A 55,733-nucleotide genomic window follows, 5' to 3' on the forward strand; every position below is an offset into this window, starting at 1 on the left:
TTATACCCCGCCATAGTCGATACATAAACATACAGAGCCAAGCCGGTTCCAACACAACAGCCGCTTCTCAGGTTACTTAAGGAGTACCAGCTTTCGGCACGCCCGTTAAGCCCCACCCGCTTCCATTCGCCCCGAAACCCCGAACTTGCCCGCATGTCTATTGCCGAAAACCTCCACCGCATCGAAGCAACCCTGGCCGGCACCAACGCCCGGCTGGTAGCCGTTACCAAAACCCACCCCGTAGAGTTGCTGCAGGAGGCCTACGATGCTGGCGGGCGGCTGTTTGGTGAGAACCGGGCCCAGGAAATGGCCGAAAAGCAACCTCAGTTACCCACCGACGTGCAGTGGCACCTCATCGGGCAGCTGCAGACCAACAAGGTCAAGTACATTGCCAGCTTCGTGCATACCATTGAGAGCGTGGATAGCCTGAAGCTGCTACTCGAAATGGAGAAGCAGGCCGCCAAGCACGATCGGGTAATCGAGGGGCTGCTCCAGTTCCATATTGCCGACGAAGATACCAAAACCGGCCTTACGCTGCCCGAGGCCGAAGAAATCCTGCGCTCCGAGGAGTACCGCGCCCTGCGCCACGTGCGCCTGACCGGCGTAATGGGCATTGCCACCAACACCGACGACGAGGACCAGGTACGCCGCGAGTTCAGGCAACTGCGCGGTTACTTCGACAAGCTCAAAAGCCTGTATTTCGCCGACGAGCCCACCTTTAAAGAGGTGTCGATGGGCATGAGCGCCGACTATCCGCTGGCCGTGCGAGAAGGCAGCACCCTGATTCGGGTGGGCAGCGCTATTTTTGGGCGCCGGTAGGAATACCAGGACACGTCATGCTGAGCAAAGGCGCAGCCGCAGTCGAAGCATCTCTACTGCAGCAGTAACCCTGTCGTTGATTTTACCATTGCGGTAGCGATGCTTCGACTACGGCTGCGCCTTGCTCAGCATGACGAGGTTTTATTGCCCGTTCATCACTCACCAAAAACTAACTCCTATGACTGCTAAACTCATCCTTCAACTGGCGGCGCTGCTGGGCGCCTTGAGCGTGGGCATCGGGGCGTTTGCGGCGCACGGGCTGCGGAAGATGCTGGAGGCATCCGGACGCTTCGAAACCTTTGAAACGGCCGTGCGCTACCAGTTTTTCCATACGCTGGCGTTGTTGGGCATTGGGTTGCTACTGCTGATGCGGCCCGAGTTGAAGAGCCTGGGTACTGTGGCCTGGCTGTGGCTGGGCGGCATCCTCATCTTCAGCGGCTCGCTCTACGTGCTGTGCCTGACGGGCATCACCAAGCTCGGCGCTGTTACGCCCATCGGCGGCGTGCTGTTCATTGCCGGCTGGATTATGCTATTGCTGGCGGCCCGGCAACTCTAGGCTTTCTTGTAATCTGACAGCTGCTGGCTTTTGGTCTGACAGTTATTAATGGCCACAAAAAAGGCGCTTACCTTAGAGGGAAGCGCCTTTTTTTATTTGCAGGAATTCGTCTTACGACTTCTTCTTGGCCTTGATTTTATTGTCGTCCATCTTCAATTTCTGTTTACCGTCGGGCGCACTCTGGTCTACCATCGACTCGGCGTTGGCGGGGGCGGCCTGCATGGCGGCTCCTTCTTCCTTCACGTCGCCTACAAGAGCCACCATGGCGTTGCCGCCTACCGAGTTCGACTCGACGGTGAGCACTTTGTTCTGCATACCGTACTTGCCGGCCGTGTTGAACTTGGCTACCACCGTGCCCGACTTACCGGGCATGATGGGCTCGCGCGTCCATTCGGGCGTGGTGCAGCCGCAGGTAACGCCGATGTTGGAGATGACCAGCGGCTGGGTGCCCACGTTCTTGAACTTGAAGGTGTGGTCGACGATAGCGCCGGTTTTTACTGCTCCAAACTCAAACTTGCTTTCCTCAAACTGGATTTGCGCACCAGCCACTTTCGCCTGGGCATTGGCCGGCTTCACGGATTGCGCCTGAGCGCTCAGACCCATCACCGACAGCGACAGAGCCAGAAAAAGAACATTTTTCATAAGACAGATGAGTAAATGACAGTTGAAAGTACAGAAAATTCTACTGAGGCGTGCTTACCAAGTTTCAGGCCACTCTTGCTGCTGCCTAACGTAGCCGGCAGCCAGTGAAGTTCACCGGACAACACCAGTGCTATTAGTCCTCGGCGGGGTCGCCGAGCAGCTTCTGGTTGAAATTGAGCAGGAACAGCTTTTCTGAGGAGCGGGTGACGGCCGTGTAGAGCCAGCGGGCAAACTCGGAGTTCACCATGTCCTCCTTCAGGTAGCCGTGGTCGACGAAAACGGCCTGCCACTGCCCGCCCTGGGCCTTGTGGCAGGTGAGGGCGTAAGCGAACTTCACTTGCAGCGCGTTCAGGAACGGGTCTTTGCGCAGGGCGGCACTTTTCTCTTTCTTGGTAGTGAGATGGTTGTAATCTTCGCTGACAGCCTCGTAGAGGGCCTTGTTACGGTCGGCGGGCAGGCCGGGGCTTTCGGTGTGCAGTGTGTCGAGCAGCAGCTTTACTTCCAGGTCGGGCTCGTCGGGATAGTCTACGAGGCGCACGCGAGCATCGGCGAAGCGAAAGCCGAACTCCTCGGTGAGCCGGATGATTTTGACCACCTGCACGAAGTCGCCGTTGGCCAAAAAGCCGATATCGGAGTCGCGTGGGAGCCAGTAGTAGTTGTTGCGCACCACCATCAGGTAGTCGCCCGACTCAATCTCGTCTTCGGCCTCGAACAGGATGCGGCGGATGTACTGGTTGTACTGGTTGGCGTTTTTATTGGAGCGGCAGATGATGGTGCTGTTCTCGTAGCCAAAGTGCTTGTATGCCCAGCGCAGGCCGTCTTCAAGCTTGTCGGTACCCATCGAAAAGATGTCGGGGTAGCCTTTGGTAAAGAACTGAATGTTGGGCTCGGCCTGCCGTAGCTCCTCGCGCAGCACGGTGGCGTTCATCAGGATGCCCGACTTCTCGGCCTGGCGCATCACCTGGCGCAGCTCCACCGAACCTACTTCAGCCCGGAACCGGTCGCGCAACAGGTCGGGGTCGAGGGCAGGGCTGAGCAGCTGGCCCACCGGCGGCAGCTGGGCCGTGTCGCCGATGAGCAGCAGGCGGTTCGATGTTTTTTCGAACACGTAGCTCATCAAATCGTCGAGCAGGCCAGTCGAGCCAAAGGCCTTCTCGTCAGAAATCATCGAGGCCTCATCGACGATGAAAAGGGTATCCTGGGCGCGGTTGGGCTGGCGCTGAAACGTGAGGCCCTGGGCCGGCTGGCCGCTGGTTTGGCGGTATATTTTCTTGTGAATGGTGCTGGCGGCCACGCCCGAGTAGGTACCCATGACCTTAGCAGCGCGGCCGGTGGGGGCCATCAGCACGTATTTGCGGCCCATCTGGTGCAGCCACTGCACGAGGGCGCTTACCACGGTGGTTTTGCCGGTGCCCGCGTAGCCCCGCAGCACAAACGCCTTGCGGCCCGGCAAATCATCCTTCAAAAACCCATCGAGCTGCTGAAACAGGGCAGATTGATCCTGCGTGGGCTCGAAGGGAAAATAGTCGCGGACGGACGGGGTTCTGACAGTTAACATAGGTGCAGCAAAGATACCTTATAACAGCACTACGTAGAGGCGGGGCTTGTCCCCGCCCGCCACTCGCACCATTTCAACGGTAATCGTTCAACGGAGGGCGGGGACAAGCCCCGCCCCTACGTCGTGCTGGATGCCTGCGCCAGAAAACATTATTGGGGTTCGATGACCGCCATGGTCGCGGTGGCTTTGGCAATTAGCTTATCGTCGCACCATACTTCCGACTCGCAGAAGTGCAGGCGGCGGCCGGCTTTCAGCACCCAGCCCACGGCCCGCAGGCGCTGGCCCACGCCGGGGTGCAGGTAGCTGGTTTTAAGCTCCACTGTCACTACGCCTGTGCCTTCGGGTACCAGCGTAACGGCCGCGAAACCGGCCACTAGGTCGGCCATGGTGGCTACCAGGCCGCCGTGAGCGAAGCCGGTGTGCTGCTGGTGCTGTTTTTCGAGCACCAGTTCGGCTTCGATTCGGCCGGGCTCTATGAGGGTGAGGTCGGCGCCGATGTGGTGCATGAAGTGCTGGCGGACCAGCTTACGACGGATGCGGGCTTGCAGGGCTTCGAGGGGCTCGGGAGATTCGGGGAATGTCATGGGGGCAAAGTTGGGACTTTCGTTGCGCTTGAAACGCATTATATGGAGCAGCGGGCAAACGAAATATCGGGCTGCCACATGCGTTACGGCTGCATACCGTAGCTTTGTGCGCTCATGGATGCTCTATCTACAACTCCGCCCACCGAACTGTTGGAAGCCTACGCCGGCCGGGCCCGGGTGCGGGTGTGCGGCCTGCTTGTGCGCGAGGGTGCCCTGCTGCTCACGGCTCACCGCGGCCTGCTCTCCGATGGGCTGCCATTCTGGTCGCCGCCGGGCGGGGGCTGGCAGTTTGGCGAAACCCTGCGGCAATGCCTGCAGCGCGAATTTGAGGAGGAAACCGGCCTGAGCGTAGCTACAGGGCGCTTCCTGCACCTGCACGAATACCAAGGGCCGGGTCTGCAGGCGCTGGAGTTGTTTTTTGAGGTGCTGCCGCTCGACGCCGCCGCCTTGCCCCGCCTCGGCCGCGACCCCGAGCACGGCCCCGACGAACAGCTACTGACACAGTTGGAGTTTGTGAGCCCCCGGCAGCTGGGGCAATTGCTGCCCCGGCAGGTGCATCCGGTGCTGCGCGACCTCATCAGCTCCGACGACGTGTTCATCCCGCAAATCCGGTTTCAGTGAGAGCAAATAATTCTGGGGTTAAAGCATGTTTGGGAGCTTTGGTGCTGACGGTAATAGCTTGCCACAGCGAACCGCCCCGGCTACTTACCACCGGTGACGAATTGCACTCCTTGGTTCTCTATAAAAACCAGCGTTTCACCATCATTCCATTCGGAGTCGAGCGGTTTAGCGGCACTTTTCAACTGCGCGCTGACACTATCCGGCTCGTTTACGATGCTGAGGAGCGATTTGCTGATGGTCAATCCGCTAACCAAGTTTTAGTTCGTCAGCTCTCCATCGACCGTGAGCAACAACAGGTTCGCAGCGTAGGCTCCTATAATTTCTGTGCTTATGCAGATTCAAGTGAACTGGCTCGGCTTGGTCCGTAGAACGAACCAGTCCGATTTGCTTGGGTCGTGTACCTTTGGGTTGCTTTCTGCTTTCTCCCCTATTGCTGCCCATGTCACTTTCTGCTCCCGCTTCTCTGGCCCCGGCGGCCCTGCACCGCCTGCGCGACGAAACGCTGGACCCCGAGCAGCTGTCTGCTTACAACCTGTATATCACGGCGGGGCCGGCCGGCCTGCGCCTGGGCGTGGCCGATGCGCGACGCAATAAATTTCTGGTGCTGGAAGAGTATGCCGCTCCCGAGGCCGGCCTTAGCTATGCGCAGCAGCTGGAGACGCTGGCCGCCGAGCACGACCTGCTGGGCCGTAGCGGCTGGCACCGGGTGCGGCTGGCCGTGCATAACCGGGCCTTCACACTACTGCCCGCTGCCCTTTTCCGCCCCGGCGACGAAGCCACCTACCTAGGCCTGCATCATGCCCTTAGCCCCGAGCACGAGTCGGTACACGCCTACGCCCATGGCGGGCTGGACATCGTGAGCGTGTTTGCGGCCGACCGGGAGCTAACCGACTGGTTCGGGCGGGCCTACCCCGCCGGCCGGCTTGTGCATCGCACCAGCGCCCTGCTGCAGGGCGTTGTGCAGCAGAGCGAGGCCAGCGGGGCCAGTCGCATCTACCTCAGCATTGGCCCCGGTCAGCTTACGGTGCTCGTGATGCAGGGCAAGCAGCCGCGGCTCTGCAATGTGTATCCCTTCAGCACGCCCGAAGACCTGATTTACTACATTATTCTGGTGATGCAGGAGCTGCAGCTCGACCCCGACCAGGACCCGGTGGTTATCTGGGGCGACCTGATGCACGATTCGGAGCTGTTCACCATTCTGCGCAAGTACATCCGCCACCTGCGCTTCGGCAACCGCCCCTTCGACCTGGCCTATAGCTACCGCCTCAACGACCTGTTCGAATACCGCTACTTCGAACTGTTTGCTTTACACCTCTGCGAGTAGCTGAATTAGCGGGCGGTGAAATGGTGCGTTCAACGCATTATCTGCACTTGTGGCTCTTTCTTCCTTTCTGAACATCAACTCCTCATCCCATGCGCATCGCCCTGTTTCCCGGCTCCTTCGACCCGTTTACCAACGGCCACCTCGATGTGGTGCGGCGGGGTACGGCGCTATTTGATGAGGTCATCATTGCCATCGGCAACAATAGCAGCAAGCAGCGCTACCTGCCCGTAGACCAGATGATTGGGATGATTGAGGATGTTTTTCGCGACGAGCCTCGGGTATCGGTGCGAGAGTACCAGGGTCTGACGGCCGATTTCGCCCGCGAGGTAGACGCCCGGTTTTTACTGCGTGGCCTGCGCAATACCACCGACTTCGAATACGAGAACACCATTGCCCAGGCCAACCGCCACCTCAACCCGGCCCTCGAAACGGTGTTCCTCATCACCTCGCCTACCCTGGCCGCCATCAGCAGTACCATCATCCGCGAAATACACCGTTTCGGTGGCAACGTCGACGATTTCGTACCCTTCTCCCTCCCGAAGCCTAAGGCCTAGCTCCGTGTAACAGCCAACAGAAAAGCCGCCGGTTCCCTCCTTTTCAGGAGAAATCCGGCGGCTTTTCTGTTGGCTGTTAGTGTTTGGGCTATTCGTTAGCGCCGGGCTACTACGCGCATGCCAATGAGTTCGGCATTATTGCTTGGGCTCATAACGGGCAACACCAGGTAGTCGGCCGAAGTAAGGCTCAGGTTGGCTTCGCGCATAAGCAGCTCTTCGTCGCTGCCGAGCAGTACAATGTCGCGCACTTTGCGGTTGCTGGCATCGAAGGTTACGACTAGGGTCGTGCCGTTGCGCTCAAACGTATTGATCCAGTCCTGGCCCCGCGTCGCTTTCATCTGGGCAGCCGTGGGCTCCAGGCCTATTTCCTGCTCGCGGGTTTCCTTGGGCGCACCCAGCGTGCGGCGCAACTGGTCGATGTTGCGCCCCATCAGCGCCGGTACATCAACGGAAGCGCTACGGCCGCTTTCGGGGCTACCAGTAGCGGGCGCGCTTTTTTCTCCCGCTATCTGCGAGCCGCTGCAGGCAGTGGTGAGGGCAGCCAGAAGAACCAGGGCAAAGTATAGATTCGGACGCATGGGGAACAGGTTTAAGGCGGGGGTTAAGCTGTTTTTTCAGGGCTGGGCGACGTCTGGCCGGCCGTTTTGCTCAGGTAGTGCCGCACCACCAACGCAATGCTGGCATACGAGTCGTCGAGCACGGCCAGGGCTTCTTGGGGCGTCATCCAGCGCACTTCCTCAATGTACTCCTCAGCTTGGGGCTTCATGAGCGTATCATCGAGGCAGGGCATTGTATACCAGTTCGTTTTTTTGAGAATTTTGTTGCCGTTGTAGGCGTAGGAGTGCCAGGTGCTGGGCAGCTTTTCGCCCAGCTCGATTTTCACATTGCACTCCTCCTCCACTTCGCGCACCGCCCCCAGAGCCGGGTCTTCGTCTCGCTTGAGCTTGCCCTTGGGCAGGTCCCACTTACCGAGACGGAAAATCATGAGCACCATTCCATCCTTCTCCACCAGGCCGCCGGCCGCTTTCACAATGCGGAACTGGTCTTTGAGGTGCAGAATGAGGCGCTTTTTTTTGCGGGCCAGCAGCGTGAGCGAGGTCAGCTTCTTGAGCTTCTTTACCTCCATCAGCCGCAGCAGCCGGTCAACGAACCCATCGGTCACGTCGCGCACCAGTACGTCGCCAATCAGGTCCTTCGACGAAAATTCGTCTTCCGGATTCAGAATCAGGTCGTACTTGTGCTTGTAAATCTTTTCGCTGTTTTTTTTAATTATCAGCGGAATGTCGTTGATGAAAACGTTCATCTCGGCGGGGTGAGCAGGAGGCGTGTGAAAACGAATGCGTCTGGCTGCAAAGCACAGCATATTTCTCCGGAAACGAAAAGGCCCCCGGGCCGGGCAAGATACGCGAAGCAGCCGGTTGGGTTGGGATGCCAGGAAACTCAGGAAGGAAAGGGCTGGGGCGCAGATGATTCAGGTGCCGAATAGTGCCCGGTGCGTAGCCAGCGCTATTGCCCGGCAAATAGCCCGTTTTACTATCCCGGCTTTTCGCCTTTTCTTCGCTCCATGAAAAAAATAGGCCTGCTCTCCGATACGCACAGCTACCTCGACGACCGGATTTTGCACCATTTACGCGGCTGCGACGAAATCTGGCATGCCGGCGACTTCGGTACAGCGGCCGTGGTGGAGCAGCTGGAGCAGCTGGCGCCGTTACGGGGCGTGTATGGCAACATCGACGGCCGCGACGTGCGCCTGAGCCAGCCATTGGTGCAAAGCTTCGAGCTGGAGGGCCTGCGGGTGCTCATGACGCACATTGGCGGTTACCCCGGCCACTACAGCCCCGCCGGCCGCACCCTGGTAGATCAGCATCGGCCGGGTTTGTTCATCAGCGGCCACTCGCACATTCTCAAAGTAATGCCCGATAAGGCCCGCCAGCTACTACACCTGAACCCCGGCGCGGCCGGCCGCCACGGATTTCATAAAGTGCGCACGCTGCTGCTTTTCGAGGTAGCGGGCGGCAAGGTGCAGCAGCTGCAGGCCGTAGAACTGGGGCCGCGCGGCGTGGGCGAATGAATAGCCCACGCGCTGCTGCACGCTATTTCAACAACCCAAAAAGTGCCTCCTCTGCTGTAGAGAAGGCACTTTGTAAAGGCTGGCTAGCAAACCCACCGACACCGGGATACGGGCAGCCAGAGGCGGCGCGATTTAGGCGGCGGCTTCGGTTTTGGCTTCGCTCTTGCCGAAGCGCGACTTCAGCTCGTCGAGGTCCACGTTCTTCAGAACGGGGGTCAGGAGGAGTTGCTTGATGATGCGCTGCTTGTTGTTGGCGCGGGCAATGTTCTTGCGGTGCTTCCGCTTCAGACGGGTAACGCTCATTTTTTCCGGGTCGGTTAAGTCTTTCGGTAATTGAGGGGCAAAAGTAAGGACTAAATTTGACACCCGAAAACCTTTCTCTGATTTTACCTTTTCTACCTTCCATGACCCACCCCACCGTTGACCTGCGCTCCGATACCGTTACCCGCCCCACGCCCGCCATGCTGGAGGCCATGTTCCAGGCCCCCGTCGGCGACGATGTATACGGCGAAGACCCCACCGTGCGGGCCCTGGAGGCCGAAACGGCCACCCGCTTCGGCCTCGAAGCCGGCCTGTTCTGCCCCTCGGGCACCATGACCAACCAAGTGGCCATCAAGGCCCATACCGAGCCGATGAGCGAGGTTATCTGCGAGCAGACGTCGCACATCTATTTGTGGGAAGTCGGCGGCATTGCCTTCCATTCGGGCGCTTCGGTGGCCCTGCTACCCGGCGACCGGGGCCGCCTGACGGCCGCGCAGGTGGAAGCTGCCATCCGCCCCGAAAATGTGCACTACCCGATTACCCGCCTGATTTCGCTTGAAAACACCCATAACCGCGGCGGCGGCAGCTGCTACGCGCTGCCCGAGCTGGCAGCGCTGGCCGAAGTGGCCCAGCGCCACCGCCTGCCCCTGCACCTCGACGGGGCACGAGTGTTCAATGCCTTAGTAGCCACCGGCCAGGACAGCCGCGAATACGGCCGCCTGTTTGACACCATTTCGGTGTGCCTGAGCAAGGGCCTGGGCGCGCCGGTGGGCTCGGTGCTACTAGGTTCTGCGGCCTACATTGAGAAGTGCAAACGCATTCGCAAGGTGATGGGCGGCGGTATGCGGCAGGCGGGCTACCTGGCCGCCGCCGGTTTATATGCCCTCGAGCACAACGTAGCCCGCCTAGCCGACGACCACCGCCGCGCCCGACAGCTGGCCGAGGCGCTGGCCGCCCGCCCTTACGTAACCGAGGTGCTGCCCGTCGAAACCAACCTCGTCATCTTCCGCCTTACCGACACTATGCCCGCCGAGCATTTTCTGGCGTACCTGGAGCAGCACGGCATCCGGGCTTCCTCTTTCGGCCCCCAGCTGATCCGTTTCGTAACCCACCTCGACATCGACGACGCCATGCTGGCCCGGGTGGAAACGGCACTGGCTGAGTTGGAGTAGTTGGTAGTTTCGTTCTGAATTCCCGTCATTTACTGCCTTGCTCTCCCTCTTTCATCTGCATGGAATTATATAATACCCTTACGCTGCTGCTGGTAATAGCCGCCGCTTTTGGCTACGTCAACCACCGGTTTCTGCGCCTGCCCGCCACTATTGGCCTCATGATTCTGGCCCTGATTTCCTCGCTTATTGCCATCGGGCTGGGGCGCTTGGGAGTGCATTGGGTGCTTACGGCCAGCGAGCTGGTACGCGGCATCGACTTTCATGATGTGCTCATGGATGTGATGCTGAGCTTCCTGCTTTTTGCCGGCGCTCTGCACGTCGATGTACGCACCTTAGGGGCGGAGCGTGGGGCGGTGGGCACCATGGCGGTAGTGGGCACGCTGCTCTCAACGCTGCTCGTGGCTACCGGCATGTACTACCTGCTGCCCCTGATGGGCTTCCGGATAGACTACATCTACTGCCTGCTGTTCGGGGCCCTTATTTCGCCCACCGACCCTATTGCTGTGATGGGCATTCTCAAGCAAGCGCGCATCAGCAAAAATCTGGAAATCAAGATTGTAGGCGAATCACTTTTCAACGACGGCATTGCGGTAGTGGTGTTCATCAGTCTCTTCCAGATTGCCCTGCACGGTACCGATAAGGCCTCGGCCTCGTTTATCGGCGAGTTGTTTCTGCGCGAGGCGGCGGGCGGCATTATTCTGGGCGTGGTGCTGGGCTACGCCGCGTACTGGGCCCTGCGCACCATCGACAACTACAAGGTAGAAGTGCTCATTACGCTGGCCCTGGTGATGGGGGGTACCGCCCTGGCTTCGGCCTGGCACACCTCGGGGCCGCTGGCCATTGTGGTGGCGGGCCTGATTGTGGGCGACAAGGGCCGCTCCAAGGGCATGTCGGACCTGACGCGCGAGTACCTCGACAAGTTCTGGGAGATGCTCGACGAAATCCTCAACGCCGTTCTGTTCGTGCTCATCGGCCTCGAAATGCTGATCCTCGACATCAGCAAGGCGGTGCTCCTGGTGGGCTTGGCTGCCATTGTGCTCACGCTGCTGGCCCGCGTCATTTCGGTATCCCTGCCGCTCAGCTTTCTGCGCAAGCGCACCGATTTCGACCTCAATACGCTGAAGGTATTGAGCTGGGGCGGCCTGCGGGGCGGTATTTCGGTGGCCCTGGCCCTGTCGCTGCCCGATACCATGCCGCGCGACCTGATTGTGGGCACTACCTACGTGGTGGTGGTGTTCAGCATCATCGTGCAGGGCCTCACCATTGGGCCGCTGGTGAAGAAACTGGGACTCAGCACGACATCTGAACCGGGTATGCATTAAGGTTTGAGCTGTTTGCTTACGGCTTTCGTTCAACAGAAAAAGCTAACAGCTTACCAATGAACCTATTCGTTATCGGCGACGTGCACGGGTGTTACCACACGTTTCGGGCGGTGTTGCGGCACTGGCAGCCGAAGCAGGAGCTGCTGGTGCAGGTAGGCGACCTGATAGACCGGGGCCACGGCGTACCCGAGTGCGTGGCACTGGCCCGCGAGCTGGAAGCCGCTCACCCCGACCGCACGGTGTTTCTGCTGGGCAACCATGAGCACTGCATGCTGCGCCACTACGGCCCACACGGTCCGTACCGGCCATGGCTAAGCTGGGGAGGCCAGACCACCGTAGACCAATACCGGGGCCGGCCCGCCATGCTGCGTGAGCACCTGACCTGGCTGCACGAGCGGCCCCTATTCTGGACCAACGATCAGATTGTAGTGAGCCACGCCGGCTTTGCCGCTACGCCTACGCCTCTGGAGCCCAACGACCCCGACGGCGTACTGTGGCGGCGCGGGCCACTGCTGGCCCTGAAGAACCGCCGCCAAGTGGTGGGCCACACCCCTACCCCAGACGGTGAAATCCTGCTCGACTCACTTACTGACGCCTTGTATGTTGATACCGGAGCCTACCTGAACCGGGGGCTGACGGGTGTGCGCCTCTCCCCTGCCGGCGAGGTGCTGGCCGAATTCCAAGTGCCCACCTCGCCGCTCGATATTGATCTGGATTAGCCGCTTACCTCCCGCCTCATGCCCACCTCCGCTTCCGAAGCCGCCGTGCAGCACCTGCGCACCGCCGACCCGGTACTGGCCCTACTACTTGATGCCGGCCGGCCCATTGCTCCCGCCGCCCACGAAGACCTGTACCTGGGCCTGCTACGGGCCATCGTGAGCCAGCAGATTTCTACCAAAGCGGCAGCGGCCATCTGGCGCAAGTTCCAGGGGTTCTTTGGCCCCGAAGGCTACCCCGAGCCGGCGGCGCTACTGGCATTTTCCGACGAGGAGTTGCGCACGGCCGGCCTCTCGCGTCAGAAAGCCGGCTACCTGCGCGCCATTGCCGATTTTGCCCTGCGCGATGAACTCGACCACGCCCACCTCAGCCAGCTCAACGAGGAGGAACTGACCCAGCACCTCACCCAGATAAAAGGCGTAGGCCGCTGGACGGCCCAGATGTTGTGCATGTTTGCACTGGATATGCCCGACGTATTCCCGGAGGGCGACCTGGGCATCCAGAACGCCATGCGCCGCCACTACGGCCTCGAAGAAACCGGCCGCGCCCTGCTGCGCCGGATGACCGAGCTGGCCGAGCCCTGGCGCCCTTACCGCACCCTGGCCAGCAAGTACCTGTGGCAGTCGTTGGGGTGAGGTGATGAAACAGCCTGAAAAAGCAGAGAGCCCCTGGTGCCCGTAAGGACTTCAGGGGCTCTCTGCTTAACTAAATTGTCTAACTCACTCGCCATTCCGGCGGGCGTCGCGGATGCCGAGGGCAATGGCGATGAATGTAGAAATGAAGGGCACGAAGAAGCCGAACAGCAGCCAGGGCCAGAACCGCCGTCCATACATGTGGGCAATGTAAACGGTAATCACCGCCGAAATCAGGCAGACGGGCAGGGCAAACAGCAGATTCTCAACAACTCCCATAAGGAAACGACGCGGTGGCTACAGATTATTGATACTCAACCGGAATCTGAGTCAGCTGTTCGGTTAGCTGCCAGTTGGCGGGCTGCAGGTTGGGATAGAACCAGTTGGCTCCGGCGGCCAGCCACTGGCCCCGCCATTGCCGGGCGGCGTCGGGCGTGGCATCGTGGTAACCGAACTCGGCCCCGCAACAGCCGCACAGGGTATGGTCGGGTGTGCGGCCCGCGGGGCCCCAGGGCGACTCATCGTAATCGAGGCCGCAGACGCGGCAAAACCACAGCGGCATAGTGCGAAACGGCTACGCCTTCTTCAGAAACTCGGTTTTGAGCACCATCGTGCTGCCACCGGCCCGGCCTTCTACTTCGGCGGGGCTGTTGGTGAGGCGGATGTTTTTGACCACCGTGCCGCGCTTGAGCGTGAGCGAGGAACCCTTCACTTTGAGGTCCTTGATCAGCGTCACCGAGTCGCCCTCGTCGAGCAGGTTGCCGTTGCTGTCCTTAACGTCCATAAGGGAAGGGATTGTGGCGTGAAAAATAGACCGTCATGCTGAGCGTAGTCGAAGCATCTCTACCGCTTCGTTGCACTAATAATCCAACGAAGCGGTAGAGATGCTTCGACTACGCTCAGCATGACGGTCTTAAAGAATTCAACTACACGTTGAAGCGGAAGTGCATAATGTCGCCGTCCTGCACCACATACTCCTTGCCTTCGACGGCCATTTTGCCGGCTTCCTTGATTTTGGCTTCGGTTTTATACTGCTGGTAGTCGGGCAGTTTAATTACCTCGGCACGGATGAAGCCTTTTTCGAAATCGGAGTGGATAACGCCGGCGGCGGCGGGGGCTTTGTCGCCGCGGTGCACCGTCCAGGCGCGTACTTCCTGCACGCCGGCCGTGAAGTAGGTAATCAGGTTGAGCAGCGAGTAGGAGGCGCGGATGAGGCGGTTGAGGCCCGACTCGGTGAGGCCGTACTCGCCCAGGAACATCTCCTTTTCCTCGGGGTCCTCCATCTCGGCAATCTGCGATTCGATAGCGGCCGATACCAGCACTACTTCGGCGCCCTCCTGGGCCACGTGGGCCTGCAGGGCCGCCACGTGGGCGTTGCCGTTCTGGATGCTGCCCTCGTCCACGTTGGCCACATAAATTACGGGCTTGATGGTGAGCAACTGCAAATCGGCTACTGCCTCCAGCTCTTCGGGCGTGGCCGAGAGGGCGCGGGCGTTCTGGCCGGCCTCCAGGGCATCCTTGAACTTCTGCAGTACCACCACTTCCTTCTTAGCCGCCGCGTCGCCGCTTTTAGCCGAGCGTTCCGATTTGGCCAGCTTCTTATCTACGCTCTCCAGATCCTTGATCTGCAGCTCGGTATCAATCACATCTTTGTCGAACACCGGATCGACACCACCGGCCACATGCACGATGTTCTCATCATCGAAGCAGCGCACCACGTGGATGATGGCATCGACCTCGCGGATGTTGGCCAAGAACTTATTGCCCAGGCCCTCGCCCTTGGAGGCACCCTTCACGAGGCCGGCAATATCGACGAACTCGATAATGGTGGGCAGTACGCGCTTGGGGTTTACCAGCTCCTCCAGAATCCGCAGCCGCTCGTCGGGCACCGTAATCACGCCCACGTTGGGCTCGATGGTGCAGAACGGGTAGTTGGCCGATTCGGCTTTGGCGTTGGAAAGGGCGTTGAAAAGCGTGGATTTGCCAACATTCGGCAGGCCGACGATACCGCAGCGGAGACCCATGTTCTGGAATTAAAATGGAGAAGTTGAAGAGTACGAATTGCTCAGGCAGGCTGCCCCGCAATTCAGGGGGCAAAGGTACGGGGCTTTTCCAAGGAAAGCACAGACCAGCCCAAACGAGCCGGGTATAAACCAGCAGCGCGTGCCGCGGCCGAAGCCAGGCACGCGCTGCAATGAGCGGGCAATAGGTAAAGTTTGTTTCGGTAGGCGCCGGGCAATAGTGGAGGTTAGTAAGTAGCGTCGGGGCCGTTGTAGCTGTTGCCGTCGCGGTTCTCGCGCTCCTCATAGGCGGGGCGCGGGCGGTCGAGCTCGGCTACTTCCTCGGCTGTCAGCAGCTCTTCGCGTACGTAGTCTACCGCGTCCTGCAGGGCATCCACAAACTTAAGGAAGTCCTCCTTGTACAGGAAAATCTTGTGCTTTTCGTAAGAAAACGTATCGTCGTCGCGCAGGCGGCGCTTGCTCTCCGTGATGGTTAGATAATAGTCCTGCCCGCGCGTGGCCTTCACGTCGAAAAAGTACGTGCGCTTTCCGGCTTTAATGCGTTGGGAGTAAATTTCTTCCTGTTCGTAGCGGTCTTCCACTGTCCTTTCCGTTAAAATTTGGTTTTTTCAAGATGATCAAAGTCGAACGCAAAATACGGAGTTGCCACAAGATTAGGAAGTTCCGGGGCCTTATTTTTCCTATTATAACACAGCAGCGGTAAAAATCATCTATTAATTGATTTCTACCAGGATTGTTAACAGCCACCACCAACCCAGTAGCTGCACGAAAACAAGATTATAACGGGTATTTCATCTGCGTTTCGTGCTACACGGCGTCGTGTACCACACGGCAATGCCCCGGGTTGCGCCCGATTCGGCCGTATCTTGCTTTGCATCCTGCTCTACTCCTGCCCGCTATGGCCCAACCGCTCGATTTAGCCGCCGTCCGCTCCTTCACCAACCTCGAGTTTCTGGCCCGCCAGCTGGTTGAAGGCTTTATTACCGGCCTGCACCAGTCGCCTTACCACGGCTTCTCGGTCGAGTTTTCGGAGCACCGCCTGTACAACCCCGGCGAAAGCACCCGCCACCTCGACTGGAAAGTGTTTGCCCGCACCGATAAGCTGTTTGTGAAGCGCTACGAGGAGGAAACCAACCTGCGCTGCCACCTACTGCTCGATGTGAGCCCGAGCATGTACTACCCCGCTCCCGGCCACGACAAGCTGCACTTCGCGGTACTGTGTGCGGCGGCCATCACCACGCTACTACAAAAGCAGCGCGATGCGGTGGGCCTCGTCACGTTTGCCGATACCGTGGAGCTGCAGACGCCAGTGCGCTCGACCAGCACCCACCGCCACACGCTGCTGCTCACGCTGCAACAGCTGCTGGAGCGCCCCGCCTCCCCCGGCCGGGCCCGCACCAACGTGGCGGGCGTCATCCATACCATCGCCCAGCAAATTCCGAAACGCTCGTTGGTGGTACTGTTTTCCGACATGCTGGGCCGCGCCCCCGACGAGCAGGACGAGATGCTGGCCGCCCTGCAGCACCTGCGCCACCAGCACCACGAGGTGCTGCTGTTCCATGTAATGGACCGCTCCACCGAGGCCGATTTCAGCTTCCAGGACCGTCCCTACCTGTTCGAGGACCTCGAAACCGGCCAGACCCTGAAGCTGCAGCCCAACCAGGTACGCGAGCAGTACCAAGCCGCCATGCGCCGCTACGAGCAGGAGCTGGCCCTTCGCTGTGGCCAGTACAAAATCGACTTCGTGCCGGTCGATGTCCGCGAGCCGTTCAACAAAGTGCTGTACGCCTACCTGATCAAGCGCGGCAAGGTTCGGGGGTAAAGCCAGCCCCATCTATCATTCCCCCTTCCTAACAAGGTAGATTGGCCTGAAATGGTACATATTACAAAAGCCCTCCCAACCGTGTGGTCAGAAGGGCTTTCGAATACATACAATCTGCTGTTACGCAATCATTCGACAAGCCAATAATAGCGGTCAAAACCGTTCACTAACCCGTCAGTAAGGACTAAGTCCAAGGAAAATCCCCGGATTGAGCAGAAAAGGAGGGCTGTTTTTAGTTTTTCTTGTTGGCATTGAAACGCTTGTGCTGATCCTGGGCCAACAAGTCAAGTTCCTTGGCGAGAATGTTATAGCGAGAAATGTCAAGCAACTTGAGCCGGGCCAGCAGGCGGTCCGTTTCGTCGAAGTTATTGAGCCATAAATTGGCCTCGGCAGCATTATAAAGCGTCGCAGCAGTTACCTTTTCGTCGATGCGGGCCTTTTTGTCTTTAGGATTCGATTCGGCCAGCGCCTTGGTCCATAGGGCTACAGCCTCATTGATCTGCAAGCTGGCTTCGGGAGTACGGGCAGGGTCGGCAAGTAGTTTGTAGCCTATCAGCGCCTTTTCATATGCCTGCGGGAATTCATCGTAATTTATTTTTTTGTCCGATACCACCCAGATAGATGAGTTGCGAGTGATAGACCGCTGCCCTAATGCACTATCCAAGTAATCGGTAGCGAGCTTCATGTTGGTTTTCATCGCGTTTTCGTCCAGCTGGCGCATATAAGCCCCCTGGTTATTGCGCCAAAACTTGTTGAGGCCTTCTTCGGTGGCAAATGCCTCCGTCTTACCAACAGTGTAAGTGTTGGTTGCTTCTATCATCTCGTCAAGCAATACTTTGCCGTCCTTCGTAGTCACTTTCACCGATACGGGCGACTTGTACGACACTTCATATGCGTGCTTTATCCCGTCGCCAGTAGAAGCCCCCCCAATGGCCAGGGACGTGCCTTTCACCTGGACCGGAGTAATAGGTCCTTGGGTGAAGCCATCCAGGCTTACAACGACACGCAAGTCCCCGTCGCTCTGAACGCGCTTCATGCCACTCAGGCTCACGTAAGTAGCTGCCAATGTAGGGGCATCATATACTTGGGCAGTGTAGTCGGCAGTCGGAATTACTGCCTCACCAGGCTTACGCTCATCGAGTAGCAAGCGGTTTATTGCCTTATCCTTCAACGACTGCGCTTTGTACTCCTGCTTGTCTTTTTCGGCCTTGGCCTTGGCTTCAGTAACTGCCGAAACGTGATTGGCCTGCTGCTGCTGTACCGATTCTACGTAGCGTAATAGTACTTCGGGGGTGTAGGAACTGGTACCGGCAGGCACTGGTACTAATGGCAAACGCACATAATCGAAAGCTATTTTTTGAGCATCAATGCTCTGGGCATTGGCCGTAACGATGAAAAACAGGCTAACTCCTAAAAGTGGTAAAAAACGACGCATACGCGAACAATGAAAGTGAAACAAATATGAAAATTTAAACCAGGCTCTATCGGGGGCCGTAATTTACTACCTATTTGATTAACAGATGACTTTCTGGTCAAAAAATTTGACCATATAGTTCTTGTACCAGCGACAAGCCCTAGCCTTTATCAAACTGGCAGTATGAGCTAAGTCCAAATACAAAAAAGCGCTGGCCGGCCGGCCAGCGCTTTTTTGTATTTGAAGTGCTTCTGTATAAGGATAAGAAATACTTAGCGCCGGCCCAGCTCGCGCAGGTGGGCTACGTGCGAGGCTACGGCGTAGCGCATCTTGGGATACTCGTTGTATTCCACGTTGAACTCCAGGCACATCTGGCGGATGATTTTGTTAAGCGCCGGGTAATGCACGTGGGAGATGTTGGGGAACAGATGGTGCTCGACCTGGAAGTTGAGCCCGCCTACCAGCCAGCTGATAAGCTTGCTGTCGGTGGCAAAGTTGGCGGTGGTACGAATCTGGTGGATGGCCCACTCATCCTCGATTTTGCGGGTGGTTTCGTGGGGCACAACAAAGGAGGTGTGCTCGACGGTGTGCGCCAGCTGAAACACGATGCTGAGCGTGAAGCCAGCCACCGCCGCGAACAGCAGGAAGCCCACCAGCCAGCTCACAAAGCCAACTGTCCAGATAGGCAGAACCACGAACAGAATCAGGTGCAGCGCTTTAAAGCCCCAGAAAACACCCTCATCGGAAGCCGTCATTTTCTTGATATCGATGTCGCCGATTTTGCCTTTGAAATACTTCTGGTAATCCATGAAGAAAATCCAGGCGATGAACAGCAGGGCGTAAAAGAACCAGAAGTACAGGTGCTGGAAACGGTGCAGCAACCGGCGCGGCTGCTCGGGGCTCAGGCGCAGCCAGGGCTGGGCGTCGAGGTCGTCATCCACGCCTTCCACGTTGGTATACATGTGGTGAATGAGGTTGTGCTTGTTGTGCCACATGAAGGAGTTGCCGCCCAGCACGTTGAGCGTGAAAGACGCAAACTGGTTCATCCACTTGCGCCGGCTGAACGAGCCGTGGGCGCCGTCGTGCATGACGTTGAAGCCGATGGCCGCGCCCAGCAGGCCCAGCACAACGGCCTCGACCATGCCCAGCAGCGCCGGCGGCGTCCAGAATACGAGGTGCAGGTAGACGCCAACGAAAGCGCCGGTGAGTAGCAGAGCCTTGAAAAACAGAGCTTTGCCGCCGGTGGTACTCTTGCCGGCATCGGCAAAGTAAGCGGCCGTACGCCGCTTCAGCTCCTGATGAAAGGAGCGGGAAGCCGCAAATTTGGGGGCATGCATGGGGTGGGGTACTAAAGAGAAAACGAGGGACTTGCCTATTGCCCGGCCAGTTGGCGTGGCGCAGATAGGATCGGGTTGGGTGGTGCCACAACTGGGGCTACAACCTGTATACAAAGATACAGCCAACCGGCAGCCTTGTTCTGGTTCCTGCCACAAAGCCCGGTATTTTACACAACGCCCGATTTCGGATCAGGTACAACGATTCGCTTCTCTCCTCAACTGGAAAGGAAATCAAAATGTAGCTACGAAGACCGGTGTAGGGGCGGGGCTTGTCCCCGCCCGCCGTGAATGATTCAACCCGGACCGTTCGACGGCGGGCGGGGACAAGCCCCGCCCCTACATCGTTCTTCGCAGCTTGGGATACCTCCAATGAGACACCGGTTCATTAACACTTAGAGCACTTATCAAGTCACTGTACGGTCTGTAGAGATGCGACCCAGGCTCCTATAGGAACGTAAAAATCCGCGGCACTCCGAACTAGGCTCATCCGGCGTAGGGGCCGGGTTTTGCTTGGTTCGGAGTGCCGCGGAATTGCAGGCAGCTTACCGGAAATTACGTCTAGCGGGTGGCCAGGGCGGGGTTGCTGCCTACCGGCAGGCCCGGCTTTAGCAGGCCATCCATGGCCGAAAACGGCACGAACACGCTGATTTGCCCATACACGTACGCGGCAATTTCGTAGGGCAAGTACACAAAAACCGCCCCGCCACTGGTCAGGTACACGTTGCGCGTAACAGGCAGCGTTTTCACCAGCAGCGTTTTTGACAGTGGAGCAGCGGCATCTACGCCCAGGGTGGGGCGCACGTACTGGCCCAGCAGTTTCTCCAGCTTGGGCTTGGCACTGGCCAGGAAGATATCATCGTAGCGCAGCGACTTGCCGGTTCGGGTATCGAAGCTTTGCACGTAGGTGCCGTAGAGGCCATGCGCGCCACCCGAATAGTCGTAGCCGAAGAAGCCCGTGCTTAGCAGGTCGCCTTCGTTCCAGAGCACATAAGTGTTCACTTCCTGCTCGTAGGCCAGGCTTTCAGACGGGCGGTACTCTCCGCTTTTGTCTTTGGCGGCGGCGGCCAGCAGCGGGCCAGCATCGGCACGGTAATCCTTCGTAAAGGCGCGCAGCTGCTCGCGCCAGATGGAGTCGAGGGCCGGGACGGGCGCCGTATCGACGGTGTCGCCGTGCAGGCCGCGGCCGATGTTGGCGGCCAGCACCTCCTGGTTGGGGGCCATGAAGGGCACCAGGGCATGCATCACCCGACGGCCGCTGATGCTGTCTTCCGGATGGTCGGGGCGCGGCACTACATCGGCCACAAAATTGCGGGCTGCAAAGCGCACGCCGGTGCCCGGCCGCAGCCGCCGCAACCGCGTAGGCTGGCCGTTGTAGGTGCCCGTAAGTTGGTTGGCATCTTCTTTCAGAAGCCACTGAGGAGCTATTTCCAAAGGCTCGTCCTCGTCGTCGGCATCACCGCTGGCGACGGCCGCAGCCAGCCCTTTGCTCAGGTCGCGCAGGTTGAGGCTGTCGCCCTTGCTGCCGGTGTCGCCGCCCAACTCATACGGCCGGCCGGAGGCATCGGCATAGAACCCCACGATGCGCGCCATCCTGATGTTGCCGGATTCGGCGCTCAGGCGCTGCAGGTGCAGGGTTACGCTGTCGGTGGTGCCGGGCAGCAGGCCACGGTACTGCCGGTACCAGGAGCCGGCATCGTCGGTGGGCTCAGGTAAAACGGCAGTATCGGTAGCCGCCCCCGATTGCTCGGTACCGGAGTTACAGGCGCTCAGCAGCAACAGGCCGAGGGCCAGCGGAGCAGGCAGCTGCCGGAGCAGCGAAGCGGGGCGGAAGCGGGAGAGTAGGTTCATAGCCCCCAAAGAAAGCATATAGACGGCACTCATCCGGCGGCGTGTATTTTCTTGGCTTTGTTTCATCGGTCCGGCTGCCCCCTGCGTATGTACGAACACGAATCTGGCTGAAATTCTCGGCCTCTTTTTCCCTCTCCATATACTTTCCTATGAATCATATCATTGCGGGTCAGGATACCCACGGAAACGACATTAACCTCGACTACATCGACCATGGCGACGGCAAGCCCGTAGTGCTCATTCATGGCTGGCCGGCCACATACAAAATGTGGGAGTACCAGCTCACGGCTCTGGTCGAGCATGGCTTCCGGGTGGTGGCCTACACGCGCCGCGGCTTCGGCAACTCTAGCAAACCGTTCGAGGGCCACGACTACGATACCTACGCCGACGACCTGAAGGCCGTGCTCGACCAGCTCGACCTGCAGGATGTGACGCTGGTAGGCTTTTCGATGGGCGGTGGCGAAGTAGCCCGCTACATGAGCCGCCACAGCGGAGCCCGCGTCAGCCGGGTGGCTTTCATATCAGCCGTTACGCCCTTCCTGCTCAAAACTGCCGATAACCCCGAAGGCGTAGACCGTCAGGTGTTCGATGAAATGATAGAGGGGGTTAAAAAGGACCGCTTCGATTTCCTGCAGGGCTTCGGCAAGAAGTTTTATGGCGTAGGGATGCTTAGCAACCCTGTAAGCGAAGCCGCCCTCGACTGGACTCAGCGCATGTGCGAAGTTGCCGATCCACGGGCTACGTTGCTAAGCGCGCGGGCGTGGTCGGAAACTGATTTTCGCCAGGATCTGGCCGCTATTGAGGTACCCACGCTGGTCATCCATGGCGGCGACGATGCGCTGGTACCAGCTAAGGTGAGTGGTGAGCGGATGACTCATTTTGTACCGCACGCCGAGTTTATTGAGTACGCCGGGGCCCCACACGGGCTATTTATACCCGAAAAGGAACGCTTCAATCGTGACCTGATAACCTTTGTACACGGCGGCGACGTGCAGAAAACGGCCGATAGGTATTAAGTGGAATAAGTATCTACATAATAATGCCCCAGCAGAGTATATATAGCTCCGCTGGGGCATTACTATGTAGATGCAACTGAAATCCTCTTGTACTGAACTACTGCTTTTCGAACGTGAGCGTAAGGAATCCTCGCATTATGTTTTCCACATCCAGTACGTAAGCATATTTGCCAGGCTGTAACGGCAATTCACCTACATAATCAATCGGCTGGAAAACGAACTCCTGACCATCGATCAATACCTTCACATAAGCATATCTGTAAGCAGTTGTGTAGGCAGCATAGGAAGTTTCTTTCCCAGTGCCCAAAGCACCGTAGTTATTCTCGTCGTCGGGTGCCCTCACCTGAACGCTTTGAAATTGGTAGCTACTGGCATTTTTCACACGAATAAAAACTTCGCCAGCGGCCGGTTCTTTTTTGCAGGAGACATGCAACAGACTTCCTAAACACAAAAGCAAAAGTAGAACTAGCTGTTTCATTGTGGGCAATGAATAATGGTTTTACCCGTAGAGGAGCACATGCAATGCCCCAACGTTGCATTGGCCAATAGTATAAAAGGGCGGGGCTTACAACGAATAATAAACCCGGCAGCCTCGCGGCTGGCCGGGTTTATTGCAGGTACGGATGCCAGTTTTGGTCGAGGGTACCGGCGCTGAGCTTGAGGAAGCCGGTGAGGGTAGGCTTTTTGGGCTGCTGCCGGATGGTAAGGCCCGCTTCCTGGGGGGTGTGGTGGCCCTTGGCATGGTTGCAGCGCGAACAGGCCGTGAGCAGATTGCTCCAGCTGGAGTCGCCGCCCCTGCTTCGGGGTATTACGTGGTCGAGGGTCAGGTTTTTGGTAGAGCCGCAGTACTGGCACTCGAAATTATCGCGCTTCATTACGTTGTGGCGGCTTAAGGCAATGCCTTTGTAGGGCACGCGCACATAGCGCTGCAGCCGGATGATGCTGGGCTTGGGGTACGCACGGCTCACGGTACGCAGCACGCCATGCTCCGACTTAGCGATAAGCTCAGCCTTTTCAAGATAAAGCAGCACGAAAGCTTTCTGGACGCTACACAGCGTAATGGCCGTGTAGTCGCCGTTTAATACAAGCACCTTATGGTCCATACAGCGCGAAGAAAAAGAACCTACCCTGGCTGAAAGCTAGAGGATTCTAAGCGCATTAACAATAGGAAACCTGTTCTGGTTGCGGGTAAACGGGTGGAACTATCATTCAGAGCAAAGCGAAGAATCTCGCAAGCAATGGCAACTTCCTTTGGCAGGAATACTATTGCTCGCGAGATTCTTCGCTCCGCTCTGAATGACCGCCATTACACCGTTCTTTGTCCCTCTTACTCGCTCAAAATGCGCTTAATCAGGCGCAGCTTGTGGCTGTAGCGCTGCTGGTCGCGGCGGAAGATACCGTTGTGGTCGAGCGGGTCGATACGGACTTCGCCGCTGGCGTGCAATATCTGCTGGTCGTCGAGCAGCAGCCCCACGTGTACGATGCGGCCCTCGGCGTTGTCGAAAAACGCCAAGTCGCCGGGGCGGGTCTGGGCCACGAAGTGTACCGGCTGACCGGCTTCAATCTGCTGGTGGGCATCGCGCGGGAGTTGTACCCCAACCAAGCCGTAGAGTTGCTGTACGAGGCCCGAGCAGTCGATACCGAACAGGGTTTTGCCGCCCCATAAGTAGGGTGCTTTCAGATACTGCAGGGCCATTTTCTGCAGCAGCTTCAGGCGCACATCGGCGGGGCCCTGGGGGCCGTGGCCGTTGCGCGGGTTGGTGGCCGAGCCGTTGTAGAAGTAAGGCTGGTCGCCGAGGTGCAGCGTCATGCCATCAAAAAACGGCAGGCGGGTGCCCAGCGTAACGGGCATTTTGGTGCTGTCGTCGCTCACCATCTGCACCACATCGAGGGTGCGGGGGTGGTCTTCGGCCTGCCAGCGCCGGAAGTAGTCGGCCGACACGGGGCGGTGCTGCTTGGCGTCCATCCAGCCCACGTACTGATCGGCGGCCAGGCGCACCTGCAGCCAGTTGCCCTGCACGAGCAGCACCGAGTAGCACTCGCCGAAAATGAGTTGGGTAACAATTTCGGCCTTATCGGTGGCCTCGGCCCGCACCGGCACGGCGCTCAGGGTGCAAATTCCGTGTTCCACAATGGTTTATTAAAAGTCCCGGGCGCGGTCCATCTCGCGCTTCTGGTCTTTGGCTTTCAGGTCGTCGCGCTTGTCATAGAGCTTCTTGCCCTTGGCCAACGCAATTTCGAGCTTGGCAAAACCCCGGTCGCTCACGAACAGGCGCACGGGAATGATGGTGAGGCCCTGCTCCTGGTTTTTACCAGTCAGCTGCTTCAGTTCGCGCTTATTGAGCAGCAGCTTGCGGGGCCGGGTGGGCTCGTGGTTGTTGTAGGTGCCTTCGGTGTACTGGGCAATGGTGATGTTGTGGGCCCACAGGCTACCATCGGGGTGAAACACGCAGAAGCCGTCGGCCAGCTGTACGCTGCCCACACGGATGCTCTTGATTTCAGTGCCCTTCAGCACGATGCCGGCGGTGTAATTGACCAGAAAGGCATACTCGAACCGGGCGCGGCGGTTCTGGATGTTGATGTGCTTGGGTTTGTCGTCTTTGGCTTGGGCCATAGGATAAAAAGCTGGCAGCGGCCTGCCCCGAAAATGGCTCCGGAGCCTTGCCGCCGCGCAAGGAACGTAAAAAAGGCTTAACGGCGGGCTGCCGCCGGGGGTTGGAAGATGCGCGCCGCCCGATACCCGGCGCGGTCTTAGGGTTGCGCGGGCTGCCGCTCATACAGCGCCCGCCACTGGTCCTGGTACACGCGCTGATACTGCCCGATGCGGGCCGGGGCAGTGGGCGGAATGTGGTAAACGTCGTTGCTGGTGTTGTAGTCGGGAATGATATACTGCACCGAATCGGTGGCGGCGCGGGCGAAAACCGAGTCGAGCGGTGTGGCCGGGGCAGTCAGGAAAGTGAGGCCACGGATCTGGTAATTGTCAATCTGCCCGAAAATGAAGTTGAGCGGCGCAATGACTTTGGCACCGCGTATGGGCATCTGGGCAGCTAGCCGGGCATTGAGGGCCATGATATCGGGGCTACGCTGGTTGAGCTGGCGCACGTACAGGAGTTGGGCCAGCGTGCCCACCGGGTACAGCACTACCAGCACCAGCAGCACCCGCCGCGCCCCCGGCTTCCACTGCCCGGCCGACAGGGCAATTTCAACCACCAATACCACCAGAAAGGGCACAAACAGCAGGTAGTAATAGGCCGTGGGGCTTTTGGTGAGCAACCAGAACAGCCCCAGCAGCAGCAGGATGTAGCGCAAAACCGGTTTTGGTAGCGGCGCCTCGCCTACAGTGGTGCGGCGGCTCCACCAAGCCAGGGCCAGGGCCACCAATGCCACCACCGAAAGTGCAATTTCGCCGGCGCTGTGAAAGAAAATGCTGTGGTACCGGGCCATTACCCGCAGCTTATCACTCAAGTGCAGGTTGGGAGCCACCACGGGGTAGTTCACGAACTGATCGGCTAGCACGGGCAGCTCGCCGACCAAGGCGGCATCGAGCGCAAACAGCGCCAGCACCGCCGCTGCGGGCACCGAGAAGCTGAACAGCGCCCGCCAGTCGGCCCGGTACCAGATCAGCCACAGGGCCCCGGCCGCCATATACAAAGTGCCGTTCGGATGCACCAGCCCGGCCAGCCCGGCCAGCGCCCCGGCAGCCACCAGCCGGCCCAGACGGCCGTTGGCTTGATGCAGCACCAGGTACGAAGCGAAGCCGCAGAACGCCACCGTCGTTTCGGGCCGGCCCGCGAAGCCGAATAGCATCACCGAGCCGCAGCCCACGTACAGCAGTGCCGCCAGCCAGCGCGCCTCGGAGGGCGCGGCCCTGAAGTAGCGCAGCAGCAGCCCCAGCGTGGCAGCGGCCGAAATCAGGGCCACCGACTTCACGGCCACCAGGCTTTCGCCCAGCACCGCCAGCTCGGCCGCCATCAAGTAGATATAGCCTTTGTGAAAGATGTAAAGTCGGTTTTCCCAGCCCCCAAACCCCCGGAACAGCTCCGAGTGCACATACCCGTCGCGCAGCAACCAAAAAGCCTCCTCCGCCGACCAGGCATCATCAAAATGCGCGTAGCGCCCCACCAACGAAGCCGCAAACAGTGCCAGTACAACCAGTAGGGCTACATAGTAGAAGCGCGGAGGCAGCAAACGAATGGACGGCGAAGAAAAGAGCATAAGAGGATTTTCGGCAGGCAAACATACGCGCCTTACCGTTGAAGCCGTTGAAGCTGTTTACAAAGTAAAAATAACGTCGTGCTGAGCGCAGTCGAAGCATCTCTACCGCCAAAGTAGACATATGCCACTGCGGTAGAGATGCTTCGACAGGCTCAGCATGACGTTCTGATTGATTCCGGGGACTTTGTAAACGGCTTCATTACGAGGGCCAGTGAACCACTTCCTTATCGGCCTATCCCCGCAGCTCCCGAAAACGGGCCTGCAGCCTCACGCTACTGACAATGCGCTGGCCGGTGCGGCCGGTAGCTACCAGCCGTGCGCCCACCAGTGCCTCCACCCGGCACAGCAGCTCGGCACCGCGCAGCTCCTCAAAAACCGCCCGAAACTCCACCGTTTCCCCTTCGAAAGCCGGGCCGCGGTGCTCCACCGTCAGCAGCGTCCCAATGCCCTCCTCCCCCACTTCCAGCATCTGCTCCACAAACTGACGGCTGGTCCACTCCAGCGCCTGCCCCAGCGCAAACGTGCTGAGCACTGGATGAATCAGCCGGCCATTGAGCACCGCGAAGTCGGCGGCCGTTACGGTCAGCTGGTACGTTTGCTCATCGCCAGGCCGGAAAGGATTGGTCATTGGGAAGGATTAGGGATTAGGGATTAGAAAAGAACGTCATGCTGAGCGGAGCCGAAGCATCTCTACCACAATGCTAACCCAACGTCAGGATTACCATTGCGGTAGAGATGCTTCGGCTCCGCTCAGCATGACGTTCTTTCTGTTCTAGGAACTGGCAATTGAAAGCTACACCAGTTTCAGGCGCGGGTCGGAGCTTACTAGCTGGGTGGCAAAGTCGCCGGCTTCGTACTGGAACTGGGCGGTGCGGGCAATCATGGCGGCGTTGTCGGTGCAGTACTGGAACGCGGGGATGAACACCTGCCAGTTCTGGGCAACGGCTTCGTCCTGCAGGGCTTGGCGCAGGCCGCTGTTGGCGGCCACGCCGCCGGCCAGGGCAATCTGGGTTAGCTGCTGGTCGGCGGCGGCGCGGCGCAGCTGGCGAAGCAGCGTCTGGATGATGGTGTGCTGGATGCTGGCGCAGAGGTCGGCCAGGTTTTGCTGCACGAAGTCAGGGTTTTTGGCAGTCTCCTTCTTCAGGAAGTAGAGCACTGCGGTTTTCAGGCCGCTGAAGCTGAAATCGTAGCCCGGCATGGTGCCCACCGGGAACGGAAAGCGCAGCGGGTCGCCCTGGCGGGCCAGCTTGTCGAGGTGAGGGCCGCCGGGATAGGGCAGGCCCAGCAGCTTGGCCGTTTTGTCGAAGGCCTCGCCGGCGGCATCGTCGATAGTCTGGCCGATGATTTCCATAGACAGCGGCCCGCGCACTACCACCAGCTGGGTGTGGCCGCCACTCACGGTAAGGCACAGAAACGGAAACTCGGGCCGGGGCTCCTCAATAAAATGCGCCAGAATGTGGGCCCGCATGTGGTTGACGGCAATCAGCGGTTTGCCCAAAGCCAGGGCCAGCGTTTTGGCGAACATACCACCCACCAGCAACGAGCCCAGCAGCCCCGGCCCCTGCGTGAAGGCCACCGCGTCGAGGTCGGATTTGGTAATGCCGGCCTGCTTGAGAGCGGCATCTACCACCGGCACCAGGTGCTGCTGGTGGGCGCGCGAGGCCAACTCGGGCACTACACCGCCGTACTGCACATGCACCTGCTGAGTAGCCACCACGTTGGAGCGCATCTCGCCATCAACGAGTACGGCCGCCGAGGTATCGTCGCAGGAAGATTCGATAGCGAGAATAGTGGGCATTTTTAAAGAAGTTAGAAGCTAGGAGCTAGAATTCAGAAGCAAAACTACAACGAAGCAGCACGACGTAGGGGCGGGGCTTGTCCCCGCCCGCCATTGAACGGCTACCGTTGCAACGGCGTGAACGGCGGGCGGGGGCAAGCCCCGCCCCTACGTCGTTGCTGTAAGCCCGTTCTATCCCCATCTATTATAATGCCTGACTCCTAGCTTCCCCAGAAGCTCCTAACTTTGTCTCGTGCCCCGGTTTCTCTCCATTATACTGAAAGTGCTGTTTGGCCTGCTGCTGCTGCTGGTGCTGGCCGTAGTGGGTGCGCTGGTGGCCCTGCGGGTGCCGAGCGTGCAAACCAACCTGGCCCAGCGGGCGGCGCTGATGCTCAGCGAAAAGCTCGGCCAGAAAGTGCTGGTGAACCGCGTGGATGTACGCCCCTTTTCGCGGGTGCTGCTCGAAGGCGTGCGGGTGCTCGATAAGCGTGGCAATGAGCTGTTCAACATCGGCCGGGCTGATGCCGACATCAAGCTCTTCAGCATCTTCAAACCCAACCAATTGCACGTGGGAAGGCTCACGCTGGAGGAGCCGCGCTTTCATCTGGTTACCTACAAAAACAACCCCGACTCGACCACGCTCGACCAGTTCATCAGCTCCATGAAGCGGCTGCTGGGCCCTTCGGATACTACGAAAGTCAGCAAGCCCTTCGATTTCCAGATTGAGGCCCTGAGCTTGCGCAACGGGCAGTTTGTGCTCAACCGGCAGGACGTGCCGCGCATTCCGGAGTACGGCCGCACGATGGATTACGCCCACATGCAGCTCGACAGCATCTACGTCGATGCCGACCAGCTCTGGCTGCGGGGCGACTCCATCCACGCCAACATTACGGGCCTGCGCACCGTGGACACGCCCTCGGGCACCCGCCTGCGCGAGCTGACGGCGAACATGACCTACGCCGATAAATTCTGGGAATTCGACAAGCTGATGCTGCGCGTGGGAGAGAGCAAAATCCACGATTACCTGCGCTTCGAGTTCAACCGCTTTCTCAATTTCACCAGCTTCAACGACTCGGTGAAGGTAATTGCCCGGCTGGAGCCCAGCCGCCTGTATTCCGACGACATTGCCAAGTTTGCGCCCCAGCCCAGCGTGCGCGACCTGAATGAAACCATCCTTATTTCGGGCCAGGCGAAGGGCTACGTGCGCAACTTCACCACCAAAAACCTCGACATCAGCTACGGCAAGGGTACGCGGGTGCGCGGCGACATCAACGTGGAAGGGCTGCCCAACTTCAAGGAAAGCTTTATTGTGATGCGGCTGCAGCCCTCGGTGCTGCGCGGCACCGACTTGCGGCGCTACATTCCGGCCAAGAGCTGGCCCTACGTGCAGCGGCTAGGCACAGTAAAGCTGAACGGGCAGTTTCTGGGTTTCTACAACGACTTCGTGGCCAATGGCTCGTTCCAGACGGCTCTGGGCTCGGTTACCTCCGACGTCAACCTTAAGCTGAAAGACGACCCGCGCTACTCAACCTACGAGGGCAAGCTGCGCACCAGCGGCTTTCAGCTGGGCAAGCTGCTGGGCGATGAGAGCTTCGTGCGCGACGTGGCGTTTAACGGCCGGGTAGAAGGCGTGGGCTTCGAGGCCAGCAGCTTACGCCTCACGGCCAACGCCAACGTGCAGAGCATCTGGCTTAACGGCTACCGCTACCGCAACATCGTCACCAACGGCGTGTATAGCCGCCGTTCGTTCACGGGTAAAATTGCCGCCAACGACCCCAACCTCAAGTTCGACGCCAACGGCACCATTAACCTACGGCCCCGCGAGCAGGCGTTTGACTTGCGGGCCCGAGTGCAGAAGGCCGATTTGCGCGCTCTGGGCCTCACCAACGAAAGCGTAACGGTAGCCACCACCGCCGACGTGAAATTCCAGGGCCTGCGCCTCGATGCGCTGCTGGGCTACGCCCGCCTGCGCAACTCGCGCGTAGGCTACGCCGGCCGCACCGTAAACATCGACACGCTTGATATAGTAAGCCAGCTGGAAGCCGGGCAGCGCCAGGTGCGGGTGCGCTCGGAAGTGCTTAACCTGAGCCTGGCCGGCGACTTTACGCCCAGCACCGTTATCCGCGACGTGAAAACGCTGGTGCAGGAGTACAAGCTCAACTTCGAGAGCAACGACGACGCCATTGCCGCCTATTACCGCCGCAAGCGCCAGCAGCCGCTGCCCAACTACCAGATCGGCCTCAACTTGTACCTGAAGCGGTTTAACCCGGTACTACACCTGTTTGTACCGCAGCTCAGCATTGCCGACTCTACCCGTTTCGATGGCTCGTTCCGCAACGGGCAGACCTCCATTTTCCAGTTGGGCGGCCGGATGGCCCGCGTGCAGTACGACAGCGTGCGGCTGTTCAATACCGATGTGGACCTGACGACTTCCAAACTACCCTACCAGCCCGAAATCCTGGCCCAGGCCAGCGTCACGTCGGAGCGGCAGCGGCTGCCGGGACTGGGCGAAACCGAGAACTTCTACGTGGAAGGCGTGTGGGACCAAGAGAAAATCAACTTCTCGACCGCCCTGGCCCAGACCGGCACCACCAATAAGGCCCAGATAAACGGGGCGCTGGTGTTTCTGGAAGATGCCGTGAAAATCATCTTCCGGCAGTCGGGCGTTAACCTGCTAGGCAAGAACTGGACGATTGCGCCCGATAACTCGCTGGTAATTTCGGGCGGCGGGCGCGAGCTGGACTTCCAGAACGTGACGCTCAGCAACGGCGAGCAAAGCGTGAGTGCGCAGGGCTTTATATCGCAGAATCCTGCCAAACCGCTGGCTCTCACGGTCAGCAACTTCGAGCTGGCCACGCTCAACGGCCTCACCGGCACCCAGAAATTTGGGGGCCGGGTGAATGCGCTGGGCACCGTTAGCGGCGTGTTCGGCCCGCTGGTCATCAACTCGACGCTGAAAGTGGACTCGCTGACCCTGGATAACGTGCTGATTGGTGACGTGGAAGGCCGCGGCGACTGGGACAACGCCCTCGCCCGGCTCAACGTGAACCTCGATGTGGCCCGCGACGCCCGCCGGGTGCTGGCCGTAACCGGCTACATCGCGCCCGGCTCCGACACCCAGCAGCTTAACCTGAGCGGGGTGCTGGAGCAGACGCCCATCAAGCTGGCTGAGCCCTTTCTCAACACGCTGTTTAAGGATGTGAGCGGTACCGGCGTGGGTACGCTGCGCGTGAACGGGCTATTTGCGGCCCCCGTGCTCACCGGCAACATCGACGTGACGGACGGGCAAATGACGTTCATCTACCTGGGCACTACCTACCGATTTGCCGACCGCATCCGGTTTTTAGAGGACCGGATTGCGCTCCAGAACATTACGCTGCGCGACCCGCAGGGCAATTCGGGCGTCATCAACGGCAACATTTACCAGCGGGGCTTCCAGAACATGCGGCTGGACCTGAGCGCCTCGTTCCGCAAGCTGCAGGTGCTCAACACCACCCGCCGCGACAACGAGCTGTACTTCGGGCAGGCGTACGCCACGGGCACGGCCGTGGTGCGCGGGCCGGCCAACAACCTGTTCATCAACGTAACGGCCCGTAGCGAGGCCGGCACGCGCATGTCGCTGCCGTTTGACAATGCCGCCAAGGCCGAGCAGGCCAGCTACATCAAGTTCGTCAACCGCAACCTCTCCGACTCGGCCCGGGCGGTGCTGGCCGCCCAGAACCCCAAGGGTGTCACCACCGGCAAAGCCGATTTGTCGGGCCTGCGGCTGAATATGAACCTCGACATTACGCCCGATGCCTACGTGGAGCTGCTGCTGGACGAAAGCACCGGCGACATTATTCGGGGCACAGCCACCGGCCAGCTGCGGCTCAACATCGATACCCGCGGCGACTTCAACATGTACGGGCAGGTGGAAATCGTGCGTGGGGCCTACAATTTCACGCTACAGGGCCTGGTAAACAAGGAGTTTGTGGTGCGGCCCGGCGGTACCATTGCCTGGAACGGCGACCCGCTGGCCGGCGAGCTGAATGTAACCGCCACGTACACTCAGCGCACCAGCCTAGCCCCCGTGCTCTACCAAACCGGCAACACGGCGCCCAACACCTCGCTCGTACCCGTTACGGCCGTGATGAACCTGACCGGCCCGATTCTGCAACCCATTATCAAGCTCAACCTCGAATTCAACGATATTCCTTCGTCGTTGGAAGGCGACCTGGCTCCTTTCCTGTCGGCTATCCGCAACGACGAGCAGGAGCTGAACCGGCAGGTGTTCAGTCTGGTGGTGTTCCGGCAGCTTACGCCGCCCGGCTCGCTGGCCGTTACCCGCCTCGACGGCGGCAACAACGCGCTGGGCAACAGTCTGGGCCAGATTCTGAGCACCCAGCTTGGCCTGCTGACCTCGCAGATTGACCCCAACCTGGAAATCAGCTTCAACATCAATGGCCTTTCAGCCGACGACCTGGCGGCCCTGCAGCTACGGCTGAGCTACTCCTTCCTCAACGGCCGCCTGCGCATCACCCGCGACGGCAGTTTCGGCAGCAACAGCAACGCGGGCACCAGCGCGGGCGGGGTGCCGGTGGGCACAGGTCAGAACTCGGTTATCGGTGATTTGAGCCTGGAATACTACCTGCGCCCCGACGGAAAATTCCGGGCCAAGCTGCGCTACGAAACCACCCCGCGCGACTTTACCGGCTTGGGCCAAAACGTGAACCAGGCCCGCGCCGGCATCTCGCTGCTGCACACCGAGCAGTTCGACACCTTCCGCGAGCTGTTTGCCCGCAAGCGCCTGAGCCGCCGCGACCGGGACGCCCGCAAAGCCCGCGAGCTACAGGTAGACAACGACCAGCGCACGGAGATATGAGGGGTAAGAAATAGAACGTCATTCAGAGCGAAGCGAGGAATCTCGCTCCTATTCGTTGGGTAGCTCTCATTCAACGACTGCACGCGAGATTCTTCACTTCGCTCTGAATGACGTTCTTTGTTGCTGCTCATCCCCCACCGTTAGCATATCAACTCATTCACCGCATGAAGCAGCCCACCCGCAAAAAGAAGCTCGGTAGTTATCCGCACCTGATGGTGGTGTTCAGCATTACGCTGGCCCTGTTGGTGGTGGGCCTGTTCGGGCTGCTACTGATTCATGCCCACAAGGTGTCGACGCTGGTGAAGGAAAACCTGGAGATGCAGGTGTACCTGCAGCGCGACTTGCCCGAAACCCAGCTGCTGCAGCTGCAGCAGGATCTGGCCCGCAAGCCCTTCGTGGCCCGCAAAGACAACGAGCCCCAGGTGCGCTTTCTGTCCAAGGAAGAAGGGGCCCGCCAGCTCATCGACCAGACCGGCGAGGATTTCCAGCAGTTTCTGGGCGACAATCCCCTGCGCGACGCCTACTTACTCAAGCTGAACGCCGACTACGCCGACGCTAAGAACCTCGCCCGCATCAAGCAGGAGCTGGGCCAGATGCCGGGCGTGTTCGAGGTAGATTACGTGGAGAGCCTGATTACGTCGGTGAACGAGAACCTGCGCAACGTGAGCTTGGTGCTTATTGGCTTCGCGGCCATCCTCACGTTTGTGGTGGTGGTGCTCATCAACAATACCATCAAGCTGGCCCTATTTTCCCAGCGTTTCCTCATTCGGAGTATGCAGCTGGTGGGCGCTACGCCGGGCTTTATTCAGTGGCCATTTTTGCGGCGGGCGGTGTGGCAAGGGCTGGTGAGCGGCATTCTGGCCAGCTTGCTACTGGCGGCGCTACTGCAGTACGCCTACCTGCAGCTTAGCGAGCTGCGCCTGCTCGAAGACAACCGCCTGTTCGCGGCGCTGGGTATTTTTCTGGTGGCACTGGGCATGGGCATCGGCTTCCTAAGCTCCTGGCGCGCCGTGCGCAAGTATGCCGGCATGTCGCTCGACGAGTTGTATTAGGAGATTTGGAAGGGTCCGGGGAATAGTGGTAGAAGTAGTAGTGAAGCAACGTGTCATGCTGAGCGAAGCGGAGCGTAGTCGAAGTATCTCTACCGCAGTGGTAATCTTATCGGCTTCGACGAAGCAGTAGAGATGCTTCGACTACGCTCCGCTTCGCTCAGCATGACACGTTGCTTTGGCTCAACCTTCCACCGCCACCCTACCCCACTTCGTTCTCCCAAATCCCTCATTGGTTGAATTTCGGCGGCGGCTTGCCGCAACTCCGCTACCTTTGCCCTCATGGAATCGACTACTCCCCGCTTTGCCTTCGGGCCGCGTAACTACCGCCTCATGTTTATTGGGCTGGCCGTGCTGGCGGCCGGCTTCATTACCATGACCCTCGATTCGGAAGAGTACGGCTTGGGGTTTCTGGGCATTACGCTGGGCCCGATTCTGCTGGCCGTGGGCTTCCTGATCGAGTTCTGGGCCATTATGGCCCGGCCCGGCGCCACCGCCCCGGTAGCCCGCGACGAAGCCACGGTAACCACCGTGCCCTCGCAGCCCGTGCCACCGGCCACAACTGCTCCAGCAACTCCTACTGCCCCTACCTATAAGCGGTAGTCGGCAAGGGCAACCCACTGTCATCCTGAGCTGCGCGCACCATCTCCACCGAAGCTACAGGCTGGCTTCTGTCCGGATGCTTCGCGCGGCTCAGGATGACAGGTGTTTTTTGCCCCGCACCCCTGTTCCCCGCACCTTACGTTACCCATCTCCCTGTAATGACCTACTGGCAAGCCCTTATTCTGGCCATCGTGGAAGGCCTGACCGAATTTCTGCCGGTTTCCAGCACCGGGCACATGATTATTGCCTCGGCCCTGATGGGCATTCCGGCCACCCCTTTCACCAAGCTCTACCTGGTTGTTATTCAGCTCGGGGCCATCCTGTCGGTGCTGGTGGTGTACTGGCGGCGGTTTTTCCAGAGTTTCGACTTCTACCTCAAGCTGCTGGTGGCCTTTCTGCCGGTCGTGGTGGTGGGCCTCACGCTCAAGAAATACATTGATATTCTGCTCGAATCGGTGACGACGGTAGGCCTGATGCTGCTGATGGGCGGCGTAGTGCTGATGTTCGTGGACAAATGGTTTCCGCAGGAAAGCATTGAGGCGGGCGGCAGCCCGGTTACTACGCCCGGCTTCCGGCAGGCCTTCGTAATTGGCATATTCCAGTGCCTGGCCGTGGTACCGGGCGTCAGCCGCTCGGCGGCCACCATCATTGGTGGCCTCACCCAGAAACTCACCCGCAAAGCCGCCGCCGAATTCGCCTTTTTCCTGGCCATGCCCACCATGGCCGCCGCCGCCGCCAAAGACCTGCTCGACTTTTACCAGGACGGCGGCCACCTCACCGGCGCCGATGTCAAGCTGATTCTGTTCGGCAACGTAATAGCCTTCGTAGTGGCGCTGCTGGCTATCCGCATCTTCATCGGTTTTGTTACCAAGTTTGGGTTTCGGGCCTTCGGCATCTACCGCATCATTGTGGGCGGCATTCTGTTGCTGATGATTGGCCTGGGCGTTGATTTACAACTAGTATGAGCGAGAAAACAGTAGCCGATTTTGATTTCGAAACCGGCGAAGTCCTGCTCGTCGACAAGCCGCTTACCTGGTCGTCGTTTGATGTGGTGCGCAAGGTGAAGAACACGCTACGCATCCGTAAAATCGGCCACGCCGGCACCCTCGACCCGCTGGCCACCGGCCTGCTGATTTTGTGTACCGGCAAGAAAACCAAGCAGATCGACCTCATTCAGGCCCAGCAGAAAGAGTACACCGGCACGTTCCGCCTGGGCCAGACGACGCCCAGCTTCGACCTGGAAACGCCCGTCGACCAGGAGCGGCCCTACGACCACCTCACGGAAGCTGACATCCGGGCCACCGTGACACAGTTCATAGGCGAAATTACCCAGACGCCCCCCGTATTTTCGGCCGTAAAGGTGAACGGCGAGCGGGCCTACGAGGTGGCACGCCGCGGCGAGGAGGCCGTTATCAAGAGCAAGCAGGTAACCGTTGCCGGCTTCGGGCTGACTCGGATTGCGCTGCCTGAAATAGACTTCCGCATCAGCTGTTCCAAGGGCACCTACATCCGTAGCCTGGCCCGCGACCTGGGCGAGGCGCTGCATTGCGGGGCTCACCTCACGAAGCTCGTGCGCACCCGCATCGGCGAGTACCGGCTGGAAGATGCCCTCACCATGCCGCAGCTGGAGGCCCTGCGCCCGCCCCGCCCCGAAGGCGAGGCCGACCGCCCCGCCCGCCCGCCCCGGCGCGAACGACAGCCGCGTACTGAACGCCGCGTCGGCTTGGAGTATTTTCAGAACAACCACGCAACTCCACCCAACTCCCCACCTAATTCGGGTGAGGCGGCAGCAGCCACCCCACCTGCCGACAACAAGGAGCAAGCTGGCTGATTTCGGCCAGTCCGCGAAAATCAGCGTAAGCAATAAACTCAGCGCGAACCAGTGATTTAATGGAGGTTATTCACGATCCGGCCCAATTTCCTTATCTCGGCAACGCCGTGGTTACCAGTGGCACGTTCGATGGCGTCCACGTAGGCCATCAGCAGATTCTGGCGCGGCTGTGCGAGGTGGCGCGGGCCAGCGGCGGGCCGGCCGTGGTAATTACCTACTGGCCCCACCCGCGCCTAGTGCTGGCCCCGCCCCCCTCCCACCCCGAGCCCCTCGACCTATACCTGCTTAATACCCTCGACGAGCGGGCCGCCCGGCTGGCTGAGTTTGGGGTCGATTACCTGCTCATCATCCCATTCACCAAGGAGTTTTCGGCCTGGTCGTCGGAGGAGTTTATTCAGCGTATTCTGCTCGATACGGTAGGCACCAGCAAGCTGGTTATCGGCTACGACCACCGCTTCGGGCGCAACCGCGAGGGTGGTTTTGAGTACCTGCGCGAGCACTCGGGCCGCTATGGCATGAGTGTAGAGGAAATTCCGCGCGAAGATGTGGACGCTGTGGGCGTGAGCAGCACCCGCATCCGCCGGGCCCTGGAGGCCGGCGACGTAGACACCGCCAACCGCTACCTGGGCTACCAGTATCCCTTCACGGGCACCGTAGTGAAAGGCCGGCAGCTGGGCCGCACCATCGGCTGGCCCACCGCCAACCTAGCCTGCTCCGAAGACCTGAAATTGGTGCCCGCCCGCGGCGTGTACGCCGTGCGCGCCACCACCGCGGCCGGCGAAACCTGGCCCGCCATGCTCAACATCGGCGTGCGCCCCACCGTAGCCGGCAACCTGGCCCAGACCGTGGAGGCGCACCTGTTAGGCTTTGAAGGCGACCTGTACGACCAGCCCCTGACGGTAGAATTCGTGGCCCGCCTGCGCGATGAGCAGAAGTTCGACGGCCTCGATGCGCTCAAGGCCCAGCTGGGCCGGGATGCTGAGGCGGCGCGGGCAGCGCTTTAAGCATTTCCTACAGAGGTGCGCGGAGAGTGTGTGGAGTCTTTTTAGAGTGGCTCTGCGGTCCTCCGCGTAAACCTTCGCCCACCTCTGCGGGAAATGTTACCTTGCCAGTTCTAACTCCCACCCAGTATGATAAATAAGACAGTAAGTGGCTCCCAAGCGGCCCTGGAGGGCCTTACCGATGGCATGACGCTCATGCTCGGCGGTTTCGGCCTGTGCGGCATTCCGGAGAATTCCATCCAGGAAATCCTGCGCCGGGGCGTGAAGAACCTCACCTGCATCAGCAACAACGCCGGCGTCGATGACTTCGGCATCGGGCTGCTGCTCCAGACCCGGCAGGTGCGCAAAATGATTTCGAGCTACGTGGGCGAAAACGCCGAATTCGAGCGCCAACTGCTGGCCGGCGAGCTGGAAGTCGAGCTGATTCCGCAGGGCACGCTGGCCGAGCGCTGCCGCGCCGGTGGCGCGGGCATCCCGGCCTTTTATACGCCCGCCGGCTACGGCACGGAGGTGGGTGAAGGCAAGGAAAGCCGCGAGTTCAATGGCAAAATGTACCTGCTCGAACACGCCCTGCACGCCGATTTCGCCTTCGTAAAAGCCTGGCGCGGCGACACGGCCGGCAACCTCATCTTCAAGGGTACTGCCCGCAACTTCAACCCCATGATGGCTACAGCCGGCAAAATAACGGTGGCCGAGGTAGAGGAGTTGGTGCCCGCCGGCGAGCTGGACCCCAACCACATTCACACTCCCGGCATCTTCGTGCAGCGCATTTTCGAGGGGAAAGATTACGAGAAGCGCATCGAACAAAGAACAGTTCGCCAGTCGTAATTAACCCAAAACGTCATGCTGAGCGAAGTCGAAGCATCTCTACCGCCAAAGTATGTAATTACTACTGCGGTAGAGATGCTTCGACTTCGCTCAGCATGACAACCTTAACTCCCAAAGACATGCTCGACAAACACGGTATTGCCCGGCGCATTGCGCAGGAAGTAGAAAACAACTCGTACGTCAACCTCGGCATCGGTATTCCAACGCTGGTGGCCAACTATATCCCGGAAGGCATCAACGTGGAGCTACAGAGCGAAAACGGCCTGCTGGGCATGGGCCCCTTCCCGACTGAGGATGAAGTGGACGCCGACCTCATCAATGCCGGCAAGCAGACGGTAACCACGTTGCCCGGCTCCAGCCTGTTCAGCTCGGCCGACTCGTTCGGTATGATCCGGGGCGAGCACGTGGACCTGACGATTCTGGGGGCCATGGAGGTTTCGGAAAACGGCGACATTGCCAACTGGAAGATTCCGGGCAAGATGGTGAAGGGCATGGGCGGCGCCATGGACTTGGTGGCCTCGGCCAAGAACATCATCGTGGCCATGCAACACACCTCACGCGATGGCGCCAGCAAGCTGCTGCCGGCCTGCACGCTGCCCATCACAGGCCTTGGCTGCGTGAAGAAAATAGTAACCGAGCTGGCCGTCCTCGACGTGACGCCCGACGGCTTCGTACTCCGCGAGCGGGCACCTGGTGTGAGCGTAGAGCAAATTCAGGCCGCCACCGCTGGCAAACTGGTTGTTCCCGAAGGCGGAGTGCCGGAAATGGTTATTTGAGTTGAGTTGCAGAGGTCGGTGTAGGGGCGGGGCTTGACCCCGCCCCGCCGTTGAACGATTACCGTTAGAGCGGTGCGAATGGCGGGCGGGGACAAGCCCCGCTCCTACACCGCCCTCCACAACCAAAAATTACCCCCGTAGCATAGCCTGGGCCAGTATGTGGCGGACGGCTTCGAGGGTAAAGTGAGAAAAGCACTTCTGGAAGTGGGCCAGGGCGTCGTTGGCCGGCAGGGAGCCGGCTTTTACGGCGGCCGCCAAGTGGCCCGCCAACTCGTCGGGGTGGCTGGTGAGGGCGGGGAATTCGTGCTGCGTTTTGTAGCGGTGCAGCACCTGTATGCGCAGTTCGGTGGTGGCACCGGGCACTTGCCGCGTAAGGCGCTCCATCAATAACTGCACTTCATCCATGAACAGCAGGCGCGCCAGGCCGGGCGGACAGGGCACCACCTGGCCGGGGACGGCGGTGAGCAGCACGGCCGCGGCGCTTTCGGGGGCCCAGCCGAGCAGCAGGGGCGGCGCGCACAGCCAGGCCGTGGCCGGAAACCGCTGCGGGTCTTCGAGCACGGCGGCCAGGGTTTGCAAACGGCGTTCCGGCAGCGACGACATACGGCAAAGGTACGCACGGTGAAATGGGCAGTTGTTGAGGACGCGACAGGTGCCGATGATGCGGCAGTTATTCGCCAATTACTCCTTTTACCAACCCGTCCAGCCCGGGGGCCGTACCTTTGTCTATCATCTTCTGTAATCAGCAACTGAGTATATGGCCGCGAGTTCACACGGAAAAACCGGCGGTAAGGCCGCCAAAAAGAATACGTTACCCGGAATGCCGGCTCAGCCCGAGCCGAATACGCCTACGCCCGAACCTTCCCACAAACTGGTGTTGCGCACCCTGCGCCGCAACGACTTCAAGGAGGTAAAAACCATCATGGACAAGGTGTACTCCAACATGGAGGGCTCCTGGGCCAATGACGAGTACAACGCCCTGATCAAGAAATTCCCCGAGGGTCAGATCTGCATCGAGGACAACGGCAAGATTGTGGCCGCTGCGCTGGCTATTATCGTGGAGTACAGCAAGTTCGGCGACAAACATACCTACGCCAAAATCACCGGCAACGGCAAATTCGACACCCATGATGCCGACGGCGACACGCTGTACGGTGTTGATGTATTCGTGGACCCTGAGTACCGCTCGCTACGCCTGGGCCGCCGCCTCTACGACGCCCGTAAGGAGCTGTGCGAGAACCTGAACCTGCGGGCCATGGTGGCCGGCGGCCGCATTCCGGGCTACAGCAACTACTCGGGCGAGATGACGCCTGCCAAGTACGTGGAAATGGTGCGCAACAAGGAGCTAACCGACCCCATCCTCACGTTTCAGCTGGCCAACGACTTCTACGTCCGCAAAATTATCCGCGGCTATTTGCCCTACGATTCCGAGAGCAAGGCCTACGCCACGCTGCTGGAGTGGATTAACGTGTACCACGAGGAGGAAACCGAAAAGCTCATCGGCAACCAGAAGTCCAATGTGCGCATTGGCATTGTGCAGTGGCAGATGCGTGCCACCCGCGACTTAGAGGACTTCTTCCAGCAGATGGAGTTCTTCGTCGACACCGTTTCGGGCTATAAGTCCGACTGCGTGCTGTTCCCGGAGTTCTTCAACGCCCCCATGATGGCCCTCACCAACGAGGAGTCGCCTTCGGTGGCTATCCGCTCGATGTCGGCCTTCACCGAGCCCATCAAAATCAAGATGATGGAGCTGGCCGTGAGCTACAACATCAATATCATTGCCGGCTCGATGCCGCTGTACGAGGACGGCAAGCTGCACAACGTGAGCTACCTGTGCCGCCGCGACGGTACCGTGGACGAGCAGTACAAGCTGCACGTAACGCCCGACGAGGCGAGCTACTGGGGCATGCGCGGCGGCAGCCAGCTGCGCTGCTTCGACACCGACTTCGGCAAAATCGGCATCCTCATCTGCTACGATGTGGAGTTCCCCGAGTTGAGCCGCATGCTGAGCGACGAGGGCATGAAAATCCTGTTCGTACCCTTCTGGACCGACACCAAGAACGCCTACCAGCGCGTGCGGCTCTGTGCCCAGGCCCGGGCCATCGAAAACGAGTGCTACGTGGCCATTACCGGCTCGGTGGGCAACCTGCCCCGCGTCGAGAACATGGACATTCAGTACTCGCAGAGCGCCGTGTTCAGCCCCTCCGACTTCGCCTTCCCCCACGACTCCATCGTGGCCGAAGCGACGCCCAACACCGAGATGACGCTCATTGCCGACCTCAACCTGGACCTGCTGAAGGACCTGAATACCAGTGGGGCCGTGCGCAACCTGCGCGACCGGCGCAAGGATTTGTACTCGGTGAGCTGGGTGAAGAAAAACGAGCGCGACGATGAACTTCTGAGCCAGGGCGAAGAGCGCGCCCCCAAAACGTCGCCCCGCCACCCGCCCATCACGGTGGCGTAGGTCTGCTACAGTTGAGCTTCGCGCTCAGTTGTAGTATCTCCCAATCAGGCCAAAAGCCGCCCGCCTTCAAGTGGCAGGCGGCTTTTCGCTTTATCGATCTTTGGGAATGAATATAATTCGGGCTATTACTATCTGAAAAGGCCTTGAATGCCTTTTTTGGGTTAAAGCCGAATTAAATATGAAGCTATGCTAACCCGAGTGTATGATTCCCCCCGTAAGTAGGGCAAGCACGGGCTACTCCGCGCTTTTTAATCCTACCTCATTTACCAAAATTTACCCGCGTATGCCCTCTTTCTCTACTCTCCGGCCAAAGGCCCGGCGCAATGGCTTGTTGCTGGCCACCCTGGGCCTGCTGGCCGCCGGTTCGGTTTCAGCCCAAACCAATACCACCACTGCCTTCGGTCTCTCGCTGACAACCAGCCTGACCACCAACCTGGTAACGTTTGATATTACGGCACCGGGCGTTTTCCTGACCAACCTCCCGGTTACAGGCATTACGGCCGGCCAGACGCTGGTAGGTATCGACTTTCGCCCCAATACCGGCGAGTTGTTCGGTTTAGGTTATAATGCTACCGGCACTCAGGCGCAGGTGTATAATATCAGCCGCACCACGGCCTTGGCCACGGCTGCCGGGCCTGCCATCACCATTAACTTGGGCACCGACCTCAACCGCATCGGTTTCGATTTCAACCCAACCGTTGACCGCATCCGGGTAACGGCCGGCAACCGGGCCGATTTCCGCCTCAACCCCAACAATGGCGCACTGGCCGCCACCGACGGCACGCTGACCTACGCCCCCACCGACCCGAACGCGGCCCAGATACCCGTGGTCGGCTCGTCGGCCTATACCAACAGCTTCATCGGTACCACGGCCACCACGCTCTACAACCTCGATGAAGCCAATAGCCGCCTCGTTCGCCAGGACCCGCCCAACGATGGCACCCTGCTGACGGTAGGCCCGTTGGGCATCACGACAAGCGGTGCTACCACTGTGTCGGACATCGATATCTACCTGAACCCCATCACCGGCGTTCAGACGACTTACCTCACGGTAGCGGAAATCAATGTGGCAACCCTCTCGGCGACCACCAAACTGTACACCGTGAACCTGACGACCGGTGCAGCAACGCTTGTCAACAACGTGGGCACCGGCTCGCTGGTGGCCGTTACCGATATTGCCCTGCAGATTGTGCGGCCTGCTACCCTCGCGGCCGTAACCGGCAACTTGGCCTACGCGCTGGCCGGCGGTAACTTGCTCTCTTTTGATACCGACCTGCCCGGCGTCATCCGCACATCGGTGGGTATTACGGGCGTGGCTACCGGCCAGACCCTGGTGGGCATGGACGTGCGGCCGCTCAACAACGCCCTGTACGCACTGGGCTATAATGCCACCACTCAAACCGGCCAGCTTTACACCATCAACGCCGCTACCGGCGTGGCTACCAATATCAGCGGCACCACCAACCTGGCCCTGCCGCTGGGTACGGGCAGCGTGGCCTTCGACTTCAACCCCACCGTCGACCGGATTCGGGTGGAGGGCGTGAACCGGGCTAACTTCCGCCTCAACCCCAACGACGGCACCGCCGCTCCTATCGTGGATGGCACCCTGGCCTACGCAACGGGCGACGCCAACGCCGCCGCTACCCCAGCCATTGGCTCGGTAGCCTACACCAATAGCTACAGCGGCCCGGGCAACCCTACTGGCTCCACTGCCCGCACCACCCAGCTGTTTGCCTACGATGAGGCGCTGAACATTTTGGCCAACCAGAACCCCGCCAACGCCGGCACGCTGGCTACTGTGGGCGCCTCAGGCGTAACCGTGGTAGCCGGTCCGAACGTGGACATGGACATTTACAGCACCGCTGAAGGCACCAACACGGCCTATTTGGTGGCTACCACCGGCACGTCGGCCAGCTCCAGCCTCTACAACCTGAACCTGACAACCGGCACCGCCTCCGGCCCCCGCCAGATTGGTCTGGGCCTAACGGTGCGCGACCTAGCCATTGCGGCTGGTGCGGGCGTTACAACCGGCATCCGCAGCCAGGCCGTAGCCACGGGCTTCGTGCTGTTCCCGAACCCAGTGGCCGACCGAGCCGAAATCAGCTTCCGCCTGCCCCGTGCCGGGGCCGCTGAGCTGGTACTGACCGATGCACTGGGCCGCACCGTAGAGCGCCAGAGCCTGGGCAACCGCTCGGCCGGTGCACACTTGCTCAACTGGAAGCCAGCCAGCCACCGTGCCGGCATCTACATGCTCCGTCTGCTCGTCGATGGCCAGTCGGCCGGCGTACAGCGCATCGTACTTGGCCAATAGGTTGATGATGGCGTGAGCTGCTGCTGTACCGGTTTCGCCCTGCCGTAGCAGCTCACCCAGAGGCAATTCTTACTAGGGGGTGTTTACAGTTAGAGCCAGGTTAAGGCAGCAATTAGGCAGCAGATGGCGAAATAATTAGCGGCGCGTTTGTCAAAGCGGGTGGCTATGGCTCGAAAGCGTTTTAATCCGTTGATGGCACGTTCAATCTGGTTTCGTTCTTTGTAAATTTCAGCATCATGTTCGACCGGAACGGTCCGGTTTTTCTTGCCTGGAATCACGGCCTGGGCTCCGGCTTGCCCAATTTGGTCGCGCACGTAGTTGGCATCGTACGCCCGGTCGGCCAAGACAGCTTGCCCGGCCCGCAAGTGGCCCACGAGCAAGCCTTGGGCTTGCGGGCAGTCCCCGGCTTGCCCGCCGGTCAGGGCTAGGGCGCAAATCCGGCCCTGCGCGTCGCAACTCAGGTGGAGCTTGGTCGTGAAACCACCCCGGCTGCGGCCGAGTGCCTGGCCAACGGGGCTGTCTTTTTTTTGGCCCCGGCGGCTACTTGGTGCGCCCGCACGGCCGTCGAATCGACCATGAGCCGGTGCAAGCCCGTTGCGTTTTGCACCTGGGCCAGCACCCGGGGCCACACGCCGGCCTGGCGCCAGCGCCGAAACCGGGCGTACACCGTATGCCAGGGGCCGAACCGTTCCACCGGTAAATCGCGCCACGACACGCCGCAGCGGGCCCGCCAGAGCACGGCTTCCACGAACAAGCGCGTGTCTTTGGCCGTCGTACCCGGCGAACTTTCCTGGCCGGGCAGCAGCGGCGAAAGCCGCGCCCACTGCGCATCGGTCAACATGCTGCGGTCTTTATTCATGCGCAAAGGTCAACCTTAACTGTAAACACTCCCTAACACAAAGCCCCTGACGTTCACACGTCAGGGGCTTTGTGTTTGATGGGCAGTTATCCTGCTTTTCTACTTCTGCCATCAGAGTAGGCCGTGCAACGGCAGTTCGCTCCATTACCGGCTCACTCATTGGCCGCGCTGTTATCCGTGCGGGCTTTCCTGGGCGGCGAAGTAGGCGTGGTCGCGGAGTACGGTGCGGATGAAGGGCTCGTCGGCCAGGTCGGTGTGGATGGTGGTAACGGTTTTGACTTTGCCGGCCAGCTCGTTGAGCAGCGTGTAGTCGCCCTGCGAGCCGGCCTGGCGAAACAGCTGGCGGATGAGACTCGCGTCGTGGTCGGAGAGGTGGCGGGCCTGCTGGAACACGGGCTGGTAGCCCGCTGGCACTAGGGTTTCGGCCGTGAGGGCCTGCACGCTGGGGCCGCGGGGGCGCAGGCTTACAACGGTGGTGCCGGCGGCCATATCGCCCAGGCGCTGGCCGCGGCCGTTGAACAGCGTAGCCACCAGCGCCACCGAACCCGCCGTCAGCCCGATTTCAAACAGCCCGATAAGCCAGCGCAGCAGGTAGTCGCCGGTGCCGGGGCGGGTACCGTCGAGGCGGGTTACTTTGATTTTGCGGGCTTGCTTGCCAAGGGTCTGGCCATTGAAAAATATTTCACACAGCGGATGGTACACCAGCAGCGGCGTGTAAATCAGCCCGTAAGCCACAATCTGCTGCGCGTCGGACGAATCGGTGAGCTGCTTGATGAGAAAGGTGACAACTGTAGCCCACAGTATCATCACCAGCGCGTCGAGCACTTGGGCCAGTACCCGGTCGCCTACACTGGCGGCTTCGTATTCGAGCACCACGTTCTGGGTGGTCTGGATGCGGATCGTACTCATAAAAAAAGTGTAGAAAAAGAGCCGCAACGGCCCACAGGAATCGTGTATATTTAGCCCGGCGGACCGGGTCTGCTATTCAATACAAGCAGTAAAAGCGATGCGCGAAACGGTTTTTCTGCGGCTCAACGAATCCCGCTGGCATGGCTACGAAGCCCAGCCGCCCACCGGCCCCGACGAGCTGGCCCGACGCTACGTAGAGCTGACCGACGACTTGGCCTACGCCCGGACCTTTTACCCCGATTCGGCCACCACAGCTTATCTGAACGCGCTGACGGGCAAGCTACACCAGTCGCTTTATAAAAACAAAAAGCAGGAGCACGGCCGTTTCGCCGATTTCTGGCTCCGCGAGCTGCCTTTCATCGTTATTCGCCACCACCGGATACTGCTCACCACGCTGGCTTTTTTCCTACTCGCCTGCTTTATCGGGGCGCTATCGGCGGCCTACGACGATACGTTTGTGCGCCTGGTGCTCGGCGACGACTACGTGAACCGGACGCTGGCCAACATCGAGAAAGGCGACCCGATGGCTGTTTATAAGGGCACCGACGAGAGCCTGATGTTTCTGCAAATCACGCTCAACAACGTGCGGGTGGCGCTGTATGCCTTTGCCGGCGGGATTACGGCGGGGCTGTTTACCGTGTTTGTGCTATTCCGCAACGGCCTGATGCTGGGCGCGTTCCAGTTATTCTTCTACCAGAAAAGCCTGCTGCTGCCCTCGGTGCTCACCATCTGGATTCATGGCACGCTCGAAATTTCGGCCATTGTGCTGGCCGGCGGGGCGGGAGCCATCATGGCCCAGAGCCTGCTGTTTCCCGGCACCTACTCGCGGCTCGACTCGCTGCGCCGCGGTGCCCGCGACGGTATGAAGCTGGTGCTGGCGCTTGTGCCGGTGTTCATCGTGGCTGGTTTCCTCGAAGGCTTCGTGACGCGCCACACCGAAATGCCGCTCTACGCCAGCCTAAGCATTATCGGCACCTCAGCGGCCCTCATTCTGGGCTACTTCGTGGCCTACCCGTGGTGGCTGGCACGGCGGGCTACTTAGCTGTTAGCTGTTAGCTGTTAGCTGAAAATACCCAATCATCTGAACGTCATTCATTCCTGAACAAAAAAGCTGACAGCTAGCAGCTGTCAGCTAAAAGCTCAAAAAACCATGCGCCACCTTGCCTTTAACCGGCCCACCGATTTTCTGCGCCGCCGCGACTTCAGCCAGAAAATGGAGGCCACGTTCGACTTCATCCGGGCCCACGCCACGCCGCTGGTACGGGTGCTGGTAGTGCTGGTGCTGCCGCTGGCGCTGCTTACCGGCATTGGCACGAGCCTGCTGCAGGGCCAGATGCTGGGCACTATCAGCACGCTTAAAGCTCAGGCTGGCGGCTCCTCCGCGGACAATACCATGAGCAGTACGATGATGACCGGTATATTCACCTCCCCTACGCTGTGGCTGACGATGCTGGCGGGCATCCTGCTGTTTGCACTGTTACATCTGGTGGTGCTCGGCTACGTAGTGCTGCAGGCCGAGCGCACCACCGACGAGCCAGTAACGGCCGGCGAAGTCTGGCAGCTGGTGAAGGCCCGGTTTCTGGGAATGGTAGGCACCTTAGTCGGGCTGGTTGCGCTGTTTATGGTAGGTTCTTTTGCTATCGGCGGTGTGCTGATGGCGACGGGCAGCCTGCTCTCCTCGGCTCCCTGGATTATTTTCCCGCTGATTCTGCTGCTCTACGTGGCTATGTTTTACGCTATTGCGCCGCTGAGCCTGTACTTTATGGTGTGGCTGCGCGAAGGGCGGGGTTTCTTCGGTAGTCTCACCCGGAGCTTCCGGCTGGCCTGGGGCAAGTGGTGGTCGACGTTCGGGCTGATTATGGTGATTACCCTGATTATGTACCTGATTCTCATGCTGTCGATGGTCGTACTGTCGGCGTTTGGGCTACCCTTTGCCGGGCTGATGAGCGGTGAGCTGGAAACGGGCTCCACGCGGGTGCTGCTGATTGTGTATTCGGCCCTGCAAAGCCTGATTACGCTGATTTACTACCCGTTTATTTTGGTTGCCATCAGCTTTCAGTACTTCAACCTTGTCGAGCGCCTCGATGGTACCGGCACCCGGCTAATGGTGGAAGCCATCGGCGAGCCCGTACTCGCAACCGCCGTGCCTCAGGCGCTGCGGCCCGATGACGAGGGCGAATACTAGCCTTACCTCACCGTACTGCCGGCTTCGCTCTCCGGCTCCGGCCACTTCCGCAAAGGGTTTGGCCAACGCAGGACCTTTCTTTTATATGCCCCAGCTTAGCTTCCTGCGCCGCTTCTGCCCCGCCCTGCTTCCAGGGCTGCTGGGCCTGGCACTGCTGCTGGCCCCGGCCGGCAGCCGCGCCCAGGCGCCGCGCCGCCCGCCAGCCCTGCCACCCGCGCCCGCCGATTCGCTGGGCGCCACTGCCGCTGCGCGCTACGTGCGCCTGCGGGCCGATGCCGCGCCAGCCGGCGTGCTACGTCGGCCCGCAGCCGGCCGGCTGGCCGAGTTGCGCAGTCAGGCCGAGTTTCAGTATGCCGAGCCGGAGCCCGACCGGAGCGCCGAGAGCGTATGGTCGCGGTTCTGGCGGGAATTCTGGCGCTGGATAAGCGGGCTGTTTTCGGGAAAAACCTACGAAACCCGGGGCCGCTACGTGGTGTACGCGCTGTTTGCGGCGGCTTTCGGCTACGCGTTGGTACGGCTGCTGCAACTGGACCTGACGGGACTGCTGGGCCGGCGTAGCCGGTCGCTGCCCCTCCCCTACGAGGCCCTGACCGAGGACATTCGGGGCATTGACTTCGGGGCCGAGCTGGCGCGGGCTGAGCAGGCCGGCAACTACCGCCTGGCCCTGCGCCTGGGCTACCTGCACACGTTGCGCCACCTCACCGACCAAGCCCTCATTCAATGGCAACCCGATAAAACCAACCACGACTACCTGCGCGAGCTGGCCGGCACGCGACAGGCCGCTGGTTTCCGTACCCTCACCCGGCAGTTCGAATACGTCTGGTACGGCGAGCTGCCCCTCTCGCCCCGCCAGTATCCGGAGCTGCGCGAGCAGCAGCAGAGCTTCCAGAAAGAGCTGTTAGCTGTTCGCCGCTAGCTGTCTGCTTTCGGTATGCCTGGTCCTTTTTCAGCCCAAAGCACCCTGTTTTTTATGCCTGAACTGCTAACCTCTGTCAGACAATAGCTCAAAAGAATGACTCGTTTTCGTGCTTTACTGCTGGGGTTGGTAGCGCTGTTCGCGGCGTTTGTGGCGGTGGAGTATTTCCGGCCCCAACCCACCAACTGGACGCCCACTTTCATCAACCGCGACAAAATCCCCTACGGCACCTACGCGCTCTACGACCAACTGCCGGCCCTGTTTCCGGGCCAGCCCATTAGCACCGTGCGCCTGCCCATCGCCAACCAGCTGCTGCCCGGTTTGGGCGCCGATGTGAACACCGACACCACCGCGGGCAGCAACTTGCCCGCCCTGCGCCCCGGCCGGGCCAGCTACCTGTTCATCAACGACGGCTTCATCTGCTCGCCGCTCGACCGGGATGCGCTGCTGCGCTACGTGGCCCGGGGCAGCCACGTACTCATTACGGGCGAGAACATCAGCCGCCTGCTGCTCGATTCGCTGCACCTGGAGCTGCGCCCGGTGCTGGAGCTGGATAGCCTACTGCTGCTCCGACGGATGCGGCTTGGTGGGCTGCCGGCCGGCAACGGGGCGCGAGCCCGCACCACCACCCTCACACTGGTAAACCCACCGGCCGGAGCCGCCAAAAGCTACCCGTTTCCGGCCGCTGAGGTAGCGTATTTTTTCCGGGCTACGGCGGGCAGCCGGGCTACAGTGCTGGCCCACGATGCCAGCCGCCGGCCGGTACTGGTGCGTGTGCCGGTGGGCCGGGGTGAAATCCTGCTGAGCGCTACGCCGGCTGCCTTCAGCAACCTGCGGCTGCTGCAGCCGGCTACGGCGGGCTTCGCCTTCGCGGCACTATCGTGGCTGCCAGCGAACCAGCCGGTTTTTTGGGATGAATACCTGAAGCAGGGGCCGCTGGGCGAGCAGTCGCTGCTGCGGGTGCTGGGGGCGCACGAGGCGCTGCGCTGGGCTTTGTGGGTTGGGCTGGCGGGCATGGTGCTGTTCGCGCTGTTTGAGGCCCGGCGGCGGCAACGCATCATTCCCATCATCAGGCCGCTACCCAATACCACGCTGTTGTTCACGAGCACCGTGGCCAGCCTCTACCGGCAGGGCAGCAACCACGCGCTGATTGCCGAGAAGAAAATCGGGCTGTTCCAGGACTTCCTGCGCACCCGCTACCACGAACCCGGCCTCGACCTGACTGACGAACCGACCCGCGAGCGGCTGGCCCAGAAAGCCGGCGTACCGCGCCTGGAGCTGGATGAGCTGGTGCGCCGCATGAACCGCACCCTCACCGCGCGCCAGGTTTCGGATGAGGAACTGCTGGCGCTGAATCAAGCCATCAGCCGCTTCCGCGAGCGAGCCGCTTGAAATTGCACTATCTGCTTAAATTGACTTTTTCTCATTTATGATTATTCCAATAACACCATATCAAGTATTGTAGTCGATTATTACTTAAAACATTCCGATAACCATATTTAGACTTTACAGCCCTTACTACGAAAACAACGCACCAATATGGAGAATAATTTGAACATGGATTCCGCCGAGCAATTGCCTTCCCCCACGCCCGCTTCCAGTGAGTCAGCGGCTGAAAGCGACGCGGCTACCGGCGCAACGGCCGACGCTGGGAATCCGGCCGCCCTCACTTCGCGCACCGACCTGAGCGCGTTGAGCCGCCACGCCGACGCTATTCGGGGCGAGCTGAGCAAGGTGATTGTGGGGCAGCGCGACCTGGCCGAGCTGCTGCTCACGGCTCTGCTCGCCGACGGCCATGTGCTGCTCGAAGGCGTGCCGGGCGTGGCCAAAACGCTTACCGCCAAACTGCTCGCCCGTACCCTCAGCGTCCCGTTCAGCCGCCTGCAGTTCACACCCGACCTGATGCCCTCCGATGTGTTAGGCACGTCCGTTTTCCGGCCCCAGAAGGGCGAGTTCGAGTTCCGGCCCGGCCCTATTTTCGCCAGTGTGGTGCTGATTGACGAAATCAACCGGGCTCCGGCCAAAACGCAGTCGGCGCTTTTTGAGGTGATGGAGGAGCGGCAGATAACCCAGGACGGTGTCCGTTACCCGCTGCCCGCGCCCTTCGTAGTGCTGGCCACCCAGAACCCCATCGAGCAGGAAGGCACCTACCGCCTGCCCGAAGCCCAGCTCGACCGGTTCCTGTTCAAGCTAAGCGTGGGCTACCCGACGATGGAAGAAGAAGTGCAGATTCTACAGGGCCACCACGCCGGTTTCGGGGGCACCCCGCTGGAGGCGGTACAGCCCGTAGTATCGGCCGACGATTTGCGGGAACTGCGCGAGCAGGTACGCCGGCAGCACGTGGAGCCCAAGCTGCTGGAATACATTGCCCGCCTCGTGGGCCAGACCCGCGCCCACAAGGGCCTATACCTGGGCGCTTCGCCCCGCGCCTCGCTGGCCCTGCTCAACGGCGCTAAAGCCCTGGCTGCCCTCCGCGGCCGCGACTTCATCACGCCCGAAGACATCCAGTACCTGGCCCCGGTGGTGCTGCGCCACCGCATCCAGCTCACGCCCGAGCGCGAGATGGAAGGCGGCACCCCGGACGACGTGGTAAAGCAGATTTTGCAGCAGATTGAGGTTCCTCGTTAAGCACGCTAAGTATAATGACACCTCTTTTCTCAATACAGAGGGGATACTAGCTTCCAGCTCTAGCCTTACTTTATGCAGCTTCTGCGCAGCTTTTTTCTAACCCGTCGGTTTTTCCTGGCCCTTACGGCGCTGGTGGTGGGGCTGACTGTGGCCTTTTTCCTACCGGGCTGGCTGGTGCCGCTGCAGCTGGCGCTGGGGTTGCTGGCGTTGCTGACGCTGCTGGACGCGGCCCTGCTGTATGGCACCGGCGGGGGCGTGTTTGGGCGGCGGGTGCTGGGCGATAAGCTGGCCAACGGCTCCGACAACGATGTGGCCATTTACCTCGAAAGCCGGTACCGTTTTCCCATCAGTACGGAGACGATTGACGAGGTGCCACACCAGTTTCAGCGCCGCGACGTGCTGTTTCGGGCGCTGGTGCAGCCCGGCGAAACCAGCGTGATTCGCTACCAGCTGCGGCCCACCAAGCGGGGCGAGTATGAGTTTGGGGCCCTGAACGTATACGTGGCCTCGCCGCTGGGGCTGGTGCGGCGGCGGTTCCGATTTGATGAGAATCGAATGGTGCCGGTGTATCCGTCGTTTTTGCAGATGCGGCAGTACGAGCTGCTGGCCGCCAGCAACCGCCTCACGGAGGTGGGCGTGAAGCGCATCCGGCGGGTGGGCCAGAGCCTGGAATTCGACCAGATCCGGCCCTACGTGCCCGGCGACGACCCGCGCCGCATCAACTGGAAGGCCACGGCCCGCCGCGCCACCACGCCCGAAGCCACCGACGCGCTGGCCGTGAACCATTACCAGGACGAGCGCGCCCAGCAGGTGTACTGCCTCATTGATAAGGGTCGGGTAATGCGTATGCCGTTTGAGGGCCTGAGCTTGCTCGACTACGCCATCAACGCCACGCTGGTCGTCAGCAACATTGCCCTGCGCAAGCACGATAAGGCCGGGCTCATCACGTTCTCGCACCAGCCCGGCGCCATGGTGCCCGCCGACCGCCGCAGCGGCCAGCTGCGGCAGCTGCTGGAGGTGCTGTACCGCCAGAAAACCAAATACCTCGAAACCGACTACGAGCGCCTTTACCTCACGGTGCGCCACCAGATCCGCCAGCGCAGCCTGCTGATTCTGTTCACCAACTTCGAGACATTGTATGGCATGCAGCGCCAGCTACCCTATCTGCGCCGGCTGGCCAAAAGCCATCTGCTGCTGGTCGTGTTCTTTGAAAATACCGAGTTGAGCGCCTACCTGAACGCGCCCGCCACTACCACCCAGGAGGTGTACAACCAAACGGTAGCCGAGAAATTCGCCCAGGAGAAGCGCCAGATTGTGCGCGAGCTGAACCAGTACGGCATCCACTCCCTGCTCACCGCCCCCCAGAACCTTACGGCCAACACCATCAACAAGTACCTGGAATTCAAAGCGCGGGGGCTCATTTGAGAAGATTAGGGAAGAACGTCATTCAGAGTGCAGCGAAGAATCTCGCGTGCGGTCGTTGAGATACATTTGAACGTCAGCACGCGAGATTCTTCGCTGCGCTCTGAATGACGCGCCTCCGCAATAACCAGCAGCCGGCAACTGACGGTTGATAGCCTAACTTCGCGGAACCACCTGCCCGCTTAGTTTGCCCATGCGTCAATTTCTGCTGCTGCTTGTTTTTCTGCTGGCCCATCCGGGGTTCAGCCAGCCCCCTACCGATACCCGTAACCTACTACCGGTGCCCACGTCGGTACGCTGGGGCAAGGCCACATTGGGCTGGAAAACGATGCTCCGCCCCCAGTTCCAGGGACCGGCTGATACACTTACGGCGGCCGCCGTTACCCGTACCCTCGGGCGGCTCCATCGGCAGGCTCCGGCTACGGGCTCTCCCGCTGCAACGCTGCCGCTGTTCATCCGGTACGGCAAGGTGGGCCAGCCCGAGCTGTTTGATGAGGAACGCTACAGCCTGCGCGTAACGCCCAGCGGCGTTACCATCGACGCACCAACCACGCTGGGCGTACTGCACGCGCTGGCTACGCTGGAGCAGCTGCCCCAGCCCGACGGCCGCCACTTGGTACTGCCCGAAGTTGATATTCAGGACCAGCCACGCTTTGCCTGGCGGGGGCTGCTGATTGATGTGGCTAGGCACTTTATGCCCGTGGCCGTCATCAAGCGCAACCTCGACGCCATGGCGGCCACCAAGCTCAACGTGCTGCACTGGCACCTCTCCGACGACCAGGGCTTCCGGGTGGAAAGCAAAACCCTGCCCCGCCTGCACGAGGTAAGCGGGCAATATTACACCCAAGCCCAGGTACGAGAGGTGCTGCGCTACGCCGCGGCCCGTGGCATCCGGGTGCTACCCGAGTTCGACGTGCCCGGCCACACCATCGCTTGGCAGTCCGCCTACCCACAATTGGCCTCCGGCGATACGCTTTACAAAACTGTGTACCAGAGCTGGCGCCTCGCCAACGTCGCCTTCGACCCCACCAAGGAAACCACCTACCAGCTGCTCGACACGTTGTTTGGCGAGATGACGGCCCTGTTTCCCGACCCCTACTTCCACATTGGGGGCGATGAGAATGACGGGCGGCAGTGGCGGGGCAACCCGCGCATTATGGCCTTCGCCAAGGCCAAAAAGATGCTGAAATCCGACGGCAAAACCCTCGACAAGCACGCGCTGCAGACCTACTTCAACCGCCGGGTGCTCACCATGCTCACCAAGTACAACAAGCAGATGGTAGGCTGGGACGAAATCCTGGTCCCCGGCCTACCCAAAAACGCCGTAATCCAGAGCTGGCGGGGCAAAAATGGCCTCTACGACGCGGCAAAAGCCGGTAACCGCGCCATCCTGTCCAACGGCTACTACCTCGACCTGAACCTGTCGGCCGCCAACGCCTACGGCACCGACCCGCTGCCCGTCGATAACCCGCTCAGCGTGGCCCAGCAGCAGCTTATTTTGGGCGGCGAAGCGGCCATGTGGAGCGAGTTTGCCGACAGCGTTATTGTCGATTCGCGCATCTGGCCCCGGGCCGCCGCCGTGGCCGAACGGCTGTGGTCGGCCCGCGAGGTAACCAATATGGCCGATATGTACCGACGCCTAGCCGCCGTTTCGCAGCAGCTGGAGGGGCTGGGTCTGCAGCACCGCAGTGCCCCCGAACTGCTGCTGCGCCAGCTGGCCGGACCCGCCGACGTGGGCCCGCTCCGTACGCTGGCCCAAGTGCTGGAGCCGGTGAAGGAGTACAAGCGCCACTTCCAGGGTTTCACCTACACCCCCAGCACGCCGCTCAACCGCCTCGTCGATGCCGCACCGGCCGAATCAGACGTGGCCCGTGATTTTAACTGCCGGGTCGATTCGCTGATGGAAGCGACCGGGGCGCTTGCTGACCGCGGGTCAGTCTTTAGGATGATGCCCGGCCGCCGCAACGCCCTGGCCATGCGCCAGCAGCTGCAAACCTGGCAGGCCAACCACTCCCGCCTCATTCCGCTGCTGGCCGCCTCCCCCACCCTCACCGAGTACGCCCCTCTGTCGGCCGCGCTAAGTGCCGCCGCCGCCCTGGGCCTGGAGCGGCTGGCGCTGCTGGAGAAGCAGCAGAAGCCGGATGCCGAGTGGCAGGCCGCCGCCCTAAAGCAGCTCGACGCGCTAAGCAAACCAGCCGGACAAACCGAGCTGGTGCTACTGCCGGTTATCAGGCGGCTGGTGGAGCTGAAGTACTGACGTTGTGTATTGAGCGTTTCAGGTATTTTTAGCTCGTTACCCGGGACGGGCAATTTTACCGTCAGCGGCCCGCGCAACGGGTGTCTGGCTCCTCTTTCCGCTGTTTCAAGGAATTGAAAATCGACAGTCTTGCTCGTCGTTGCCTTACTTGCTAAATACCTACTCCATTTTTTTGCCGTGATAAAAGCTAGCTCGTCCTGGATAGGAATGCTAACGGCCGGGATACTGGCCCTGGGCGCTTGTACGGGTCCGAGCCAAGTAGGCCCGGCCGCAAATGGTGTAGGCTGGTGGCTGACTATGCCCGACCAGTCGCAGCTGCTGGCCCGCCAACCGGAAGGCCTGGTTTTCAGTTCAGCTACGCCCACCGGCTTGGTTATAGAAGTCGATGACCAGCAGCGCTTCCAAACAATGGAAGGGTTTGGCTATTGCCTGACGGGGGGCAGCGCCGAGCTGTTGCACGCCCTGAGCGCCCCGGCCCGCGCCAAGCTGCTTAACGAGTTATTTGGGCGGGGGCCCGGCAGTATCGGGGTGAGCTACCTGCGCCTGAGCA

Annotated in this window: 56 protein-coding genes (1 of these 56 running past the window's edge); 31 read left to right on the forward strand and 25 right to left on the reverse strand. The window is 60.2% G+C overall.

The features are described from left to right. Positions 1-153: 153 nt before the first annotated feature. Positions 154-819, forward strand: coding sequence for a YggS family pyridoxal phosphate-dependent enzyme (locus HW554_RS01155; RefSeq protein WP_176906523.1), 666 nt, complete (start codon positions 154-156; stop codon positions 817-819). A gap of 178 nt (positions 820-997) precedes the next feature. After that, positions 998-1,375, forward strand: coding sequence for a DUF423 domain-containing protein (locus HW554_RS01160; protein WP_176906524.1), 378 nt, complete (start codon positions 998-1,000; stop codon positions 1,373-1,375). 111 nt (positions 1,376-1,486) lie between these two features. On the opposite strand, the gene HW554_RS01165 is transcribed toward HW554_RS01160, so the two are convergent. The 3 genes from HW554_RS01165 to HW554_RS01175 all read right to left on the reverse strand — a co-directional run bounded on the left by HW554_RS01165 (position 1,487) and on the right by HW554_RS01175 (position 4,159). Beyond that, on the reverse strand, positions 1,487-2,017 hold the full coding sequence (locus HW554_RS01165) for a DUF1573 domain-containing protein (RefSeq protein WP_176906525.1): 531 nt from the start codon (positions 2,015-2,017) through the stop codon (positions 1,487-1,489). A gap of 133 nt (positions 2,018-2,150) precedes the next feature. Beyond that, the gene (locus tag HW554_RS01170) at positions 2,151-3,575 is read right to left on the reverse strand and encodes an ATP-dependent DNA helicase (RefSeq protein ID WP_176906526.1); all 1,425 of its coding nucleotides are present in this window, start codon (positions 3,573-3,575) and stop codon (positions 2,151-2,153) included. A gap of 149 nt (positions 3,576-3,724) precedes the next feature. Beyond that, positions 3,725-4,159, reverse strand: coding sequence for a PaaI family thioesterase (locus HW554_RS01175; RefSeq protein WP_176906527.1), 435 nt, complete (start codon positions 4,157-4,159; stop codon positions 3,725-3,727). A 114-nt stretch (positions 4,160-4,273) separates the two neighbouring features. On the opposite strand from HW554_RS01175, the gene HW554_RS01180 reads away from it, so the two are divergent. The 4 genes from HW554_RS01180 (at position 4,274) to coaD (ending at position 6,658) form a co-directional block, all read left to right on the forward strand. Next, positions 4,274-4,780, forward strand: coding sequence for an NUDIX domain-containing protein (locus tag HW554_RS01180; protein WP_176906528.1), 507 nt, complete (start codon positions 4,274-4,276; stop codon positions 4,778-4,780). Positions 4,781-4,881: 101 nt separating this feature from the next. Next, positions 4,882-5,148 (forward strand): hypothetical protein, encoded by a 267-nt coding sequence (locus tag HW554_RS01185; RefSeq protein ID WP_176906529.1) that lies wholly within the window; start codon positions 4,882-4,884, stop codon positions 5,146-5,148. Between the two features lie 71 nt (positions 5,149-5,219). After that, positions 5,220-6,104, forward strand: coding sequence for a DUF3822 family protein (locus tag HW554_RS01190; RefSeq protein ID WP_176906530.1), 885 nt, complete (start codon positions 5,220-5,222; stop codon positions 6,102-6,104). An 89-nt stretch (positions 6,105-6,193) separates the two neighbouring features. After that, on the forward strand, positions 6,194-6,658 hold the full coding sequence (coaD, locus tag HW554_RS01195) for a pantetheine-phosphate adenylyltransferase (protein ID WP_176906531.1): 465 nt from the start codon (positions 6,194-6,196) through the stop codon (positions 6,656-6,658). 95 nt (positions 6,659-6,753) lie between these two features. On the opposite strand, the gene HW554_RS01200 is transcribed toward coaD, so the two are convergent. Beyond that, the gene (locus tag HW554_RS01200; protein ID WP_176906532.1) at positions 6,754-7,236 is read right to left on the reverse strand and encodes a hypothetical protein; all 483 of its coding nucleotides are present in this window, start codon (positions 7,234-7,236) and stop codon (positions 6,754-6,756) included. Positions 7,237-7,259: 23 nt separating this feature from the next. Then, on the reverse strand, positions 7,260-7,961 hold the full coding sequence (locus HW554_RS01205; RefSeq protein ID WP_176906533.1) for an NUDIX hydrolase: 702 nt from the start codon (positions 7,959-7,961) through the stop codon (positions 7,260-7,262). Between the two features lie 261 nt (positions 7,962-8,222). On the opposite strand from HW554_RS01205, the gene HW554_RS01210 reads away from it, so the two are divergent. After that, positions 8,223-8,729 (forward strand): metallophosphoesterase family protein, encoded by a 507-nt coding sequence (locus tag HW554_RS01210; protein WP_176906534.1) that lies wholly within the window; start codon positions 8,223-8,225, stop codon positions 8,727-8,729. A gap of 132 nt (positions 8,730-8,861) precedes the next feature. Here the strand turns inward: HW554_RS01210 and HW554_RS01215 are convergent, their stop codons facing one another. Continuing rightward, positions 8,862-9,032 carry a hypothetical protein gene (locus HW554_RS01215; protein WP_176900016.1) on the reverse strand — a complete coding sequence of 57 codons (171 nt, stop codon included), beginning with the start codon at positions 9,030-9,032 and terminating at the stop codon, positions 8,862-8,864. A 101-nt stretch (positions 9,033-9,133) separates the two neighbouring features. Between HW554_RS01215 and ltaE the strand changes: the two genes are divergently transcribed. The 4 genes from ltaE to HW554_RS01235 are packed head-to-tail and all read left to right on the forward strand — an operon-like array spanning position 9,134 to position 12,836. Continuing rightward, a complete protein-coding gene (gene ltaE, locus HW554_RS01220; RefSeq protein WP_176906535.1) occupies positions 9,134-10,162 on the forward strand; it encodes a low-specificity L-threonine aldolase in 1,029 nt (342 codons plus the stop codon). A gap of 59 nt (positions 10,163-10,221) precedes the next feature. After that, the gene (locus HW554_RS01225; protein ID WP_176906536.1) at positions 10,222-11,484 is read left to right on the forward strand and encodes a cation:proton antiporter; all 1,263 of its coding nucleotides are present in this window, start codon (positions 10,222-10,224) and stop codon (positions 11,482-11,484) included. Between the two features lie 56 nt (positions 11,485-11,540). Next, the gene (locus tag HW554_RS01230) at positions 11,541-12,203 is read left to right on the forward strand and encodes a metallophosphoesterase (RefSeq protein WP_176906537.1); all 663 of its coding nucleotides are present in this window, start codon (positions 11,541-11,543) and stop codon (positions 12,201-12,203) included. A gap of 18 nt (positions 12,204-12,221) precedes the next feature. After that, positions 12,222-12,836, forward strand: coding sequence for a DNA-3-methyladenine glycosylase family protein (locus HW554_RS01235; protein ID WP_176906538.1), 615 nt, complete (start codon positions 12,222-12,224; stop codon positions 12,834-12,836). 84 nt (positions 12,837-12,920) lie between these two features. Here HW554_RS01235 and HW554_RS01240 read toward each other — a convergent pair whose 3' ends face one another. The 5 genes from HW554_RS01240 to HW554_RS01260 form a co-directional block, all read right to left on the reverse strand. After that, positions 12,921-13,112, reverse strand: coding sequence for a hypothetical protein (locus tag HW554_RS01240; protein ID WP_176906539.1), 192 nt, complete (start codon positions 13,110-13,112; stop codon positions 12,921-12,923). Between the two features lie 25 nt (positions 13,113-13,137). Further along, on the reverse strand, positions 13,138-13,395 hold the full coding sequence (locus HW554_RS01245; protein WP_176906540.1) for a hypothetical protein: 258 nt from the start codon (positions 13,393-13,395) through the stop codon (positions 13,138-13,140). Positions 13,396-13,407: 12 nt separating this feature from the next. Next, complete coding sequence (locus tag HW554_RS01250) at positions 13,408-13,617, reverse strand: zinc ribbon domain-containing protein YjdM (RefSeq protein WP_176906541.1); 210 nt, start codon at positions 13,615-13,617, stop codon at positions 13,408-13,410. Between the two features lie 142 nt (positions 13,618-13,759). Then, complete coding sequence (gene ychF, locus HW554_RS01255) at positions 13,760-14,857, reverse strand: redox-regulated ATPase YchF (protein ID WP_176900008.1); 1,098 nt, start codon at positions 14,855-14,857, stop codon at positions 13,760-13,762. Positions 14,858-15,081: 224 nt separating this feature from the next. Then, positions 15,082-15,435, reverse strand: a complete 354-nt coding sequence (locus HW554_RS01260) for a DUF3276 family protein (RefSeq protein WP_176906542.1) — start codon at positions 15,433-15,435, stop codon at positions 15,082-15,084. A 317-nt stretch (positions 15,436-15,752) separates the two neighbouring features. On the opposite strand from HW554_RS01260, the gene HW554_RS01265 reads away from it, so the two are divergent. Then, complete coding sequence (locus tag HW554_RS01265) at positions 15,753-16,676, forward strand: DUF58 domain-containing protein (RefSeq protein WP_176906543.1); 924 nt, start codon at positions 15,753-15,755, stop codon at positions 16,674-16,676. Positions 16,677-16,908: 232 nt separating this feature from the next. On the opposite strand, the gene HW554_RS01270 is transcribed toward HW554_RS01265, so the two are convergent. The 3 genes from HW554_RS01270 to HW554_RS01280 form a co-directional block, all read right to left on the reverse strand. Next, a complete protein-coding gene (locus HW554_RS01270) occupies positions 16,909-18,111 on the reverse strand; it encodes a hypothetical protein (RefSeq protein ID WP_176906544.1) in 1,203 nt (400 codons plus the stop codon). Positions 18,112-18,362: 251 nt separating this feature from the next. Continuing rightward, positions 18,363-19,427, reverse strand: a complete 1,065-nt coding sequence (locus HW554_RS01275) for a fatty acid desaturase family protein (protein ID WP_176906545.1) — start codon at positions 19,425-19,427, stop codon at positions 18,363-18,365. Between the two features lie 558 nt (positions 19,428-19,985). Next, a complete protein-coding gene (locus HW554_RS01280; protein WP_176906546.1) occupies positions 19,986-21,275 on the reverse strand; it encodes a DUF3298 and DUF4163 domain-containing protein in 1,290 nt (429 codons plus the stop codon). A gap of 149 nt (positions 21,276-21,424) precedes the next feature. Here HW554_RS01280 and HW554_RS01285 point away from each other — a divergent pair, with 149 nt between their 5' ends. Then, complete coding sequence (locus HW554_RS01285; RefSeq protein WP_176906547.1) at positions 21,425-22,291, forward strand: alpha/beta fold hydrolase; 867 nt, start codon at positions 21,425-21,427, stop codon at positions 22,289-22,291. A gap of 97 nt (positions 22,292-22,388) precedes the next feature. On the opposite strand, the gene HW554_RS01290 is transcribed toward HW554_RS01285, so the two are convergent. The 7 genes from HW554_RS01290 to tsaD all read right to left on the reverse strand — a co-directional run bounded on the left by HW554_RS01290 (position 22,389) and on the right by tsaD (position 28,304). After that, entirely contained in the window at positions 22,389-22,769 is a 381-nt protein-coding gene (locus HW554_RS01290; RefSeq protein ID WP_176906548.1) for a hypothetical protein, read from the reverse strand. Between the two features lie 130 nt (positions 22,770-22,899). After that, positions 22,900-23,394, reverse strand: coding sequence for an HNH endonuclease (locus HW554_RS01295; protein WP_176906549.1), 495 nt, complete (start codon positions 23,392-23,394; stop codon positions 22,900-22,902). Between the two features lie 224 nt (positions 23,395-23,618). After that, positions 23,619-24,422: a C40 family peptidase gene (locus tag HW554_RS01300; RefSeq protein ID WP_317170812.1), complete on the reverse strand. Its 804-nt coding sequence runs from the start codon at positions 24,420-24,422 to the stop codon at positions 23,619-23,621. A gap of 9 nt (positions 24,423-24,431) precedes the next feature. Continuing rightward, positions 24,432-24,905: an SsrA-binding protein SmpB gene (gene smpB, locus HW554_RS01305; protein WP_176906550.1), complete on the reverse strand. Its 474-nt coding sequence runs from the start codon at positions 24,903-24,905 to the stop codon at positions 24,432-24,434. A gap of 137 nt (positions 24,906-25,042) precedes the next feature. Next, positions 25,043-26,506 (reverse strand): hypothetical protein, encoded by a 1,464-nt coding sequence (locus tag HW554_RS01310; RefSeq protein WP_176906551.1) that lies wholly within the window; start codon positions 26,504-26,506, stop codon positions 25,043-25,045. Positions 26,507-26,738: 232 nt separating this feature from the next. Continuing rightward, complete coding sequence (locus tag HW554_RS01315) at positions 26,739-27,134, reverse strand: thioesterase family protein (RefSeq protein ID WP_176906552.1); 396 nt, start codon at positions 27,132-27,134, stop codon at positions 26,739-26,741. A 165-nt stretch (positions 27,135-27,299) separates the two neighbouring features. Next, a complete protein-coding gene (tsaD, locus tag HW554_RS01320) occupies positions 27,300-28,304 on the reverse strand; it encodes a tRNA (adenosine(37)-N6)-threonylcarbamoyltransferase complex transferase subunit TsaD (RefSeq protein WP_176906553.1) in 1,005 nt (334 codons plus the stop codon). 232 nt (positions 28,305-28,536) lie between these two features. On the opposite strand from tsaD, the gene HW554_RS20905 reads away from it, so the two are divergent. The 8 genes from HW554_RS20905 to HW554_RS01360 all read left to right on the forward strand — a co-directional run bounded on the left by HW554_RS20905 (position 28,537) and on the right by HW554_RS01360 (position 39,232). Next, positions 28,537-33,144 carry a translocation/assembly module TamB domain-containing protein gene (locus HW554_RS20905; RefSeq protein ID WP_176906554.1) on the forward strand — a complete coding sequence of 1,536 codons (4,608 nt, stop codon included), beginning with the start codon at positions 28,537-28,539 and terminating at the stop codon, positions 33,142-33,144. Between the two features lie 164 nt (positions 33,145-33,308). Beyond that, positions 33,309-34,196 carry a cell division protein FtsX gene (locus HW554_RS01330; RefSeq protein WP_176906555.1) on the forward strand — a complete coding sequence of 296 codons (888 nt, stop codon included), beginning with the start codon at positions 33,309-33,311 and terminating at the stop codon, positions 34,194-34,196. 279 nt (positions 34,197-34,475) lie between these two features. After that, positions 34,476-34,796, forward strand: a complete 321-nt coding sequence (locus tag HW554_RS01335; protein WP_176906556.1) for a DUF3098 domain-containing protein — start codon at positions 34,476-34,478, stop codon at positions 34,794-34,796. Between the two features lie 158 nt (positions 34,797-34,954). After that, complete coding sequence (locus HW554_RS01340; RefSeq protein ID WP_176906557.1) at positions 34,955-35,761, forward strand: undecaprenyl-diphosphate phosphatase; 807 nt, start codon at positions 34,955-34,957, stop codon at positions 35,759-35,761. Next, positions 35,758-36,627 (forward strand): tRNA pseudouridine(55) synthase TruB, encoded by an 870-nt coding sequence (gene truB, locus HW554_RS01345; protein ID WP_176906558.1) that lies wholly within the window; start codon positions 35,758-35,760, stop codon positions 36,625-36,627. The genes HW554_RS01340 and truB overlap by 4 nt, the downstream gene beginning before the upstream one ends. 59 nt (positions 36,628-36,686) lie before the next feature. Beyond that, positions 36,687-37,631, forward strand: coding sequence for a bifunctional riboflavin kinase/FAD synthetase (locus HW554_RS01350; protein ID WP_176906559.1), 945 nt, complete (start codon positions 36,687-36,689; stop codon positions 37,629-37,631). Between the two features lie 126 nt (positions 37,632-37,757). After that, positions 37,758-38,456 (forward strand): CoA transferase subunit A, encoded by a 699-nt coding sequence (locus HW554_RS01355; RefSeq protein ID WP_176906560.1) that lies wholly within the window; start codon positions 37,758-37,760, stop codon positions 38,454-38,456. A gap of 119 nt (positions 38,457-38,575) precedes the next feature. Continuing rightward, on the forward strand, positions 38,576-39,232 hold the full coding sequence (locus tag HW554_RS01360) for a 3-oxoacid CoA-transferase subunit B (protein WP_176906561.1): 657 nt from the start codon (positions 38,576-38,578) through the stop codon (positions 39,230-39,232). Positions 39,233-39,361: 129 nt separating this feature from the next. On the opposite strand, the gene HW554_RS01365 is transcribed toward HW554_RS01360, so the two are convergent. Further along, positions 39,362-39,835 (reverse strand): hypothetical protein, encoded by a 474-nt coding sequence (locus tag HW554_RS01365; protein WP_176906562.1) that lies wholly within the window; start codon positions 39,833-39,835, stop codon positions 39,362-39,364. Positions 39,836-40,052: 217 nt separating this feature from the next. On the opposite strand from HW554_RS01365, the gene HW554_RS01370 reads away from it, so the two are divergent. Both HW554_RS01370 and HW554_RS01375 read left to right on the forward strand, forming a co-directional pair. Further along, positions 40,053-41,696, forward strand: coding sequence for a bifunctional GNAT family N-acetyltransferase/carbon-nitrogen hydrolase family protein (locus HW554_RS01370; RefSeq protein ID WP_218134557.1), 1,644 nt, complete (start codon positions 40,053-40,055; stop codon positions 41,694-41,696). Between the two features lie 283 nt (positions 41,697-41,979). Next, positions 41,980-44,007, forward strand: coding sequence for a DUF4394 domain-containing protein (locus HW554_RS01375; RefSeq protein WP_176906564.1), 2,028 nt, complete (start codon positions 41,980-41,982; stop codon positions 44,005-44,007). An 89-nt stretch (positions 44,008-44,096) separates the two neighbouring features. Here HW554_RS01375 and HW554_RS21065 read toward each other — a convergent pair whose 3' ends face one another. The 3 genes from HW554_RS21065 to HW554_RS01385 all read right to left on the reverse strand — a co-directional run bounded on the left by HW554_RS21065 (position 44,097) and on the right by HW554_RS01385 (position 45,775). Further along, positions 44,097-44,468 carry an IS5 family transposase gene (locus HW554_RS21065; RefSeq protein ID WP_394354305.1) on the reverse strand — a complete coding sequence of 124 codons (372 nt, stop codon included), beginning with the start codon at positions 44,466-44,468 and terminating at the stop codon, positions 44,097-44,099. Continuing rightward, positions 44,465-44,866: an IS5 family transposase gene (locus tag HW554_RS21070; RefSeq protein ID WP_394354303.1), complete on the reverse strand. Its 402-nt coding sequence runs from the start codon at positions 44,864-44,866 to the stop codon at positions 44,465-44,467. The genes HW554_RS21065 and HW554_RS21070 overlap by 4 nt, the downstream gene beginning before the upstream one ends. 171 nt (positions 44,867-45,037) lie before the next feature. Continuing rightward, entirely contained in the window at positions 45,038-45,775 is a 738-nt protein-coding gene (locus HW554_RS01385) for an RDD family protein (protein WP_176906565.1), read from the reverse strand. Between the two features lie 97 nt (positions 45,776-45,872). On the opposite strand from HW554_RS01385, the gene HW554_RS01390 reads away from it, so the two are divergent. The 8 genes from HW554_RS01390 to HW554_RS01425 all read left to right on the forward strand — a co-directional run. Then, a complete protein-coding gene (locus tag HW554_RS01390) occupies positions 45,873-46,817 on the forward strand; it encodes a stage II sporulation protein M (protein ID WP_176906566.1) in 945 nt (314 codons plus the stop codon). Positions 46,818-46,925: 108 nt separating this feature from the next. Beyond that, on the forward strand, positions 46,926-47,960 hold the full coding sequence (locus HW554_RS01395) for a hypothetical protein (protein ID WP_176906567.1): 1,035 nt from the start codon (positions 46,926-46,928) through the stop codon (positions 47,958-47,960). An 85-nt stretch (positions 47,961-48,045) separates the two neighbouring features. Then, complete coding sequence (locus tag HW554_RS01400; RefSeq protein ID WP_176906568.1) at positions 48,046-48,876, forward strand: DUF4129 domain-containing protein; 831 nt, start codon at positions 48,046-48,048, stop codon at positions 48,874-48,876. A gap of 96 nt (positions 48,877-48,972) precedes the next feature. Further along, entirely contained in the window at positions 48,973-50,268 is a 1,296-nt protein-coding gene (locus HW554_RS01405; protein WP_176906569.1) for a DUF4350 domain-containing protein, read from the forward strand. Positions 50,269-50,415: 147 nt separating this feature from the next. Further along, a complete protein-coding gene (locus HW554_RS01410) occupies positions 50,416-51,504 on the forward strand; it encodes an AAA family ATPase (RefSeq protein ID WP_246285040.1) in 1,089 nt (362 codons plus the stop codon). Positions 51,505-51,576: 72 nt separating this feature from the next. Next, entirely contained in the window at positions 51,577-52,929 is a 1,353-nt protein-coding gene (locus tag HW554_RS01415; RefSeq protein WP_176906570.1) for a DUF58 domain-containing protein, read from the forward strand. A gap of 190 nt (positions 52,930-53,119) precedes the next feature. Then, a complete protein-coding gene (locus HW554_RS01420) occupies positions 53,120-55,183 on the forward strand; it encodes a beta-N-acetylhexosaminidase (RefSeq protein ID WP_176906571.1) in 2,064 nt (687 codons plus the stop codon). A 297-nt stretch (positions 55,184-55,480) separates the two neighbouring features. Beyond that, positions 55,481-55,733, forward strand: partial view of a glycoside hydrolase family 30 protein gene (locus tag HW554_RS01425; protein WP_317170813.1) — the start only. 1,052 nt of this gene lie beyond the right edge of the window; only the first 253 of its 1,305 coding nucleotides appear in the window; the start codon lies at positions 55,481-55,483; its stop codon lies off the right edge, out of view.

The organism is Hymenobacter lapidiphilus, assembly GCF_013377885.1.
Lineage (GTDB): Bacteria > Bacteroidota > Bacteroidia > Cytophagales > Hymenobacteraceae > Hymenobacter > Hymenobacter lapidiphilus.

What these genes read in the sequence shown, in the direction of transcription:
- HW554_RS01230 (WP_176906537.1), top strand. Translation starts at nt 11,541, where the DNA reads ATGAACCTATTCGTTATCGGCGACGTGCACGGGTGTTACCACACGTTT.
- HW554_RS01295 (WP_176906549.1), bottom strand. Translation starts at nt 23,394, where the DNA reads ATGGACCATAAGGTGCTTGTATTAAACGGCGACTACACGGCCATTACG.
- HW554_RS01335 (WP_176906556.1), top strand. Translation starts at nt 34,476, where the DNA reads ATGGAATCGACTACTCCCCGCTTTGCCTTCGGGCCGCGTAACTACCGC.
- ltaE (WP_176906535.1), top strand. Translation starts at nt 9,134, where the DNA reads ATGACCCACCCCACCGTTGACCTGCGCTCCGATACCGTTACCCGCCCC.
- HW554_RS01155 (WP_176906523.1), top strand. Translation starts at nt 154, where the DNA reads ATGTCTATTGCCGAAAACCTCCACCGCATCGAAGCAACCCTGGCCGGC.
- HW554_RS01390 (WP_176906566.1), top strand. Translation starts at nt 45,873, where the DNA reads ATGCGCGAAACGGTTTTTCTGCGGCTCAACGAATCCCGCTGGCATGGC.
- HW554_RS01340 (WP_176906557.1), top strand. Translation starts at nt 34,955, where the DNA reads ATGACCTACTGGCAAGCCCTTATTCTGGCCATCGTGGAAGGCCTGACC.
- HW554_RS01245 (WP_176906540.1), bottom strand. Translation starts at nt 13,395, where the DNA reads ATGCCGCTGTGGTTTTGCCGCGTCTGCGGCCTCGATTACGATGAGTCG.
- HW554_RS01275 (WP_176906545.1), bottom strand. Translation starts at nt 19,427, where the DNA reads ATGCATGCCCCCAAATTTGCGGCTTCCCGCTCCTTTCATCAGGAGCTG.
- HW554_RS01355 (WP_176906560.1), top strand. Translation starts at nt 37,758, where the DNA reads ATGATAAATAAGACAGTAAGTGGCTCCCAAGCGGCCCTGGAGGGCCTT.
- HW554_RS01170 (WP_176906526.1), bottom strand. Translation starts at nt 3,575, where the DNA reads ATGTTAACTGTCAGAACCCCGTCCGTCCGCGACTATTTTCCCTTCGAG.
- HW554_RS01280 (WP_176906546.1), bottom strand. Translation starts at nt 21,275, where the DNA reads ATGAACCTACTCTCCCGCTTCCGCCCCGCTTCGCTGCTCCGGCAGCTG.
- HW554_RS01180 (WP_176906528.1), top strand. Translation starts at nt 4,274, where the DNA reads ATGGATGCTCTATCTACAACTCCGCCCACCGAACTGTTGGAAGCCTAC.
- tsaD (WP_176906553.1), bottom strand. Translation starts at nt 28,304, where the DNA reads ATGCCCACTATTCTCGCTATCGAATCTTCCTGCGACGATACCTCGGCG.
- HW554_RS01200 (WP_176906532.1), bottom strand. Translation starts at nt 7,236, where the DNA reads ATGCGTCCGAATCTATACTTTGCCCTGGTTCTTCTGGCTGCCCTCACC.
- HW554_RS01400 (WP_176906568.1), top strand. Translation starts at nt 48,046, where the DNA reads ATGCCCCAGCTTAGCTTCCTGCGCCGCTTCTGCCCCGCCCTGCTTCCA.
- HW554_RS21070 (WP_394354303.1), bottom strand. Translation starts at nt 44,866, where the DNA reads ATGAATAAAGACCGCAGCATGTTGACCGATGCGCAGTGGGCGCGGCTT.
- truB (WP_176906558.1), top strand. Translation starts at nt 35,758, where the DNA reads ATGAGCGAGAAAACAGTAGCCGATTTTGATTTCGAAACCGGCGAAGTC.
- HW554_RS01205 (WP_176906533.1), bottom strand. Translation starts at nt 7,961, where the DNA reads ATGAACGTTTTCATCAACGACATTCCGCTGATAATTAAAAAAAACAGC.
- HW554_RS01360 (WP_176906561.1), top strand. Translation starts at nt 38,576, where the DNA reads ATGCTCGACAAACACGGTATTGCCCGGCGCATTGCGCAGGAAGTAGAA.
- HW554_RS01375 (WP_176906564.1), top strand. Translation starts at nt 41,980, where the DNA reads ATGCCCTCTTTCTCTACTCTCCGGCCAAAGGCCCGGCGCAATGGCTTG.
- smpB (WP_176906550.1), bottom strand. Translation starts at nt 24,905, where the DNA reads ATGGCCCAAGCCAAAGACGACAAACCCAAGCACATCAACATCCAGAAC.
- HW554_RS01210 (WP_176906534.1), top strand. Translation starts at nt 8,223, where the DNA reads ATGAAAAAAATAGGCCTGCTCTCCGATACGCACAGCTACCTCGACGAC.
- HW554_RS01410 (WP_246285040.1), top strand. Translation starts at nt 50,416, where the DNA reads ATGGAGAATAATTTGAACATGGATTCCGCCGAGCAATTGCCTTCCCCC.
- HW554_RS01270 (WP_176906544.1), bottom strand. Translation starts at nt 18,111, where the DNA reads ATGCGTCGTTTTTTACCACTTTTAGGAGTTAGCCTGTTTTTCATCGTT.
- HW554_RS01395 (WP_176906567.1), top strand. Translation starts at nt 46,926, where the DNA reads ATGCGCCACCTTGCCTTTAACCGGCCCACCGATTTTCTGCGCCGCCGC.
- HW554_RS01420 (WP_176906571.1), top strand. Translation starts at nt 53,120, where the DNA reads ATGCGTCAATTTCTGCTGCTGCTTGTTTTTCTGCTGGCCCATCCGGGG.
- HW554_RS01215 (WP_176900016.1), bottom strand. Translation starts at nt 9,032, where the DNA reads ATGAGCGTTACCCGTCTGAAGCGGAAGCACCGCAAGAACATTGCCCGC.
- HW554_RS01225 (WP_176906536.1), top strand. Translation starts at nt 10,222, where the DNA reads ATGGAATTATATAATACCCTTACGCTGCTGCTGGTAATAGCCGCCGCT.
- HW554_RS01250 (WP_176906541.1), bottom strand. Translation starts at nt 13,617, where the DNA reads ATGGACGTTAAGGACAGCAACGGCAACCTGCTCGACGAGGGCGACTCG.
- HW554_RS01385 (WP_176906565.1), bottom strand. Translation starts at nt 45,775, where the DNA reads ATGAGTACGATCCGCATCCAGACCACCCAGAACGTGGTGCTCGAATAC.
- HW554_RS01330 (WP_176906555.1), top strand. Translation starts at nt 33,309, where the DNA reads ATGAAGCAGCCCACCCGCAAAAAGAAGCTCGGTAGTTATCCGCACCTG.
- HW554_RS01415 (WP_176906570.1), top strand. Translation starts at nt 51,577, where the DNA reads ATGCAGCTTCTGCGCAGCTTTTTTCTAACCCGTCGGTTTTTCCTGGCC.
- HW554_RS01235 (WP_176906538.1), top strand. Translation starts at nt 12,222, where the DNA reads ATGCCCACCTCCGCTTCCGAAGCCGCCGTGCAGCACCTGCGCACCGCC.
- HW554_RS01285 (WP_176906547.1), top strand. Translation starts at nt 21,425, where the DNA reads ATGAATCATATCATTGCGGGTCAGGATACCCACGGAAACGACATTAAC.
- HW554_RS01370 (WP_218134557.1), top strand. Translation starts at nt 40,053, where the DNA reads ATGCCGGCTCAGCCCGAGCCGAATACGCCTACGCCCGAACCTTCCCAC.
- HW554_RS01290 (WP_176906548.1), bottom strand. Translation starts at nt 22,769, where the DNA reads ATGAAACAGCTAGTTCTACTTTTGCTTTTGTGTTTAGGAAGTCTGTTG.
- HW554_RS01365 (WP_176906562.1), bottom strand. Translation starts at nt 39,835, where the DNA reads ATGTCGTCGCTGCCGGAACGCCGTTTGCAAACCCTGGCCGCCGTGCTC.
- HW554_RS01240 (WP_176906539.1), bottom strand. Translation starts at nt 13,112, where the DNA reads ATGGGAGTTGTTGAGAATCTGCTGTTTGCCCTGCCCGTCTGCCTGATT.
- HW554_RS01315 (WP_176906552.1), bottom strand. Translation starts at nt 27,134, where the DNA reads ATGACCAATCCTTTCCGGCCTGGCGATGAGCAAACGTACCAGCTGACC.
- HW554_RS01350 (WP_176906559.1), top strand. Translation starts at nt 36,687, where the DNA reads ATGGAGGTTATTCACGATCCGGCCCAATTTCCTTATCTCGGCAACGCC.
- HW554_RS01160 (WP_176906524.1), top strand. Translation starts at nt 998, where the DNA reads ATGACTGCTAAACTCATCCTTCAACTGGCGGCGCTGCTGGGCGCCTTG.
- HW554_RS01310 (WP_176906551.1), bottom strand. Translation starts at nt 26,506, where the DNA reads ATGCTCTTTTCTTCGCCGTCCATTCGTTTGCTGCCTCCGCGCTTCTAC.
- HW554_RS01405 (WP_176906569.1), top strand. Translation starts at nt 48,973, where the DNA reads ATGACTCGTTTTCGTGCTTTACTGCTGGGGTTGGTAGCGCTGTTCGCG.
- HW554_RS01265 (WP_176906543.1), top strand. Translation starts at nt 15,753, where the DNA reads ATGGCCCAACCGCTCGATTTAGCCGCCGTCCGCTCCTTCACCAACCTC.
- coaD (WP_176906531.1), top strand. Translation starts at nt 6,194, where the DNA reads ATGCGCATCGCCCTGTTTCCCGGCTCCTTCGACCCGTTTACCAACGGC.
- HW554_RS01190 (WP_176906530.1), top strand. Translation starts at nt 5,220, where the DNA reads ATGTCACTTTCTGCTCCCGCTTCTCTGGCCCCGGCGGCCCTGCACCGC.
- HW554_RS01175 (WP_176906527.1), bottom strand. Translation starts at nt 4,159, where the DNA reads ATGACATTCCCCGAATCTCCCGAGCCCCTCGAAGCCCTGCAAGCCCGC.
- HW554_RS01165 (WP_176906525.1), bottom strand. Translation starts at nt 2,017, where the DNA reads ATGAAAAATGTTCTTTTTCTGGCTCTGTCGCTGTCGGTGATGGGTCTG.
- ychF (WP_176900008.1), bottom strand. Translation starts at nt 14,857, where the DNA reads ATGGGTCTCCGCTGCGGTATCGTCGGCCTGCCGAATGTTGGCAAATCC.